Here is a 56,873-nt window from a genome sequence, read left to right as displayed (position 1 = left end):
TAGAAGTTTCTGTCGCACCCGGACAATCCGCGGCCACCCTTTCCCCTGCTGCGTTGCGCCACACCGGGAAGCGGATCCCGCGCACACCCTCCTGCCCGGGCAGCAGCAGCGTCGGTGGCTGGCTGGCATCCAGCAGCCAGCTGGCTAAGCGCCGGCGGCAGTTGCGGTCACCGGCCGGTAGATCCTGCCCGCCTGGCCAGCATATAGTCCCGCGGCTCACCGTTTGCGGGCGCGGGTCGACCGGCAGGCCGCCGCGGCTCATCGCCTGGCGCGCCAGCAACAGATTATTGACCTGATTGAGCAGCGGCACGGCGCTGGCGAAGCCAAACTGGCCCACCACCGGCGTACCGTCAGGCCGTCCGGTCCAGATACCTATCAGATATCGCGCATTGAGGCCGACCGCCCACGCATCGCGATAGCCATAGCTGGTGCCGGTTTTCCACGCCAGCGGGACCACTTGCGGCAGTGAGGCATCGGGAACCGGTTGCGCTTCGCCGGCCAAAATGCGCCGGACAATCCACGCCGCGCCGGGTGACATCAGCGCCCGTTCCACCAGCGGCGCGTCAGGTTTCATGCGCAGACGCGCCGCCTTGCCGTGACGGGCAAAGGCGCTGTACGCCGCGACGATATCTGCCAGCCGTGCCCCGGCCCCACCGAGGATCAGCGACAGGTTCGGCTCAGCGCCAGCGGGCAGCATCAGGGGCAGCCCGGCGTTGCGTAAATTCGCCGCGAAACGTTTGGGTCCGTAGGCTTCAAGCACCTGCACCGCCGGCAAATTCAGCGAGCGCACCAGGGCTTCGCTGGCGCTCACCGGGCCATGAAAACCACTGTCAAAATTGCCGGGCCGATAATCGCTAAAACGCCGTGGAACATCCTGTAACAACGATGCTGGATGAATCAGCCCGTCATCCATTGCCATCGCGTAGACAAAGGGTTTCAGTACCGATCCCGGCGAACGCACCGCCGAGACCATATCAATATGACCGAAGCGGCTGTCGTCGGTGATATCCGCCGAGCCCACCCAGCCGCGGACTTTCATATCCGTGTGATCGACGACAACGATCGCCAGTGAGCTGCGCGGCGGCAGGCGCGATTTCCAGTTCAGCGCCAGATCCTCAAGCTGACGCTGGAGCCCGGCATCAAGAGTCGTCACCACCTTTTCATCCCGACTGGTCGCCAGCGCCCGGCGTGAAAAAAGCGGCGCCAGCTGCGGCACCTGGCGCGGAAACAGCCACACCGGCTCCTCCATCGCTTCCTTCACCGCCCGTTGCGGCCAAGCGCCCTGGCTGACCATGCGCGTAAGGACTTTATCGCGCGCCGCCTGGGCCCGCTGCGGCCAGCGGTCCGGACGTAAACGGCTGGGCGCCTGCGGCAGGACCGCCAGCAGCGCCGCCTCGCCGTAGCTGAGCTGAGCGGGCGGTTTACCGAGATAAGCCCAACTGGCCGCGCCGATCCCCTGCAGGGTGCCGCCAAACGGCGCACGGTTCAGATACAGGGTTAGAATATCGCTTTTTGACAGATGCCACTCCAGCTGCAGCGCCCGCCATAGCTGGCGCAGCTTGCCACCGAAGGTGCGTGGATGAGGGTCGAGCAGACGCGCCACCTGCATGGTGAGCGTGCTGCCGCCAGAAATGACCCGCCCGGAGGTTAAATCCTGCCAGGCGGCGCGCAGCACCGCGAAGGGATTGACCCCTGGATGTTTCCAGAACCAGCGGTCTTCATACTGGATGAGCGCCTGCAGATAGCGCGGCGACACGTCGGCGAGAGTCACCGGATAACGCCAGACGCCCTGCGCATCGGCAAAGCGCCAGAGCGGCGTCCCGTCTTCCGCCACCACCACCCGGGCAGGGATGACCTCCTGCAGCGGCAGCGGCCACAGGCGATCGGCGGCCAGCACCGCCAGCCACAGCAGAAAAATAAACGCCGCCAGCCAGCGCCAGCGGCGTTTTACCCGAGGCAATACGCGCATTTACGGCGTCACGGTGAGCGGACCGCTGGCCGCCCCGGTCGCCCGCCACTGCGGCACATACATCGATTCCACCTGCGGCTGCGGAACCTGATAAGTGCCCGGCGTCACCGCCCGCGCCAGATAGACCAGCGTCACCGGCTGGCCTTCATTGACAGCGACAGCGGCGACGAAACGGTCGTCACGGAACTCGATATGCTGAATATCCGCCTGCTGCATCTGGTTGAGCAGGTTTTGCACCGCGTCGCCATTTTCCTGCAGACTGGCGCTGCTGTTGGCCAGATTCTGGTTTTCCAGCTCGAGACCGGCTGGCAGCAGGTCGACGACCAGCGCGTCAGGCACGTTGCGTTTGGCGGTCACCTCCAGCTTCACCAGCACCAGTTCGCCGCTGCGCAGCGAGGTCAGCGATTTCTGCTGACCCTGGGTATCGAAAATAGTGCGTTCAATCCCCAGGACGTTACCGCCTGGCTGCGGCGCGCTTTGTGGATAGCCGCTGCTGTCCAGGCGCAGCCACAGCGGCTGACTGCCGGTATTGCTCACCTGCAGCGCCGCCAGCCGATCGCCGTCGAGGTTGCGGGTTTGCGCTTTGTCGCCGGCCAGCGGCTCGGCCTGCAGTGAGGTTTGCGCCTGCCAGTTGCCCGGCAGGTCCGCCAGCGAACGTCCGGCAAGGAACAGGGCATTGGTTTCCTGGGTCGACAGCCAGCGCTGACCGTAGGCCTCTTCCGACAGCGTGCTCAACAGCTTATTTTGCACCTCCGGCAGCAGCTTGTTCTCTTCCAGCAGCGCCAGCTTCAGGGCGTCATCGCGAAGAGGGCTGCCGTAATCACCCAGCCAACGATTCTCATCCTGGCGCGGGGTGGCAACCGCCAGCTTCATCGCGTCGTCGCCGCGCGGCGCATCGCCCATGGTTTTCAGCGCAATGCCGAGCTGCAGTAGCGGCAAGCCGGAGCGCGCCTGGTCGTGACGGCTCCAGATTTCACGCAATGCGCCGAGCGGGGCTTTTTGCTGACGCGCCAGCACCAGCGCGGCATACGCCTGGGCGGCAAAGCGGCTGGCCTGGGCATCATCGCTGTAGCGCACGGTCATCAGCCCCGGCTCCTGCAGATAGCGCAGCAGGCGTTCGTTACCTTTATTAATGGCGTTGACCGGTACGCTATAGCCCTGCTCGCCCGCGCGGACGAGGAAGTCCATAGCGTAGGCGGTCAGCCAGTACTCTTCCGGCCCCTCTTTATCCCACAGTGCAAAACCACCGTTTTCCAGTTGCATCTGCAGCAGGCGCGAGATACCAACATCGATTGCCGCGCGGCGTTTTTCATCGCTATCGCCGCTGATGCCCAACGCTTTTAGCTGCGCCGCGCTGGTGTACAGCGACGGGAACAGGCCGCTGGCGGTCTGCTCAAGGCAGCCGTAAGGATAGGCTTTCAGCTCACGGATATAGCGGGCAAGGTTCAACGGCGGTTTACCGCTGAGCAGCAGCTGGCCCTGCAGCGTTTGCGGGGCAAAGCCCTGGCTCTGCGCCGCCGGCGCCTGCCAGCTTTCGCCGGGCTGCAGCACCGCGCCGCTGTTGACGGTCTGGGCCGGGAACGCCGGACGGACGCCGATTTTCCACTGTTTTCGCAGCGGGGCGAAGGTTTCACCCGGCAGGCTCAGGCCGCTGATGGTCGCGCTCACTTGACCATCGCCGAAGCCCGCCAGTGCGCTGACCGGCACGAATAGCGTGCTGCGCGCCCCTGGCGCCAGTTGCACCGGCGGCAACTGACCCTCGGTCAAGGTCACCAGCCCGCTGGCGGCAAGATGTACCTTCAGAGTTTGCGGTTTATCGGTCAGATTGCTGAGATCCAGCGCCAGACGCGTGGTATCGCCGCTGGCGAGGAAGCGCGGGGTATTCAGTTCGGCGATAACCGGGGCGGCCACCACCACTTTATCTTCGCTGCTGCCGAAGTCATCGGCCGTCCACGCCTGGGCCATCACCCGCAGCTCGCCGTTAAAATCACCGATGGGTAACGTCACCGTGCCTTCGCCCTGATCGTTCAACACCACCGGCTGCGCCTGCTGGGCGACGATCGTCACGTGGTTGACCGGCGGTTTGCCGCCGCGTTTTAACTCGTCGCCATCGCCGCCGAAGCGCAGGCTGGCCACACGCCCCTGCCCTTCGATCACCTGGCCGTAGATGTCATAGATATCTGCGCCGTAACGCTTCTGGCCAAAGAAGGCGTTCCACGGATCCGGGGTGGCGTAATCGGTAATATTCAGCACCCCGCTATCCACCGCCGAGAGCAGCACGTTGACCTGTTTCGGCGCCTCGCCCTCTTTGACGCTGGCTTTCACTTTCACCGTCAGCGGCTGGTTGGGGCGCATTTTGTCCGGCGCTTCCAGCGCCAGCGTCAGGCGGCGGTTTTCATCGCCCAGCGGCAGATGCAGCAGGCCCACCGCGCGTTTTGGCGTCGCCGAGCGGGATTTATCGCCGGGGCGAACCACCAGCGTGCTGAGGTAGAGGTCGTGGCGGTTCCAGGCTTTATCCACCGGAATAGACAGATCCATCCCCTCGGCAGGGACGTCAATCTCCTGCCACCACAGCGGCCCTTCGCTGGATTCCACCATCGCGTAGCCTTTACCCGCCGCCGGGGCGGCAATGTGCAGCTTGATGGTGTCGCCCGGTTTATAGCTCGGTTTATCCAGCTTCATAGTGACCCGGTCAGGACGCGCCGCGCCGGTACCTTCGCTGTTATCTTGCCAGCTATAGCCGGCCCAGAAGCGCACGCTGCTGACCACGTCGTCCGGCCCTTTCACCTCCAGGCGATAGGAGCCCCACTCTACCGGGAAGCTCACTTTGCCGGTTTGTCCGGCCTGCAGATCCAGCGACTCCTCGCCCTCCTGCAGATCTTTTTGATCGAACTGCGACTGCCAGCCTTCGCTATCGGACCAGTTCCAGTAGTAGTCGCGCCGCTCGCGGATCAGCCGTATCTGCAGGCCAGAGACCGCTTTTTTCTCGCCCCTGGCATCGGCATAGACGATGTCAAACGCGGCGTTACTGTTCTCATCGACCACCGGCTGCTTCACCGTGGTGTCGGTGCGGTAATCGTAAACGTCCTTCAGTGTAAATTGCGGGCGGATCCCCGGCAGCGCCTCGGCAGGCCAGATCGGCTGCTGTACGGTACGGGTCACCGGACGCCCCCCGGATTCCAGCAGGCTCGCCTGCAACACCACCTGCAGCGGCGAGTGGCTATCCTGCCACTGGCTTGAGGTGGTCACTTCGCCACGGCCTTTTTCATCCAGTGTCAGCTGGACTTCATCCAGACTACGGGAGAGGTTTTCTTCCGCGATATCGCCGAACTGGAAGCCCGGCAGCGCGGCAACGGCATCGCGCAGCGGGCGCAGGAACAGCTTGCCCTGCAGCTGATTGCCGCTGGCCGGCGCACCGTAGAGATAAGCGCCGCGGACGCCAAAGGTGATGTCGGCATCCGGCGCGACTGGCGCCGCCTGCGGCGTCAGGTTCAGGGCCATGCGTTCCGGCATAAAGTCTTCGACGTGGAAGTCCCATTCGCGCGGCTGGTTATCGCCGGTGCTGGCGCGAATGTGCCACATACCGGTGGCCGCGCCGCTGTCGAGCGGATAAGTGAACTGGTACAGACCATTCACCGGTTTGCTCATCACCGAGCGGATCACCTGGCCGTCCGGCTGAACCACCTCCAGCTTCACCGGCTGCTCCGCCAGCGGCTTGCCGTCGCTATCGCGCAACAGCGCATTAAGGATGACGGTTTCACCCGGGCGATAAAGGTCGCGCGGGCCAAACATAAAGAACTGTTTGCTAAAGCCGGGCGCCCCTGCGATAGAGAATTCAGCCAGATCCAGCGCCGGCAGCTTGAGGTCGAGCAGCGTCGTCTGCCCCTCTTTGCGCGCCAGCAGCAGCGCCGCCTCTTTATCCGTTTGCAGGGTGACATGGCCCTGGCTGTCGCTTTTCGCCTGCGCCAGGGTCTGCCCTTTGGCATTGAGCAGTTGCACCTCAATGCCCGACTGGGCAGCGCCGTTTTCCAGGCTCTGGGTAAAAACATCCAGCCGGTTATGGTAGCGGTGCGCCGAGACGCCGATATCGCTGAGGGTAAACAGTGTCGCCGCGTTGCTGTAGCTATAATGGCCCGCCGGGTTCATGACCGCCACGTAGACGCCCGGCTGCTGGAGCGGCTTGATATCGTTCAGCGGCAGCAGCAGCTTCTCGCGGGTATTGCGTGCCGGGTTGAGATCGAAGCGGCCGGTATAGACCAGATCCGCCATCTTCAGCAGCTCATCAGACTCCCAGTTGCTTAACGAGTTGCGGTATTCCCACTGGCTGACAAACGCGGAGAGTGATTCCGGCTTAATACGGAAGAAGTTAACGTCGACATTATCAACGTTCAGCGCCATCACCGGCAGCCCGGCGACCACGTTGCCCGGCAGCAGCGAGCCGCGGCTGGCGAAACCAACGCTCGGTGCGATATCGCGGGTGGCCAGGGTCTTCTCGAACGGTTTGTCGAGCGTAGCCTTGTTCAGGGAGGTCAGCGTCGGGTCGACCGAGACAATCAGCTCGCGCTTTGGCTCAAGGTGACGCAGACGCAGCTCTTTCAGATTCGGCGCCAGCTCCCAGGCACCGTCCACCTTACCGCTTTTCTTGTCGACCAGATGTACGCTGCGGGAGAAATCCTGGTCCGGCTGCAGCGGCACGGAAAACGTCAGCACCAGGGTCGCGGCGCCATCCAGTTGGACTTCCGAGGCGTCGATCAGCGTCAGCGCTTTGCCCTGACTTTTTTCCGCCAGCGCCGCCAGCTGGGCGCTGTCCGGTTTTGTCGTCGTGTCTGGGCTGCTATCCGCAGCTGGCGCCGGGGCAGTGGCCTGCGGCGTACCGCTGTCATCACACCCGGTTAATGAAAATGCGGTAAGGAGCGCCAGTGACAGCGCCGCTAAACGAAATGGTTTCATCCTTCTAACCCCTCGGCCGGTGGGCCTGATGCAAATTATCACTTTTTATTATGCGTTAAGGCGGCACTTCTCAACAGTGATGACGCGGGTTTCTGCCGATTAATCAGAAAAGTGCCGTGACGTCGTCCCCACTCTGACGTCCTTAACTTGTCAGCGTGAGATAAAACGCCGACAATTCAGTCATGAATCGTAAAACGGAGGCACCCATGTCCACCTCGTTTTTTATCGCCGCCGACTGGCTGGCAGAACATATTGATGACCCGGAGATCCAGATTATCGACGCCCGCATGGCGCCCGCCGGGCAGGAGGCCCTGCGCGATATGGCAGCGGATTACCGCGCCGGTCATGTGCCGAACGCGCTGTTTTTCGATATCGAGGCGCTGTCCGATCACACCAGCCCGCTGCCGCATATGATGCCGCGCGCCGAGGCGTTTGCCGTCGCCATGCGCGAGCTGGGCGTCTGCAGCGATAAGCACCTGGTGGTTTATGACGAAGGCAATCTGTTTTCCGCGCCTCGCGCCTGGTGGATGCTGCGCACCTTTGGCGTGGAGAAGGTGTCCATACTGGCCGGTGGGCTGGAGGGCTGGCGGCGCGACGAACTGCCGCTGGAGCAAGGCGTGCCGGAAGTAGCTGAAGGGGAATTCGACGTGCGTTTCGATCCCCAGCAAATTAAGCGCCTGACCGACGTCCTGCTGGTCAGCCATGAAGGTTCGGCGCAGATTGTCGATGCGCGTCCGGCGGCCCGGTTTAACGGCCTGGCCGACGAACCGCGCCCGGGCCTGCGTCGCGGGCATATCCCCGGCGCGCTTAACGTGCCGTGGACTGAGCTGGTGATTAACGGCGAACTGAAAACCGTCGACGAGTTGAACGACATCTTTTTGCGTCAGGGTGTCGATTTTGAACGGCCAATCATCGCCAGCTGCGGATCGGGGGTGACGGCGGCGGTGGTCGTGCTGGCGCTCACCACGCTTGGCGTGAATGGCGTCTGCCTGTATGACGGCTCCTGGAGCGAATGGGGCGCACGGACCGATCTGCCGATTGAACCGGCCTCTGCCGCTCAGTAAACACGGCCTGACCGCGGGCGGTTCCCTCCCGCGGTCACTAAATAATTTCTGATTTTCCCTCCCTCTTTCTCCGGCCTGCCGCTAAACCGGTTACTCTGTGCTGCCGCAGGGTTTGTACCTGCCGTATTCGCTTTACTGCCACTCACTATATAAGGAAATTGAATAATGGCATTTTCATTACCGGATCTCATGGATGTCGTACACAAGCACAACCGTAATCCCACCCCGAAACCATTGTCCGTAGACGAAGTGGATCGCCTGCGGGTACGGAAATATCGTGACCCGCAAAATAGCGAAACCGTGGCGCTTCCGGAGAGTCTGAAAGCGCTGTTGGCCTACGATTGCCAACTGAAAAGCCCCCACGGACAGCTGGTGCTGGAATCGGTTCTGGACTCCATTGATCAACATGGCGTCCTGCTTTCCGACTCGCTGGATGAAGATGCTTATTACATGAATGGTCTTGATATGGCCGGGCTGGACTTTGAAGAGCTGACGCCAATCTGGAACGACGATCCGCGTCTTCCTGCCCTGATTCGCCTCTGCCATCCCGGAGATCAGCAGGTATTTATCTATGTCACTGAACGTGATGAACAAGGTGAATATCCTGTTGTCCGCTTCGAAGGTAAAGAGAATGATCTCTGGCTGGCGGAATCGTCACTGATAGAATATCTGCAGGGGATCTTTGCCGGCAGCGAGGAGAGCCACGACGAATGGCAGCATCAGCAGACCCTCAATGAGGCACGCGATGGCGCCTTGCTGGAGCTGGAATATATTCATGAGGATCTTTACGCCAGGCTCGAAGGCTGCCCTGACTAATTCACCATCTCACCCCGGATGGCGCGATAAACGCGCGCCGCCGGGGCCTGCTCCAGGAGGGAGCGTTTTATCCGTAACCTGATGTCACTACAAGGAGTGAAAATGGCATTAGTCTCCAACCCGCATTCTGCTTATTCGCCGCGCCTTCCCTGGCTGGGAGGCATAGCTGGCCTGCTGGCAGGCGGCGCGATCCTTTATTTTTGGCCGCAATGGAACCGAGCATGGTTAAGCGTGGTTCCTGCGCCGGTCTCCGTGTATACCCAGTTTCTCGGGGTCACTCTGGAAGAGGTTCCGCTGATCACCTATGGCCATCAGGCGCTGCTGGGTTTCCTGATGGTGCTGCTCGCGCCCGGTTACGGAAAATCGACCCTTGCCGCGTGGATGGTGCATAACCCAGCGTCAAGCCGGCGCTGGCCCGGCGAGATACTCCGCGCCTGGGGCATAAAATTTGGCCTGCTGGTCATCGTCTTTTGCAATCTGTTCTTTTTGTCCCGGGTCGGATCCGGAACCCTGGCGTTATATATTTTTATTCTCCAGCATGTCAGCGTTGCCGCGGCGGTGGCGTCAGGGGTGCTGCTCCTGCGTGACGCCCGACGTCTGGCCCGCACGTTTGACGCTCCGCTGGCGGACCTGCACCTTCTCATGATATTCACTCTGGGGTTCCAGACGATCTTGCCTGCACAGATCGCGCTGATGAGCGCTCGGGGCGTGAATACACCGCTGGGCTGGTACATTGTTATCGCGCAAATGGCAGGGGTGTTACTGGCGTTTATGCTGGTCGGCGGGCTGGTGGCAGCGCTACGTTCTCTGCTGGGCGAAGAGAGATGTCGGGCATGGCGTGGGGATATGGCGCTCTTCAACGGCATTGTCACGCTGTGTGTGACGGGATTTCTCCTCTATAACATGGTGTCAGCCTATCCGCGGATCTTTGCTGCGCTGCATTAACCCTGGCAAAGCCGATTTTCAGCCTCACACTGGAAGCATAAAGAAACAGCGGGGGCAGCCGCCCCCGCTGTCAGATAATGCGGTTTTGTTTGAAATCGCGCAGGAAGCTGCCCCAGCGCTTTTCATAGAACGGCGTGATATGGGCAATCATAAAATGGCTGATGCCCTTCTCGCCTTCTACCACCTGGCAAATATCGATCGGCTCATCGCCTGGCAGGGTATCGGTGGCCACGCTGCCGGTGGTCTGGATAACGGATTCAATATCCCCTTCCGCTTCAATGCCGATCAGCAAGTTGGCCGGCGCGTCGGCGCTCTCTTTAATCGAGCACAGAAACGCCCGCTTGACGGTCTTCAGCGTTTTGAACAGCGTGGTCAGGGAATCCACCATCTGCGCCGGCGGGTCGGCGACTTCAGACAGCAGCAGCGCTTCGCCGCCTTCCAGTACCGTCTGGGTACTGAGCGGGCTGCCCTCTTCACCGAGCAGATGGCTGATCTCCCGCGGGGTGAACTCTTTGCCGCTCGGCAGCTTCGGGTTGAGGAACAGCGATTCGCCCAGCGTCATCGCCATCAGTGTGCGGGCGGGCATCATCACGAAAGCCTGTTCGTCTTCCACCGCCTGCTGCAGCGCCTCCAGCGAGGTAAAGAACGGGATCACCGAGCTGCCGTCATCTTTTTCCCAGTGCTGCAGATCCAGCGCGCTGTCTTCGACAATCTGCTCACCATCGGCTGCACTGCCCGGAACCCAGACGGTCGCCTCAAGCAGCGCGCTGAAAAATGCCGGACGGTGGGCGGGCTCGGTCGCCGCCTTTTCCAGCAAGGTTTCTAATTCATTTTTCGTATCAGACATAGTTTGGCTACTTCACAATGAATTGCCCGGCGGCGCTACGTCCACGCGGGCATACGAGTTTCCAGTCCGGGTAAGCGTAGCGCCACCCGGCAAAGCCGTTACTCGGCCGTCAGCAGGTTAGCAATGGTACGCACGCCAAGACCCGTCGCGCCCGCCGACCACTGCTCAACGGCAGATTTACGGTAGGTTGCCGAACAGTCGATATGCAGCCAGCCCTGATGGTAGTTTTCCACGAAGTGGGACAGGAAACCCGCCGCGGTACTGGCGCCAGCCGGATAGGCCGCGCTGCCGGTATTGTTCAGTTCTGCGAAGTTCGACGGCAGCTGATTGCGGTGGAACTCGGCCAGCGGCAGACGCCAGAAGGCTTCGTTTTCCGCCTGCGCGCTCGCCAGCAGGCGATTCGCCAGCGCATCGTCAAAGCTAAACAGCGCATGGTAGTCATTACCCAGGGCGGTTTTCGCCGCGCCGGTCAGAGTGGCGGCATCGATGATCAGCTGCGGCTTCTGCGCCGAAGCGTCAATCAGGCCATCCGCCAGCACCAGGCGGCCTTCGGCGTCAGTGTTCATCACTTCAACGGTTTTGCCATTACGATAATGAATAATATCGCCAAGTTTAAAGGCGTTACCGCTGATGAGGTTGTCGGCGCAGCACAGGTAGAGCTTCACGCGCTTGTTCAGCCCGCGGGAAATGGCAAAAGCCAGCGCGCCGGTGATGGTCGCCGCACCGCCCATATCGGATTTCATTGAATCCATAAAGGCGCTCTGTTTGATGCTGTAGCCGCCGGAATCAAAAGTAATGCCTTTGCCCACCAGGCAGGCGTATACCGGGGCTTCTTTATCGCCGGTTGGGTTATAGTCCAGCGCCAGCAGGACCGGCGGACGCTCGGAGCCGCGGCCCACGGTGTGCAGACCAAGATAGCCCTGCTCACGCAGATCTTCACCTTTGGTGATGCGATAGCTCATCTTCTCGCCCGCCACACTGCACAGCAGGTCGACGGCGCGCTGCGCCAACTGCTCAGGACCCAGCTCTTCCGCCGGGGCATTGATGGTGTCGCGCACCCAGTCGATAATCGTCAGGCGATGATCCAGCTCACTGCGCTGCGCATCGTCCAGCGTCGGCCATTCGACCTGGCGCTTCCCCTTCGGCCCTTTGTAGCCGGCCCAGAACGCCCAGGCACGATCGGTGTCCCAGCCTTCGCCGCTTAACGCGACATGTTTAATGCCCATACCGTCAATTTTACGCGCCGCGCGCTGAATCAGGCCCAGGTCGTCTTTGCCGTTGAGGTGCAGGGCGATGCCGTCGTTATTAATGCTGTAAGACGCCTTTTCTCCCCAGCGCGCATCGGCTGGCTGAGTAGAAAGCGTAATCTTCATGGCTTCGGTCATTATCATTATCCTTCTTAGCAAACGGGCCACCGTATGGCAGCCCGTAAAGTTCTCTCACTCGATGATTCATCCGACTTAAACTGCCGCATAAATCATGACGCGAAAATTATTCGGCTTCGTCTAACCAGACTAGCAGAATCGCCTCGAGAATTTTTTCATTGGATGCGTTTGGGTCGTCATCAAACTCTTCCAGATCGCAAATCCACTGATGCATGTCGGTAAAGCGAACGGTTTTCGGGTCGAGATCCGGGTAAGCGTCGTACAAGGCTTCGCCGATTTCACGACTGTCGGTCCATTTCAGTGCCATATTAGTGCTCGCGTGCGTGGTTGATGGTGTAACGCGGGATCTCAACGACCAGATCTTCGTCGGTGACGCGCGCCTGGCAGCTCAGGCGGCTGTCAGGTTCCAGTCCCCAGGCTTTATCCAGCATATCGTCTTCATCTTCGGTACTTTCCGCCAGCGAGTCAAAGCCTTCACGCACGATGCAGTGGCAGGTGGTGCAGGCACAGGATTTTTCGCAGGCGTGTTCAATCTCGATGCCGCTACGCAGCGCCGCATCCAGAATGGTTTCACCGGTCTCAGCTTCCACAACGATGCCATCCGGACACAGGTCCTGGTGCGGCAGAAATACAATTTTTGGCATTTTAAACCTCGTCCACGGATTGGCCTTTCAGCGCGATACGGACCGACTGATCCATACGGCGGGCGGCGAATTCCTGGGTTTGTGTGTCGATATTTTTAATCGCTTCTTTAATGGCGTCGGCATCGTCGCCTGCCGCAGCGGCGCGCACTTGCTCCGCGGCGGCATCGATAGCCTGACGCTCCGCGGCGCTTAACAGCGCGGCATCGGCGGCCAGCGCGCTGACCAGGCTTTCCAGAACGCGGGCGGCTTCCACTTTCTGCTCAGCCAGCATACGCGCCTGGACATCCTGTTCGGCATAGCTCATCGAATCTTTGATCATGGTGGCGATTTCGCCATCGGTCAGACCGTAAGACGGTTTCACCTGGATAGAGGCTTCCACGCCGGTCGATTTTTCCATCGCCGTGACGCTCAGCAAACCGTCGGCATCGACCTGGAAGGTGACGCGAATATGCGCCCCGCCCGCCGGCAGCGCCGGGATACCGCGCAGCGCAAAACGCGCCAGCGAGCGGCAATCCTGCACCAGCTCACGCTCGCCCTGCATCACGTGAATAGACATTGCCGTCTGACCATCTTTGAAGGTGGTAAACTCCTGCGCGCGAGCCACCGGAATAGTGGTATTACGCGGGATGACTTTCTCCACCAGACCGCCCATCGTTTCCAGCCCTAACGACAGCGGGATAACGTCGAGCAGCAGCAGCTCGCTGTCCGGCTTGTTGCCGACCAGAATATCCGCCTGAATCGCCGCGCCGATGGCAACGACTTTGTCCGGATCGATGGAGGTCAGCGGGGTGCGGCCAAAGAATTCGCCAACGCGTTCGCGCACCAGCGGCACGCGAGTGGAACCACCGACCATCACCACTTCCAGTACCTCTTGCGCCTCAACGCCGGCGTCTTTCAGCGCACGACGGCAGGCCAGTAAAGTACGTTTTACCAGGGAGGCAATCAGATCGTTAAACTGGCTACGGGTGATATCGCCCTGCCAGCCGCCAACCTCGACGTGCGCCACCTCAGCATCGCTGAGGGCGATTTTCGCCGCGATGGCGGCATCCAGCAGCTCGCGCTGCAGGCGGTTATCGCTGCGGTCGCTGAAGCCCGCCTGCTCACGCAGGTAGTCCGCCAGCAGATGGTCAAAATCATCGCCGCCGAGCGCCGAGTCGCCGCCGGTGGCCAGCACTTCAAACACCCCGCGGCTTAAGCGCAGAATAGAGATATCAAAGGTGCCGCCGCCGAGATCATAGACCGCAATCACCCCTTCCTGACCGGAATCGAGGCCGTAGGCGATAGCCGCCGCGGTCGGCTCATTGAGCAGGCGCAGCACGTGCAGCCCCGCCAGACGCGCCGCGTCTTTGGTCCCCTGACGCTGAGCATCATCGAAGTAAGCGGGAACGGTGATCACCACGCCATCAAGTTCGCCGCCCAGCGCTTCGGTCGCCCGGGCGGCCAGCGCTTTAAGGATATCGGCGGAGACGCGAATCGGGTTCAGCAGGCCGCCGGCGGTCTGGATCATCGGCAGACCGTTTTCACTGGCCTGCAGCTGATACGGCAGATGCGGATAGCGGTTTTGAATATCGGCGAGGGAGCGCCCCATCATTCGCTTCACCGAGCTGATGGTGTTCACCGGATCCTGAGCGGCATTCAGCCGGGCTTCATAGCCGACAGTCAGTCCCGAGGCGTGGTAGTTCACCACCGACGGCAGCAGATAGCGACCTTGATGATCGGGCAGGGTTTCGGCCTGGCCGCTACGCACGGTAGCCACCAGAGAATTGGTGGTGCCCAGGTCGATGCCGGCCGCCAGACGACGCTGGTGCGGCGCGGCGCTCAGGCCGGGCTCACTAATTTGTAATAAGGCCATAATTGCTTCCGAAAATTAAAAATCGAGCAGTTTTTCTTCGAGTTCTTCAGCACTGCTGCGCAGTTTATCGAGAAAACGGAGCTTACGTACCGTGTCCGCCGCCGCCTCCCAGCTCTCATTATGCAATTGTTCAACCATCAGTTGATGGCGGGTATCAAACAGCGCTTTCACTCGTTTGATAAAGTCTTCCAGCCGCGCATCGTCTTTCGCCTTACCGATCTCATCGAGCTCTTCACGCAGTTCCAGCTGTTCCATCAGGAACGCGGTATCGCGGACGGTATGTTGCTCGCTGGCGAGGTCGAAGCCGTGCAGCGAAAGGAGATATTCCGCACGGGTCAGCGGATGGCGCAGAGTTTGCCAGGCCTGGTTAATGGTGGCGGAGTGCTGAACCGCTACCAGCTGTTCCGCAGCAGGCGCGCTGGCAAATTTATCCGGATGGTACTGGCGCTGCAGATCCTGATACCGGACAGCCAGTTGTTCAAGCGAGAGGGTATAGCTGGCTGGTAACCCGAAGAGGGTGAAATAGTCCATAGTAACCTCAGGGTCATGCATCTAAATGAAAACCCCACGCGCGGCGTGACCGCGGTGGGGTTGGGGATGACCGATTATACGTTAAAGCTTTCGCCGCAGCCGCACTCGTCTTTGACGTTAGGGTTGGTGAACTTGAACCCTTCGTTGAGGCCTTCTTTGACGAAGTCCAGCTGAGTGCCGTCGAGGAATTGCAGACTTTTGCCGTCGATCACGACCTTCACGCCTTTGTCTTCAAACACGGTGTCTTCAGCCGCCGGCTCGTCAACAAACTCCAGTACATAGGCCATACCCGAGCAGCCGGAGGTTCTCACGCCCAGGCGCAGGCCAAACCCTTTACCACGGTTCGCCAGAAAGGCATTGACTCGCGCTGCAGCACTGTCGCTAAGAGTAATCGACATAACAAAACCTCAACTAATTATTTTGCTTCACGTTTGCTTTTGTAATCCGCAATCGCGGCTTTAATCGCGTCTTCCGCCAGAATAGAGCAGTGAATTTTCACCGGCGGCAGTTCCAGTTCATCGGCGATATCGGTGTTCTTGATCGCCTGCGCTTCGTCCAGGGATTTGCCCTTCACCCACTCGGTGACCAGGGAGCTGGAAGCGATGGCGGAACCACAGCCGTAGGTCTTGAAGCGCGCGTCTTCAATGATACCTTCATTGTTGACTTTAATCTGCAACTTCATCACGTCGCCACAGGCCGGCGCACCGACCATGCCGCTGCCGACGTTCTCGTCGCTGTTGTCAAAAGAGCCGACGTTGCGCGGGTTTTCGTAATGATCGATGACTTTTTCGCTGTATGCCATGTTGAATTCTCCTTATCGGTGCCGAATTAGTGATGTGACCATTCAATACTGTTCAGATCCACGCCCTGCTTGAACATTTCCCACAGCGGAGAAAGGTCGCGCAGACGGCCGATGGAGTTGCGAACCAGATTGATGGTGTAGTCAATCTCTTCTTCGGTAGTGAAACGACCTAAAGAGAAACGAATAGAGCTGTGCGCCAGTTCATCAGTCATACCTAACGCGCGCAGCACGTAGGATGGCTCAAGGCTCGCGGAAGTACAGGCTGAACCGGAGGAAACCGCCAGGTCTTTCAGCGCCATAATCAGCGACTCACCTTCAACGTAGTTGAAGCTGACGTTAAGAATGTTCGGCGCGCCCTGCTCGAGGTCGCCGTTGAGATAAACTTCTTCCATATCCTTCACGCCGTTCCACAGACGGTTGCGCAGGGTGCGCAGACGCGCCATTTCGCTTTCCATCTCTTCTTTGGCGATACGGTAAGCTTCACCCATGCCGACGATCTGGTGAACAGGCAGAGTACCAGAACGCATACCGCGCTCGTGGCCGCCGCCGTGGATTTGCGCTTCGATACGAATACGCGGCTTACGGCGAACATACAGCGCGCCAATGCCTTTCGGACCGTAGATTTTGTGGCCGGAGAAGGACATCAGGTCCACCTTCAGCTGGCTCAGATCGATAGGCAGCTTGCCCACGCTCTGGGTGGCGTCTACGTGGTAAATGATACCGCGGGCGCGACACATCTCGCCGATGGTAGCGATATCCTGCACCACGCCGATTTCGTTATTCACATGCATGATGGAAACCAGGATGGTGTCGTCACGCATCGCCGCTTCCAGCTCTTTGAGATCGATAATCCCGTTGCGTTGCGGCGCCAGGTAGGTCACCTCGAAGCCTTCACGCTCCAGCTGACGGCAGGTATCCAGAACCGCTTTATGCTCGGTTTTGCTGGTGATGATGTGCTTGCCTTTTTTCTGATAAAAGTTGGCTGCACCCTTGATCGCCAGGTTGTCGGATTCAGTCGCACCAGAGGTAAAGACGATTTCGCGCGGGTCGGCACCGACCAGCTCGGCAATCTGATTGCGGGCGATATCAACCGCCTCTTCAGCCTGCCAGCCAAAACGGTGAGAACGGGAGGCCGGGTTACCAAAGGTCCCGTCCATGGTCAGGAACTGCATCATTTTCTCGGCAACACGCGGGTCCACCGGCGTGGTTGCGGAGTAATCGAGATAAATCGGTAATTTCATTGCTCTTAAACTCCGTACATCACTCAATGCAAGGAATCAGGCAACCGGCTTGATGTACGACCGAGTACACGGAATGTTGGAGCATCCCGGCCTGATTCTGAAAGCTCTTTATAATCGTTGTCCCGACCGTTTCGTGCTGCCTCGCCCTGTCAGCGGCAGTCCGAAACGGGACGGGTCACTCAGGCGCGCAGTTTAACGTCGATCGCGTCCTGGGTGCGCGCATTGCGCTGGGTTTCGTGCTGATGCTGACGACCGGACACATCAAGGATTTCCTGGTTATTCACCAGTTCACCCAGGGTGATATTGTTCAGGAAGCCGGTCAGGCGTTCGCTCAAATCGCGCCACAGCGCGTGAGTCAGGCATTTATCGCCGCCCTGACAGCCGCCTTTGCCCTGGCAACGGGTCGCGTCAACGGATTCGTCTACCGCGCTGATCACTTCGCCAACGGCGATGCTGCTGGCATCTTTACCTAACAGATAACCACCACCTGGACCACGAACGCTGGAAACCAGGCCATTTTTACGCAGGCGAGAGAACAGCTGTTCCAGATAGGAAAGCGAAATTCCCTGACGCTCTGAAATATCTGCCAACGGTACCGGGCCCGTTTCAGAGTTGAGCGCAACGTCAAGCATCGCGGTCACGGCATAACGCCCTTTAGATGTCAGTCTCATGTCTTACTTAACCTCAAACTCGCCCCTGGCCGGGCTTTTTATTAATATGGGTATTGCATAGCAGGGGCAAGTCTGACATTCCCGAGTAATTTGGTCAACTATTTACTTGACTGTTTTAGTCAGGTATTTGGCTTTCCGTGCCGTTATTGATTTAGAGCCGCTCCCGGGCTACAACAGCGATGTAGATTCGTAGGCCGGATAAGCGAAACGCCATCCGGCGTTAACACGCTTACTTACCTTTATTCTGCTGCTCAATAGACGCCAGCATCCCGCGCAGGATGTTCAGCTCCTGGCTTTCCGGACGCGCGCGGGTGAACAGACGACGCAGCTTGTTCATCACCTGCCCCGGATGATTCGGGCGGATGAAGCCCGTCGCCAGCAGCGTCTGCTCAAGATGGCCGTAGAAACGCTCCAGATCGTCCACCAGCGGGTACGGCGCCTCTTCATGGTCAACCGACGGCTGCGCCTGCTCCTGCGTCGCCAGCCAGGCCATCCGCACTTCATAAGCAATAACCTGCACCGCCATCGCCAGGTTCAACGAGCTGTACTCCGGGTTCGCGGCGATCGCCACGTGGTAGTGGCACTTCTGCAGCTCTTCGTTGGTCAGGCCAACGCGTTCGCGGCCAAAGACCAGCGCCACCGGCGCATGCTGACCCTCGGCGACGCTTTTCAGGCCGCATTCGCGCGGATCGAGCATTGGCCACGGCAGTGTGCGGGAGCGCGCGCTGGTACCCACCACCAGGCTGCAGCCCGCCAGGGCTTCATCAAGGGTATCGACGATCTGCGCATTGCCGATCACATCGCTGGCACCCGCGGCGAGGGCTATCGCCTGTGAGTCGGGTTTGACCAGCGGGTTGACCAGCCACAGGTTAGTTAAGCCCATGGTTTTCATCGCGCGGGCTACAGAGCCCATATTGCCGGTGTGGGAGGTTTCTACCAGTACGATTCGAATATTTTGCAGCATTATGGTTCTTCGGCTAAAGATTATTCGGGCATGCTACCATAAAACGGAGACATAAGCAGATTTCGCTGTTATTATATGCGCCGTTTTTTCCCGTTCTTTAACATCCAGTGAGAGAGACCGATGCATCCGATGCTGAACATCGCCGTGCGCGCAGCGCGCAAGGCGGGTAATTTAATTGCCAAGCACTACGAAACGCCAGACACCGTAGAAACCAGCCAGAAAGGCAGCAATGATTTTGTGACCAACGTCGATAAAGCCGCCGAAGCGATTATTATCGAAACCATTCGCAAATCTTACCCGCAGCACACCATTATCACCGAAGAAAGCGGTGAACACGCTGGTGAAGATCAGGATGTTCAATGGGTTATCGATCCACTGGATGGCACCACCAACTTCGTTAAACGTCTGCCGCACTTCTCTGTTTCCATCGCCGTACGCATCAAAGGCCGTACTGAAGTCGCGGTGGTTTACGATCCCATGCGTAACGAACTGTTCACCGCGACCCGCGGCCAGGGCGCACAGCTGAACGGCTACCGTCTGCGCGGCAGCAACGCTCGCGACCTCGACGGCACCATCATCGCTACCGGCTTCCCGTTCAAAGCGAAGCAGCACGCGACCACTTACATGAATATTCTTGGCAACCTGTTTACCGAGTGCGCCGACTTCCGTCGCACCGGCTCCGCCGCGCTGGATCTGGCCTACGTTGCCGCTGGCCGCGTTGATGGTTACTTTGAAATCGCCCTGAAACCCTGGGATTTCGCCGCAGGCGAGCTGATCGCTCGTGAAGCAGGCGCTATCGTTTGCGACTTCACCGGTGGCCATAACTACCTGCTGACAGGCAACATCGTTGCCGGTAACCCGCGCGTGGTGAAAGCGATGCTGGCGAATATGCGTGAGCAGCTGAGCGATGCGCTGAAGCGTTAATCTCTTACTGATGTCAAAAAGGAAGCCGCGGCTTCCTTTTTTTATGTCATTTTATCATGTTGAGGATCTGGCGAATCACCGCATTGCCGCCGATGCACAGCACCGTCAGGCCGCTAAACAAGGCCAGCGGTCCGCGCCAGCGCAGGCAGCCCTGCGGCCCCAGCCAGTGCCGGAGGCACAGCGCTATTCCCACCGTCGCCAGTCGAGCTAACAGCACGCCGACCATCGCCGGGATCAGCAGCAGCCATCCCCACAGCGGCAACTCGAACTGTTGCGCACTGAGTAAGATCCACACCAGCTGAAACGGCAGATAAAAGCTCAGGGCAAAGATCAGCGGAATGCGAATATTGCTTGCCGATGCGGAAACGCCTTTAACGCCGCGCCAGCTATCGCGCAGCAGTATTCCAGCCAGCACCAGCGTGGCCAGATAGCAGACGTCGTTAAAGATGCCCACGATCTGCATCAGCCGATAGCTGGTCAACTTCCCCATAAAAGCGAAACGCCAGAAAATGATCACCAGGAAACCGAACTGCAATATCCAGCTGCGCAGGATCCAGTCGACCATTTCCCGCGGCGAGGGCTGATTATGCACGGCCCAGGCAACAATGGGGCAGTTTACTGTGCCCGGGATGGCAAAAAGCCATGACGAAACCCGACAGCGTTAAGGTGGCGTAGGCCACCAGCGGGATATCCCCGATGCGCGACACCCCGAATCCCATGACATACGACATGGCGTGGTAGACGCGCACCAGATCTGACGGCCACCAGCTGGCCAGCACCGGAAACCAGTAGACGATCGCCAGCCCCGCCAGCAGCCCGGCGGCACCGGCGAAGCCATAATAAAACCGCCCGCTCTGCGCGGGAGAAACGATATTTGCGGCCATAGCGACTCCTTGTCATCCGCCGAAAAGCGGAAAACTAGAGCATCGCTTCACCAGCGGCAAGCACAGGCGCCCACTTTCGGATTTGCGCCCGGCGTCTGACTAAAACGGGCGGATCCCACCGCCGGCCGGGACCGCGGTGAACCACATCACTCCTGCCGCCGCCAGCAAAATCACGCCGCCGGCCAGCGCCAGCGTCAGCCAGCCCACCTGACGCCACAGCGGCGGCGCCTGGTGCTGACCCAGCTTCACCGCCAGCTGACGAAAACTGTGCACCAGCAACGCCAGCGCGGTGATGGTTAATGAGGTTCCCGCCGCCATCGCCAGCGCCGCCGCCATTCCCCAACTGAACACCCCGATCACCTTGCTGAACAGCAGCACCATGATCGCTCCCGAGCAGGGGCGCATGCCCATCGACAGGACGATCGCGGCGCGTGCCCGCCAGTCGTCGCCGCTCTGAAGCTGATCCGGCGCCGGGAGATGCTGGTGGCCGCAACCGCAGTGGTCATGATGCACATGATGCGGGGTAAAAGCGGTAAACCTTGGCCGGCTCAGCAGCCGATACAGCTTTTTCAACGCCCGCCAGCACAGCAGCAAGCCTAATGCGCCAACCAGCAGATAGCTGCCCTTCTCCAGCCAGAAACTGCTGAGATGCAGCTGGCGCGCCGGCAGCTGCAGCAGCGCCAGCACCACGACCACCAGCACGATGGCCACCAGCCCCTGTAATAAAGAGGCGGCCAGCGTCAGGTTAATGCTCGATTTCAGCTTCGAGGGATGGGTGGCGAGCCAGGTAGTTATGACAATTTTGCCGTGGCCGGGCCCTAAAGCATGCAGCACACCATAAACGAAACTGAACCCGAGCAGCGACAGGCCCGCCGCTGCCGGGTTCTCCGCCACCGCCTGCAGCAGGTGGCTGAGTTCCAGATTCAACGAGCGCTGCCAGACCGTGCTCTGCATCAGCACCAGCGGCCACGCCCGCCACAGCCACATGCCGCCGATGATGCTCACAGCCAGCAACAGCGCCAGCGGCCACAGCGCTTTCCAGCGCGAGGATCGCGCGCGCGGGGTAATAATTACTGACATGTCAGGGTCACCTTCTGAGCAAAATAGCTGCCCAGCGCCATATCCTCCGGCGGCGCATCCGCTTTATCCAGCGACTGGGCGTACGAGAGCATTTTGTCGTTCGGTTTTGGCGTCATCACCGTTGCCTTACAGGCGGCCCGCAGCGCGGCGGGCAGGGAAAAATCGCTATCCTTGTCATAAAACATGTCGACGTAGTAGGTCGGGTCAAAGGTGGAAAAGGTAAACGTCTGCCCGGCAACAGGTTGCGGCGTCGCCAGCGGCAGCATAAAGGTCAGTACCGCCTGCAGTCCGTCACGCTCGAGGCCATAGCCGTCGGGACGATTTTCAAATTTCACCCGCTGGCCGTTGTGCCACAGCTCGCTGAAATAGTGCTGGCCGAGCACGTTGGCCATCACCTCCGCCGCCAGCTTTTTCCATACTTCGCTGCCCGGTTTGGCGTTACCGGCATCATAGAGCAGATCCGATGAAGTAATTTCATCCATGGTCCAGCGCATTTTAAACCCGCTCAGCAGACCGTCTTTGACCACCGGCTCGCTCTGCAAACTAATGAAGCTATGCGGATGCGCGGCGGCTGAAAATGATAAAACCATGAAAAACGCCGCGCTGGTGCATTGTTTCACTCTGTTCATCTGTTCCTCACGTGAAAAATTCTGTGAACTTCACCAGCAATCCTGAGCTAAAGCGGGCGTTTCGCCCTGCCCCCGCCTCTGCCATTGTCTATTCTTAGCGAAAACCCTAACTGGAACTTACCAGATGATGACCGTCATTGAACCACCATCTGCGCTTTCCAGTCCACAGCGCCGTAGCCAGGTGCTCCTGATGTTTTATCTGCCCGGGCAGTCGGTGACGACTGAACGGCTTGGCAGGATCAACCTCGTTGATGAGTCCACGGCCCGGCAGGATATTGAGGAGACCGGACGCGAAATTCAGCGTTACCACCGTTTGACTCTCCGGTCACAGGTGGACGGCAGCTATCGGATTGAAGGCGCCGCGCTCGACCAACGTTTATGCCTGCTGCATGCGCTGCGGCGGGGGCTGCGCCTCTGCCCCCAATTCGTTAACCATCATTTTACCCCGGCCCTGAAAACGCAGCTTAAACAGGAAGGCATTGCCCGCACCTTATACGATGATACCAACCTGCAGGCGCTGGTGAACCGCTGCGCGCGGGCACTCAATCGTCAGTTTGACTGCCGCGATGTCCAGTTTCTGCGCCTGTATCTGCAGTACTGTCTGCTCGAGCATCACCGGGGATACTCTCCGGACTTCAATGATGAACAGCAGCGCTGGGCCCAGACCGCCGCCGAGTTTACCCTGGCGCAGGAGATTGTCCGCCACTGGCAGCGTCGGGTCGGCGCTCCGCCGCATGTTGGGGAGCCCTTCTTCCTCTCGCTGCTGTTTATGTTGCTCAAAACCCCCGACCCGGTCCGCGACGGTCACCCGCACGATCGCCGCCTGCGGCTGGCTATCTCCGGCCTGATCCATCGCTTCCAGGTCATCGCCGGCAGGGCTTTCAGTGATGAGCAGGGGCTGAGCGATCAACTCTATATTCATTTATCGCAGGCGTTGATCCGCAGCGTGTTTGCCATCGGCATCGACAGCACGCTCACGGAGGAAGTGAGTCGACTCTATCCTCGCTTACTGCGCACTACCCAGGCGGCATTGAGCGAATTCGAGGAGGCCTGGCATATCCGTTTTAATGAGGAAGAGACCGGCTTAATCGCGGTGATCTTTGGCGCCTGGCTGATGCAGAAAAGCGATCTGCACGAGAAGCAGGTGCTGTTGCTGACCGATGACAACCCGGCTATAGAAGAGGCCCTGGAACAGCAATTGCGCGAACTCACGCTGCTGCCGCTGAATATCAAATACCAGAGCGTGCAGCGCTTTCAGAAAGAAGGTGCGCCCAAAGGGGTGACGCTTATCGTCACCCCTTATGCGACGGCGCTACCGCTGTTTTCGCCGCCGCTGATCCACGCGGAAAACTGCTTCACTGAACGCCAGCAGCAGCATATCTGCGCGATGCTCGAAGACTAGGCCGCCACTGTTTTTGGCCGGATAACCAGCGCCGGGATCGTCAGCAGGGCCATCACCCAGAACACGCCCTGGTGCAGGTGCTGATAGAGGAAACCGGCGAAGACGGTCATGATGGCAATACTCCCGCCCATCGCCACCGCGGAGTAGACGGCCTGCAGGCGGATCACTTCGCTGCCCTGACGGGCGGCGATATAGCGCATCGCCGCCAGATGACACACCGTGAAGGTGCCGCAGTGAAGGATCTGCGCAAGGATGAGTCCCGGCAGCGCCGTGGTCCAGCCCATTAGCGTCCATCGGATCAGTCCGCAGACGGCGGAGAGCAGCAGCAGGTCGCGCGCGCTGAAGCGGCGGAACACCTTTTTACTCAACGCGAAGATCACCACTTCCGCCACCACACCTAACGACCATAGATAACCGACCGCCGAGGCAGAATAGCCGGCCTGCTGCCAGTAGATGGCGCTAAAGCCGTAGTACGCGGCGTGCGCCCCCTGCAGCAAACAGACGCAGGCGAGAAAGCGCCAGCTCTGGCGCACCAGCGTCAGCCAGGCCGTCAGTCCGGCCCCCTGTTGCTGGCGCGACTCCCCCTGGGGCATCACCGACGGCTTAAGCAACATACCGAGCAGCATCGAGGCAGTCCCCAGGCTTAACATCAGCAGGATCGCCCGGTAGTCAAACAGACTCACCAGCTTGCCAGTCAGCGCCGAACCAATAACGAAGGCAATGGAGCCCCATAGCCGCACCCGGCCATAGTCCATGGTGATCTGCTTTTGCCAGGTATTGGCCAGGGCATCCGTCAGCGGCACCAGCGGCGAAAAGAACAGGTTGAAGCCGATGATGACCGCCAGCAGCCATGCCACGTGGCTGCCGGCCCAGAAGGCCAGCGCGAAAAGCAAGGTTAACAGGGCCAGCACGCGCAACGCGGCAATGAGCCGGGAGGGGTCGCTGACCCGCGGGGCAATCAGCAGGCTCCCAAGAAAACGGGCCACCAGGCCGGCGCCAAGCAACAGGCCGATGGTTTCCGGCGTTAATCCGTTGCCTGCCAGCCAGACGCTCCAGAAGGGCAGAAAAATACCGTAGCTAAAAAAGTAGGTGAAATAACTGAGCGCCAGCCAGCGCGTGGAGTGCAAGACCATGATTTCCTCCCGAATGGTGGCGACAGTCTGGCGATAAACCCCATCTTGAGTAAACCGGTGTCTCACTCTCTATATGGAAGTTGAGTACATTTGTCTTTAAATCGTGACGCACATCACAGAGCGAGCACCATCCCATCGCCGGTTGTATAAATAAAATCCGATAACCGGGCATCAAAGTGCGAGCAACCCCGCAGCCAAATCCTGATGAAACGAAGCGCAACATTATTATTTTCTCACCGTGGCGGCGGGCAAATTTGTGTATTACGTTTAGATCACACTTCTCTCATAACGAGCTGATTATGAACACACTCCGCTATTTTGATTTTGGCGCTTCCCGCTCCTTGCTGCTGCTCATCGCCCGCATCGCCGTGGTGGTCCTGTTTATTCTTTTTGGTTATCCGAAACTGTTGGGCTTTGGCGGCACGGTGCAGTACATGGCCGCCTCCGGCGCGCCAATGCCGACGCTGGCGGCGATTATCGCTGTGATTATGGAGGTCCCTGCGGCGATCTTAATTGTGCTGGGCTTTTTCACCCGCCCGCTGGCGGTCATCTTTATTTTTTATACGCTGGGTACGGCGGTGATTGGCCATCATTACTGGGATATGACCGGCGATGCGGTATTGCCGAACATGATTAATTTCTGGAAAAACGTCAGTATTGCCGGCGCTTTTCTGCTGCTGGCGATTACCGGCCCCGGCGCGATTTCGCTCGACCGCCGCTAATCGGCAGACACAAAAAAGGCCGCAATCGCGGCCTTTTTTATTGCAACGTTAACGCTTACGCATAAACCGGGAAACGTGCGCAGATATCCAGCACTTTGCCTTTCACACGTTCAATGACGGCTTCGTCATTGATATTGTCCAGCACGTCACACATCCAGCCAGCCAGCTCTTTGACTTCCGCTTCTTTAAAGCCGCGGCGAGTCACAGCCGGAGAACCGATACGGATACCGGAAGTCACGAACGGGCTCTTCGGATCGTTCGGCACGCTGTTTTTGTTCACGGTGATGTTGGCGCGGCCCAGGGCGGCGTCAGCTTCTTTACCGGTCAGGTTTTTATCCACCAGGTCCAGCAGGAACAGGTGGTTCTCAGTTCCGCCAGAAACCACTTTGTAACCGCGGCTCAGGAACACTTCCACCATCGCTTTCGCGTTTTTCGCAACCTGCTGCTGGTAAACTTTGAACTCTGGCTCCATCGCTTCTTTCAGCGCCACCGCTTTCGCCGCGATAACGTGCATCAGCGGGCCGCCCTGCGCGCTTGGGAACACGGCAGAGTTCAGTTTTTTGTACAGCTCTTCGCTACCGCCTTTCGCCAGAATCAGGCCGCCGCGCGGACCCGCCAGGGTTTTGTGGGTGGTGGTGGTCACAACGTGAGCATGCGGAACCGGGTTCGGATACACACCCGCGGCAATCAGGCCAGCCACGTGCGCCATATCGACGAACAGGTAGGCGCCGATGCTGTCGGCGATTTCACGCATTTTTGCCCAGTCAACGATACCGGAGTAAGCCGAGAAACCACCGATGATCATCTTCGGTTTGTGTTCCTGAGCCTGCTTCGCCATGTCGTCATAGTCAATTTTACCGGACTCATCAATACCGTAAGGGATGATGTTGTACAGTTTGCCGGAGAAGTTAACCGGGGAGCCGTGAGTCAGGTGGCCGCCTTGCGCCAGGTTCATACCGAGCACGGTATCACCCGGCTGCAGCAGCGCGGTGTAGACCGCAAAGTTAGCCTGAGAGCCGGAGTGCGGCTGGACGTTAGCATAGTCAGCGCCGAACAGTTCTTTCGCGCGGTCGATAGCCAGTTGCTCAACCACGTCGACATATTCACAGCCGCCGTAGTAACGCTTGCCCGGATACCCTTCAGCATATTTGTTGGTCAGCTGAGAGCCCTGCGCCTGCATGACGCGCGGACTGGTGTAGTTTTCGGAGGCGATCAGTTCGATGTGCTCTTCCTGACGTACTTTTTCCTGCTCCATAGCCTGCCACAGTTCGGCATCATAATCGGCAATGTTCATTTCACGCTTTAACATCCGCATCTCCTGACTCAGCTAACAATAAAATTTCGGCCTAAAAAGGCGGTCCGATTGGACAACGGCCCACAGTATAACCTAATCATTCTGTGATAACAGGTCTTGACAAAGGATTTTACGCAAACGATTGGCTCCGCATGATACAAGGCTTTGAGCAATAACGTCTCTCTCATTATCAACGGATTTCTTTTCAGGTTTGTGATGCAAATTCTTCATGTTGTAACGGCATCGGGGCTAAGTGTTAAAGAACCATTTACATAGCAGGGTTATTTCTATAAGATGCATTTAAAATGCATCAATAAGATAACACACAAGGAAGCACGCTATGCTCGACGCTCAAACCATCGCCACGGTCAAAGCCACCATCCCCCTGCTGGTAGAGACCGGCCCAAAGCTCACCGCCCATTTCTACGATCGTATGTTTGCGCATAATCCGGAGCTCAAAGAGATCTTCAACATGAGCAACCAGCGCAACGGCGATCAGCGCGAAGCGTTATTCAACGCCATTGCCGCCTACGCCAGCAATATCGATAACCTGCCCGCCCTGCTGCCGGCGGTGGAAAAAATCGCCCAGAAACACACCAGCTTCCAGATCAAACCGGAGCAGTACAACATCGTTGGCAGCCATCTGCTGGCGACCCTCGATGAAATGTTCAGCCCGGGTCAGGAAGTGCTTGATGCCTGGGGGAAAGCTTACGGCGTGCTGGCGAACGTCTTTATCGGCCGCGAAGCCGAGATTTATCAGCAAAACGCCAGTAAAACCGGCGGTTGGGAAGGGACCCGCGCGTTCCGCATCGTGAAGAAAACCCCGCGTAGCCAGCTCATCACCAGCTTTGAACTGGCGCCGGTCGACGGCCAGCCGGTCGCCGATTACCAGCCGGGGCAGTACCTGGCCATCTGGCTGAAACCGGAAGGCTTCGAATATCAGGAAATTCGTCAATACTCTTTAACCCGCAAAGCAGACGGCAAAGGCTACCGCATCGCGGTAAAACGTGAGGACGGCGGTCAGGTTTCCAGCTGGCTGCATAACCATGCCAGCGAAGGCGATGTGGTCTATTTAGCCGCGCCGGCGGGGGACTTCTTCCTTAACGTTGAACCGCAGACGCCGGTCACCCTGCTCTCCGGCGGCGTCGGGCAAACGCCGATGCTGGCGATGCTGGATGCGCTGGCGAAGAGCGGTCATCAGGGTCAGGTGAACTGGTTCCATGCGGCGGAAAATGGCGACGTTCACGCCTTTGCCGATGAAGTGAGTGCGCTTGGCGCGGCGCTGCCGGCGTTTACCTCTCACGTGTGGTATCGCAACCCGAGCGAAGCCGACCGTCAGACTGGACGTTTTGATAGCGAAGGTTTGATGGATTTAGCGGCAGTGGCGGACAATATTCGCGACCCGCAGATGCAGTTCTATCTCTGCGGCCCGGTAGCGTTTATGCAGTTTGCAGCGAAGCTGCTGGTAGAATTAGGGGTTAATAAAGACAACATTCATTACGAATGTTTCGGCCCGCATAAGGTCCTGTAAGCCCCGACGACGCGGGGATTTGTAGGCCGGGTAAGCGCAGCGTCACCCGGCAATACTGCAGCGAGCGGCGAGAGTTAAATCGCCGCGTCGTCTTCTTCACCGGTACGGATACGAATGACCCGCGCGACGTCGAAGACAAAGATCTTGCCGTCGCCAATCTTGCCGGTCTGCGCCGTACGGATGATGGTATCGACGCAGGTATCGACGATATCGTCAGTCACCACGATTTCAATTTTCACCTTCGGCAGAAAATCCACCATGTACTCCGCACCGCGGTACAGCTCGGTATGACCTTTCTGGCGGCCAAAGCCCTTCACTTCCGTCACCGTCATCCCGGTGATGCCGACTTCGGCCAGCGCTTCACGCACGTCATCCAGTTTGAAAGGTTTAATAATCGCATCAATCTTTTTCATGGTGTTCCTGTCTTAGTCGCGTAACCGGTTGCTTACCGTATCATAACTTGCGCTATGTTGCGGAGCTACTCTTTAAAGTCGTTGGCGTCGAGCTCATGGCGCGACAGCAGTTTATAGAATTCGGTGCGGTTGCGCCCTGCCATCCGCGCGGCGTGGGTGACATTGCCTTTAGTAATTTGCAGCAGCTTGCGCAGGTAGTTCAGCTCAAACTGATTACGCGCCTCCACGAAGGTCGGCAGCGCGGTATTCTCTCCTTCCAGCGCCTGCTCCACCAGCGCGTCGCCGATCACCGGCGACGAGGTCAGGGCCACACACTGCTCGATCACGTTCACTAGCTGGCGCACGTTACCCGGCCACTTGGCGGCCATCAGCCGCTTCATCGCATCGCTGGAAAACGCCCGCACAAACGGCTTATGGCGATCGGCGGACTGGCGCAGCAAATGATTAGCCAGCAGCGGGATATCCTCAGCCCGTTCGGAAAGCGGTGGGATCTTCAGATTCACCACATTGAGGCGGTAAAACAGATCTTCGCGGAACTCGCCGCGGGCCATCGCCTTCGGCAGGTCGCGGTGGGTGGCGGAGATGATCCGTACGTTGATCTCGATATCGCGGTTGCTGCCCAGCGGACGCACCTTACGCTCCTGCAGGACGCGCAGCAGCTTCACCTGCAGCGCAACCGGCATATCACCGATCTCGTCGAGAAACAGCGTACCACCCTCAGCGGCCTGGAATAATCCTTCACGGTTACTGACCGCGCCGGTAAAGGCGCCCCGCGCATGGCCAAACAGTTCGGATTCGAGCAGCTGTTCCGGCAGCGCGCCGCAGTTGATCGCCACGAACGGTTTATCATGACGCGGGCTGGCGTTATGGATCGCCTGGGCGACGATCTCCTTCCCGGTCCCGCTCTGGCCGTTAATCAGCACGCTGACATCCGATTGCGCCACCATCCCGGCCTGCTCAAGCAGACGCAGCATCAGTGGGCTGCGGGTTACAATCGCCTGGCGCCAGGCTTCGTCGGTGGCCGGCGAGCGCTGCTCAAGCGCCTCATCAATGGCTTTATACAAGGCATCTTTATCGACCGGCTTGGTCAGGAAGCTGAACACCCCCTGCTGGGTCGCGGCCACGGCGTCGGGAATCGAACCATGGGCGGTGAGAATAATCACCGGCATGCCGGGCAGCCCTTTCTGGATCTCGCTGAACAGCTGCAGGCCATCCATTTCATCCATCCGCAGATCGCTAATCACCAGATCCACTTTCTCACGCCCCAGCACGCGCAGCGCTTCCGGCCCGCTCTCGGCGGTGACCACGCTGTAGCCTTCGCTGATCAGGCGCATGCCCAGCAGCTTCAACAGTCCCGGATCGTCATCCACCAGCAGCAAACGCGCCGGTTTACGGATCGTCATGGATCACCTCCGGCACTTTTTCGCTGCCGAAATTGCCGCCCGGCTTGCGGCTGGAGAGCTGACGCTCAATATCCGTCAGGTTCTCCAGCTTGCGGGTGGTCAGCTCCAGCTGTTCGCGCAGCGCCTGCTCCTGCTGTCGCAGCGTCTCCAGTTCGCTATCGCTGGACTGCTGAAGCTTCGCGTAACGGGCACGCTCTTCCACCAGCTGCAGCTGACGGGTCTGGCCGTCGCGCCAGAGCTGATACAGCGGGCGGACCTGAACGGCGATTTGCGGGCTGAAGGTATCGAGACGCGCCACCAGGTCGCGACGCTCGTCGGGAGTAATTTTGGCATCAGCAAGCAGGATGCCGCGACGGAACGCGTCCTGCCAGCTATCGTCGGTATGGCGTTTCGCCTCCGCCCGCGCCTGCGCCGGTGCGAGGCGATCGGCACAGTCAATGCCCCGCAGCCAGTAGAGGGGATTTTTGTCGCTGGCATCGCTGCTGTGCGCCCAGATGTCCGCGCAGTCTACCGCGACAAAATCGGCCACCTGATGCTGCGCCTGCCCGGAGGCGGCGGTACCTTCCGCCGTATGCGGTGAAAAGCCGGCGGAACACCCCGCCAGCGTCAGACAAGCAATGCCTGAAAGCAGCCATCCGCGAAGGGAACGGCGCCAGGCCAGGAATTGGGACATAGTTCCCCGATATCGATTCATAAGTTGGATTATTCCGGCGCTGAGGGAAGCGTAATGCGAAAACAGACCTGCCCAGCGGGCGCGTCAACTAAGCTGAGCTCCCCTTGCATCTGCCGGACGCAGTCGCGGGCGATACTCAACCCCAGCCCACTGCCCTTAACGGCCCCTTTACGCTGGTGACTCCCCTGGTAAAAAGGCTCGAAAATCATATTCTTTTCCGCGGCCGGGATCGGTTCGCCGCTGTTGGCGACATCAATACGCACCTGCTCTCCGTGCCGGTAGCTGTGGATACGGATGTTACCGGATTCAGCGCCATAGTGCACCGCATTGGAGTAGAGATTATCCATTACGCTTATCAATAGCGCAGGCTCTGCCAGGCAACGCCGCGCCTGCAGCGTCAGTTCAGTATGCATCAGTTTAGCCCGCGCGGGCAGGCTGTGCGCCGCCACGACGTTTTCCACCAGTTCCACCAGGTCCACTTCTTCGCGTGTCACCGGCCCGTCGGCCTGTTTTCGGTTGTAGTCCAGCAACTGTTCAATCAGCTTTTGCAGGTTACGACTACTGCTGTCGAGGATCTCGACGATCTCCTGCTGCTCAGGGGTCAGTGGCCCGGCGACCCGGTCGGCCAACAGCTCGGTACCTTCACGCATACTGGCCAGCGGGGTTTTCAGCTCATGCGACAGATGACGAAGAAATTGATGCCGCTGCGACTCCAGCCACGCCAGGCGTTCGCTGAGCCAGATGATGCGCTTGCCCACCGAGCGCAGCTCGCGCGGGCCGGTAAACAATGCGGCGTCGTCCAGCGACTTCCCTGCCCCCAGCTGATTGATCATTCTTTCTATGCCTTTCACCGGGCCGATAATCATGCGGGTGAAGAGCAGCACCAGCGCCAGGCTCAGCAGAAACAGCACCAACGCCTGCCAGCCGAAAAACTGGCCGCGTTCGGCAATCTCCTGCTGCAGCTGCTGGCCGCGGGAATAGACGACTGCCCGGGTCGCCTGCACCATATCGCTGTTATTGCTGGCGAAAACTTCCAGTCTGGCGGCCGCCTGGGCATCGGGGCCGCTATTTTTACATTGCAACTGCGCCAGATCGCTGACGTCCTGACGCAACGCCTGCCAGAGTTTCTCGTCCGGTAGCACGCCGGCATGGGCATCCAGCATCTGGCTGTAGCGCTGTCGCTGATTCTGATACACCCGCGCCAGCGTCGGATCGTCCAGCACGCAGTACTGGCGATAGCTGCGCTCCATCTCCAGCGCGGCATTGATCATCGCCTCGCTGCGTCGGGCATCGACCAGCGTAGTGCGGTTGATATGCGCCGCCTGGGCGCTAAGGGCATTCAGGCTCTGCCAGGCCTGCCATGCCAGCACCAGTAACGGCAGCAGGATCAGCACAAAGGAGAGCGTCACCAGCTGACGCAGCGAACGGGGAAAAAGAGAGAGTCGCTTCAAGGATGTTGTCTCAATCATTAGCTCTGGTCGATGCTAACTGAGGAGCGCGCCAGAGAAAAGGGCTACCGCTGACTGCTGCGCCGCAGAAACAACAAAGCCAGGCGCAAGGCCTGGCTTTGTTCAGGAATGAGGCGGTGCCTTACTCGACGTTTCGCCCGATGTCTGATAAAGCCAGGCTATTATCAGGAGTTGGACGGCAGGCACCTGTTTGTGCGTCATTCGAAGTTTATGTAGCGCGTCCCGAAGGGGCTGACATAAGAAGGTGAATGAGCCACTGGTTAATATTATGCATGAACTATGCCATCTTTCAAAACATTTTATTAACACACTGATATTTATGATATTAGTTCAATATCATCACCCAATCAGAGCTGTGCGCTTTTTATTCACACTGTCGCCAATTGACGACGCTAAATAAGCGCTTAATCACTCATCAATTAAATCAATAACTTAAATGTCTCCTATTAGAGACACCATAACATAGCGGTTGTCGGCAATTCCCGACACCCTGGCGTGCCGGCCATCACAGATAAAAAAAGCCCCCTGCCTGAGCAGGGGGCCGATACGTCCGCGTGACACGCTGCGGGGAGATTAACCCAGCTGTTTACGCGCGTTACGGAAGATACGCATCCACGGGCTGTCCTCGCCCCAGTTCTCCGGGTGCCAGGAGTTGCTTACGGTGCGGAAGACGCGTTCCGGGTGCGGCATCATGATGGTCGCGCGCCCGCTTTCGCTGGTCACCGCGGTGATACCGTTCGGGGAACCGTTCGGGTTCGCCGGATAGGTTTCGGTCACTTTGCCGAAATTATCCACGAAGCGCAACGCCACCAGACCTTTGCTCTCCAGCTGGGCCAGATGCGCGCTGTCGCGCACTTCCACCTGACCTTCGCCGTGGGAGACCGCAATCGGCATCCGTGAGCCAACCATGCCTTCCAGCAGCAGGGATGGGCTTTGCGTCACTTCCACCAGGCTAAAGCGCGCTTCGAAGCGGTCAGACTGGTTACGCACAAAGCGCGGCCAGAGGTCGCTGCCCGGGATCAGTTCACGCAGGTTGGACATCATCTGACAGCCGTTGCACACGCCGAGCGCCAGGGTCTGCGGACGGTGGAAGAACGTCGCGAACTCATCGCGCACGCGCTCGTTGAACAGAATCGACTTCGCCCAGCCTTCACCCGCGCCCAGCACGTCGCCGTAGGAGAAGCCGCCGCAGGCCACCAGGGCATGGAAATCACCCAGACCGGTGCGGCCCGCCAGCAGGTCGCTCATATGCACGTCGATGGCGTCAAAGCCGGCGCGATGGAAGGCTGCCGCCATTTCAACGTGGGAGTTCACCCCCTGCTCGCGCAGGACGGCCACTTTCGGACGCGCGCCGGTGACAATGTACGGCGCCGCAACGTCGTCATTAATATCAAACGAAAGCTTCACATTGAGGCCCGGGTCGGCGTCATTGGCTTTCGCCTCGTGCTCCTGATCGGCGCAGGCCGGGTTGTCACGTAGGCGCTGCATCTGCCAGGTGGTTTCCGCCCACCACATACGCAGCGTGGTACGGCTTTCGCTAAACACCGTCTGACCGTTGGCAGTCAGCACAAAGCGATCGCCCTCAACCGCTGTACCGAGGTAATGCACGCAGTCTGCCAGACCGTTAACCGCCAGAATGGCTTCCACCGCCTCACGGTCTACGGCACGTACCTGGATCACCGCCCCCAGCTCTTCGTTGAACAGCGCGGCCAGACGGTCGTCGCCCAGCGCGGCGATATCTGCTTCCAGGCCACAGTGGCCGGTAAAGGCCATTTCCGCCAGGGTCACCAGCAGGCCGCCATCGGAGCGGTCGTGGTAGGCCAGCAGTTTACGCTGCGCCACCAGAGCCTGCATCGCATCCCAGAAGCCTTTCAGCTGAGCAACATCACGCACATCAGCTGGCTTGTCGCCGAGCTGGCGATAGACCTGCGCCAGGGCCGTCGCGCCCAGCGCGTTGTGGCCTTTACCGAGGTCGATCAGCAGCAGAGCGTTATCTTCTGTAGAAAGCTGCGGCGTGACGGTATGACGAACATCTTCGACACGGGCAAAGGCGGAGATCACCAGCGACAGCGGGGAGGTCATCTCGCGCTGCTCGCTGCCTTCCTGCCAGCGGGTTTTCATCGACATCGAGTCTTTGCCGACTGGAATGGTCAGGCCCAGCGCCGGACACAGCTCTTCGCCGACCGCTTTCACTGCCTCATACAGGCCAGCGTCTTCGCCCGGGTGGCCAGCGGCGGCCATCCAGTTAGCCGACAGCTTCACGCGGTTCAGCTCGCCAATCTGCGTGGCGGCGATGTTGGTCAGCGCTTCACCGACGGCCAGACGGCCAGAGGCCGCGAAGTCCAGCAGGGCAACCGGGGCGCGCTCGCCCATCGCCATCGCTTCACCGTAGTAGCTGTCGAGGCTGGCGGTGGTTACCGCGCAGTTGGCCACCGGGATCTGCCACGGGCCGACCATCTGGTCGCGGGCGACCATGCCGGTCACCGTACGGTCGCCGATGGTCACGAGGAAGGTTTTCTCGGCCACCGTCGGCAGATGCAGAACGCGATTTACCGCATCGGCAAGGGTAATCGGTTGGCGATCCAGCGCGCTGCCCTGAGCTTTCAGGGTCTGCACGTCGCGGGTCATTTTCGGCGTTTTGCCGAGCAGGACGTCCAGCGGCAGGTCGATCGGCTGATCGTTAAAGTGGCTGTCGCTCAGGCTCAGGTGCTGCTCAGCGGTAGCTTCGCCGATAACGGCATAAGGCGCGCGTTCGCGGCGGCACAGTTCGTCGAACAGCGGCAGTTGCTCCGGCGCGACCGCCAGGACATAACGTTCCTGCGATTCGTTACACCAGATCTCCAGCGGGCTCATCCCTGGCTCATCGCTGAGAATATCGCGCAGCTGGAATTTACCGCCGCGGCCGCCGTCGCTCACCAGCTCCGGCATGGCGTTGGAGAGACCGCCCGCGCCAACATCGTGGATAAAGAGGATCGGGTTGGCGTCGCCCAGCTGCCAGCAGCGGTCGATCACTTCCTGACAGCGGCGTTCCATTTCCGGGTTGTCACGCTGTACGGAGGCGAAATCGAGGTCGGCATCGGACTGGCCGGAGGCCATAGAAGACGCCGCGCCGCCGCCGAGGCCGATGTTCATCGCCGGGCCGCCCAGCACGATCAGCTTCGCCCCGACGGTAATCTCGCCCTTCTGCACATGCTCGCCGCGGATGTTGCCGATACCGCCGGCCAGCATGATCGGTTTGTGGTAGCCGCGCAGCTCTTCGCCATTGTGGCTGGTGACTTTCTCTTCATAGGTGCGGAAGTAGCCGTTCAGCGCCGGACGACCAAACTCGTTGTTAAACGCCGCGCCGCCCAGCGGGCCTTCGGTCATGATGTCCAGGGCCGTGACAATGCGGTCCGGTTTACCGAAATCTTCTTCCCACGGCTGCTCGAAGCCCGGAATACGCAGGTTGGAAACCGAGAAACCCACCAGGCCCGCTTTCGGCTTCGCGCCGCGGCCGGTGGCGCCTTCATCACGGATTTCGCCGCCGGAGCCGGTTGCCGCGCCCGGCCATGGAGAGATGGCCGTCGGGTGGTTATGGGTTTCCACCTTCATCAGAATGTGCGCCGGCTCCTGATGGAAGTCGTAGCGCCCGGTCTGGTGGTCAGCAAAATAGCGCCCCACTTCAGACCCTTCCATCACTGCGGCATTGTCTTTATAGGCCGACAGGACGTAGTCCGGCGTTTTTTCGAAGGTGTTTTTGATCATTTTGAACAGCGACTTCGGCTGCTGTTCGCCGTCGATGATCCAGTCGGCGTTGAAAATCTTGTGGCGGCAATGCTCAGAGTTCGCCTGGGCGAACATATACAGCTCAATATCGTTCGGATTGCGGCCCAGACGGGTAAACGCATCCTGCAGGTAGTCAATTTCGTCATCTGCCAGCGCCAGCCCCAGACGGAGGTTGGCGTCAATCAGCGCCTGGCGGCCCTCGCCCAGCAGGTCAACGCTGGTGACCGGCGTCGGCTGATGGTGGGCAAACAGCGTCTCGCCCGCTTCCAGGGCGTCGAAGACGCTCTCCATCATGCGGTCGTGCAGTTCCGCCGCCACGGCGGTCCACTGTGCTTCGGTCAGGGTTGAGGCTTCAACGTAATACGCCACGCCGCGCTCCAGGCGCACGACCTGAGTCAGACCGCAGTTGTGAGCGATATCGGTAGCTTTAGAAGACCAGGGAGAGATGGTGCCAGGGCGAGGGGTCACGAGCAGTAATTTACCGGTCGGGGTATGGCTATTTAAGCTCGGGCCATACTGAAGCAGTCGCGCCAGGCGCTCGCGATCGTCAGCGCTCAGCGGAGCGTTCAGATCGGCAAAATGAATATACTCGGCATATATGGCGCTTACCGGAAGGTTGGCCGCCTGAAATCGTGCCAGCAGTTTATTGATACGGAATGCCGACAGTGCAGGTGAACCACGCAAAATTTCCATCATAAGTCTCTCGTCTTCGAAGCTTTCAGGGTGAGCCAGGGGGGGAAACGGGCGTCATTATAGTGAATCCTGCGCCCCGACGAAACCGTTTGCGTAGAAATAAAATGATTCATCAGCTTTATCAATAAATGTGACGACCATCGCGAATAAGTTGCCAACTGGCGCATTCTTAAGCAGAATGCCGCTCATTCAACGACAACCTTGCGTTTTTTCCGGACATCGCCTGCTGAGGAACTTGAAGCTGCAGAAGATTAACGCTCTGAAAAAATTAAAGATTAATTATCTGCTGATCGGCATTGTCACCCTTTTGCTGGCGGCGGCCCTGTGGCCGTCAATCCCCTGGTCCGGCAAACCCGAGAACCGGGTGGCGGGCATTATCGCTCGCGGCGAGCTGCGCATCAGCACCATCAACTCGCCGATGACCTTCGCCACCATGAACAATAAAACGTTCGGTCTGGATTATGAACTGGCGAAACAGTTTGCTGACTACCTGGGCGTAACGCTTAAGGTAACCGTCCGGCAGAACATCAGCCAGCTGTTTGACGACCTCGACGACGGTCAGGCCGATATGCTGGCCGCCGGTCTGGTCTATAACCAGGAGCGGGTGAAAAACTACCAGGCCGGCCCCACCTACTATTCTGTTTCCCAACAGCTGGTCTATCGTGTCGGTAATATCCGGCCACGCACTCTCGCGTCGCTGACCGCCGAGCAGCTCACCATCGCTCCGGGTCACGTGGCGATCAACGACCTGCAGGCCTTAAAAGCGGAGAAATACCCGGATCTTGCCTGGCGTGTGGACGAGAAGCGCGGTACCACGGCCCTGATGCAGGCGGTGATTGACGGCAAACTCGATTACACCGTCGCCGACTCGGTGGCCGTCAGCCTGTTTCAGCGCGTCCATCCGGAGCTGGCGGTAGCCCTGGATATCACCGACGAACAGCCGGTCACCTGGTTTAGCGCCCGGGGCGAAGATAATTCGCTGTCGGCGGCGATGCTTGATTTCTTCAATAACATTAATGAAGACGGCACGCTGGCACGCCTGGAGGAAAAATACCTCGGCCACGGTAACGACTTCGATTACGTCGACACCCGCACCTTCCTCCGTGCAGTGGAGAATATTCTACCGGACGTGCAGCCGCTGTTTGAAAAGTACGCCCGCGAGATTGACTGGCGCCTGTTGGCCGCGATCGCCTGGCAGGAATCCCACTGGGATCCGCAGGCCACCTCCCCCACCGGCGTGCGCGGCATGATGATGCTGACGCGCAATACCGCGCAAAGCCTGGGGCTGACTGACCGGACCGATGCGGCGCAGAGTATCGACGGCGGCATGCGCTATTTGCAGGATATGATGGATAAAGTGCCGGATTCGATCCCGAAAGACGAACGCATCTGGTTTGCGCTGGCTGCTTACAATATGGGCTATGCCCATATGCTGGACGCCATGGCGCTCACCCGCAAACAAAAAGGCAATCCCAACAGCTGGGCAGACGTTAAGCTGCGTTTACCCCTGCTGAGCCAGAAGCCTTATTACAGCAAACTTAAATACGGCTATGCGCGCGGCCATGAGGCCTACGCCTATGTGGAAAACATCCGCAAATATCAGATAAGCCTTGTCGGCTATTTGTCAGAGAAGGAGCGCCAGCAACAGCAAACGCTGGCCCTGGCTGAGGATTACCCGGCCGTGCTGCCGAATGAACTCGAACAGCCGCAGGAGACTACACTGCCCTTTTTCAAGTTTCGCGCCGATAAGCAGATGGATAATGCCCGGTTAAAACTCCCCGGCCACCTGTATTAACCTTCTCCGGTCTGCTCCCGGGCTTTCTTCAGCGCTTTTTTCTCTTCCCGCCGCCAGCGAAAGAAGTCGCTCAGCATGGTAGAGCAGGACTCCGCCAGCACGCCTTCGCTTATTTCAACCCGATGATTCATTCCCGGATGGTGCAGGACATCTATCAGCGAGCCGGCGGCGCCGGTCTTGGCATCGCGGGCGCCAAAGACCAGACGGGCGATGCGGCTGTGCACCATGGCGCCAGCGCACATGACGCAAGGCTCCAGAGTCACGTACAGCGTGGCGTCGATCAGGCGGTAGTTTTGCAGCACCAGCCCGCCCTGGCGTAAAGCCATAATTTCCGCGTGAGCGGTGGGGTCGTGACGGCCGATCGGCCGGTTCCAGCCCTCGCCGATGACCTGGTTGTTATGCACCAGCACCGCGCCCACCGGCACCTCGCCCTCTTCCCAGGCGCGCTTTGCCAGCGTCAGGGCATGACGCATCCAGTATTCATCATTGATTTCGAGGTCAGACACAGCGGCCACTCCAGCAGAAAAAGCGGGGCGCATTATACATGGGCGCTATCAATTACACACTATTACTCCAGCTGCTGGAGCTCTCCCTGAGGCGTTACCCGCCAGCGATGCTGGCAAAAGCCGAGCAACGGGTTGTCCTGCTCACTGTCGCTATAGCCGCTGTACAGCCGCAGCGGCGCGCCAATCTTTTTCTCCAGTTGCACCACTTTTTCATGCCCCAGGCAGCGCAGGGTCAATACCCAGCCGCCCCTGCGGCGCGCGGTGCGACTGGCAATCAGATTGACCCGTGGCAGCCAGAGGGTATCGCGATAGACCTGCTCCACCAGCGACTGCGGCGAGCCGGTGATCAACCAGACGTCGGCATCGGTGCTGGTCAGGTACGCCGTGAGCCGCGCATGAACCACCGGAAACGCCGTCACATGATGGCGAAACCAGCCGACAAATTCCGCTTCCAGTCGCTTCAGTACCGCCTCACGACGGCCAAAGGTTGATGCCCACAACAGGAGACTCATCGGCCAGCGCGCCGCCCGCCCACAAACCGCCAGACCGACAAGGATCACTGGCACCATCGGCACCACCAGCAGCAGGTTTAGCGGCAGATTACGCAGCAGGTAGCGCAGGAAACTGCCGAACATATCCTGCTGATGCAAGGTTCCATCCAGATCGAAAAACACCACTTTCCGTTCATTGTGCTGCAAACTGCCTCCTTATGTCAGGACTCGCTTCTCGTTAGGTTAAGCTTAACAGCCTTACGCCGCGAAGAGGGAAAACATCCCCTGCCGTTAAGGAAGAATTAAAGTAGCAGGCTAAGGAAAAATTGTGGCTCAAGAATTTTTAATTCGTGGTATACCCCTTATAATCGAATAAAAATTCTGTCAGTCACGAGCCGGACGGCTCCAGCGGAGCTCCAATGAACTGTTTAACGCGTATTCGTCAGCGCTATCCCACCCTGGCGGCGAGCGACAAAAAGTTGGCCGATTATATTCTGAGCCAGCCCGATGAGACCCGGCACCTCAGCTCGCAGCAGCTGGCAGCGGAAGCCGGTGTGAGTCAGTCCAGCGTGGTTAAATTTGCCCAGAAGCTGGGATTCAAAGGCTTTCCGGCGCTGAAGCTGGCCCTCAGTGAGGCGCTGGCGAGCAGCCCGGATCCGCACTCCGTCCCGGTGCATAACCACATTCGCGGTGACGACCCGCTGCGACTGGTTGGCGAGAAACTGATTAAAGACAATGTCGCCGCCATGCATGCTTCACTGGACGTCAACACCGAAGAGACGCTACGGGAAGCGGTCACGCTCCTGCGAAACGCCCGGCGGGTGATCGTCACCGGCATCGGCGCATCCGGTCTGGTGGCGCGTAACTTTAGCTGGAAGCTGATGAAGATCGGCATCAACGCTGTTTCTGAGCAGGATATGCACGCCCTGCTGGCGACAGTGCAGGCCATGTCCAGCGACGATCTGCTGCTGGCGATCTCTTACTCCGGCGAGCGCCGGGAGATCAATATGGCGGCAGGCGAAGCGCTGCGCGTGGGCTGCAAGATCCTGGCGATCACCGGCTTTAGCCCTAACGCCCTGCAGCAGCAGGCAACCCACTGCCTGTATACCATTGCCGAAGAACAGGCGACGCGCAGCGCGGCCATCTCCTCCACCAGCGCGCAAATGATGCTCACCGACCTGCTATTTATGGGGCTGGTGCAGCAGGATCTGGAGCGGGCGCCGGAGCGCATTCGCCATAGCGAAGCGCTGGTGAAAAAGCTGGTCTGAGCAGAAAATGGGCGTCAGAAAATACTGCCACGCCCATTATGAGTATCAAAAATCTAAATTGCTTTAAGGTAATTGATAATAAAAGGATTGAGCTGTAATAAAAGCAGCAATTTTCTCGGGGCGCCGGTTGGCTCGCGCCGTTTAGTTTCCCAGCTTTTAACTAAGTCATAGCTAACGCCTACGGCGAGAGCAAAATCCTGCTGTTTTAAGCCGGTAGCCTCGCGAATCGCTTTCACATCAATCGGGCTAAAAGTGTGAACATACTGCGGCTCTGGCGTTTGCTCACCTTTTTCAATTCTTACCATTTCTTCTGCACTGGCCAGCAGATCGGCAAATAACTCGTCTTTCATCTGTACCTCATCGCCCTCGTGGACACCACAACTGGCACCGTTGCCTTGTGGGAGTGACAGAACCTCAGCGGGATACCAGCATAGCGGATAACTGCTTCAGCATCTTCTTTTGTTCTTCCGTTAAATCATCCAGCTCATTTTTGGGATAGACCAATGCCAGATAAATTCGCCCTTTACGCGTCACATTGTAATAAATAATTCTCACCCCGCCACGCTTGCCCATCCCCGGTCGGTTCCAGCGAATTTTTCGAAATCCCCCAGTCCCTACGATGGTATCGCCAGCCTCAGGATCCTCAATCAACATCTCCTGAAAAACGCGAAACTCGTCATCCGGTAGAAGCGCCTGACGCCGTTTACTGAAACCCTGCAGCTCAATAAAAGTGTACATACCGCATCCTGCGTATGATGATTATAAAATCATCATAAGTGTACCGAGTACAACAATCAAGCTGATAAATGTACCCGGTACATCTTTAGTCCAGCGGGATTGTTGAGTATGAGCCATAGCGAAGCGCTGGTGAAAAAGCTGGTCTGAGCAGAAAATGGGCGTATAATGCCCGCCCTGTTTGTGTTGTTTCTGAGACTTTCCTGATGGCGCTGTTAATTACCAAAAAATGCATCAACTGCGATATGTGCGAACCGGAGTGCCCGAATGAGGCCATTTCGATGGGTGATAGCATTTATGAAATTAACAGCGACCGCTGCACCGAGTGCGTGGGTCATTACGACACGCCAACCTGCCAGAAAGTGTGCCCGATCCCGAATACGATCCTGAAAGATCCGGCACACGTCGAGAGTGAAGAACAGCTGTGGGATAAATTCGTGCTAATGCACCACGCGGATAAAATTTAACCGCCATCCTGGCTAGCTTTCGACAATCACCGTGGCGCAGGCGTAGTGGCGTTCATCGGCGAGGGTGACATGAATAGCCCTTACCCCCATTCGTTCCGCCAAAAGCTTTGCTTCGCCCCATAGTCGCAGCTTCGGCTTGCCCAGCTCGTCGTTGTATACCTCGAACTGATTAAACGCCAGTCCGTTACGGATCCCGGTTCCCAGCGCTTTCGCCGCCGCTTCCTTGACCGCAAAGCGTTTCGCCAGGAAACGCACCGGCTGCTGGTGCTGCTCCCAGATGCTCCATTCATGGTCGCTCAGCACCCGGCGGGCAAGGCGATCGCCGCTGCGGGCGATCACCGCTTCGATGCGGGCGATCTCGACGATGTCGGTACCCAGCCCGAGAATGGCCATTAGCCGCGCGCTTCCAGCATCAGACGCTTCATTTCCGCGACCGCCTCTTTCAGGCCACTCATCACTGCGCGACCGATAATCGCATGGCCGATATTCAGCTCATGCATTTCCGGCAGCGCAGCAATCGCTTTCACGTTGTGATAGGTCAGACCGTGGCCGGCATTCACCTTCAGGCCAAGGCTGGCGGCATAGGTGGCCGCTTTGGCAATACGTTCCAGCTCCTTCACCTGCTCGGCGTCGGTTTTGGCATCGGCATAGCAGCCGGTGTGAATTTCGATATAGGGCGCGCCAACATCCGCCGCCGCTTTGATCTGCTCGTTATCCGCATCGATAAACAGAGAGACCAGGATACCGGCATCCGCCAGGCGTTGGCAGGCATCGCGCATCTTGTCGCGCTGCCCGGCCACGTCCAGTCCGCCTTCGGTGGTGACTTCCTGACGTTTCTCCGGCACCAGGCAGCAGAAGTGCGGTTTGGTTTCGCAGGCGATCGTCAGCATCTCTTCGGTGACCGCCATTTCAAGATTCATCCGGGTGTGCAGCGTCTGGCGCAGGATACGCACATCGCGATCGGTAATATGGCGGCGGTCTTCACGCAGATGCACGGTGATGCCGTCGGCGCCGGCCTGCTCGGCAATGAAAGCTGCCTGAACCGGATCCGGATAGGCGGTGCCGCGCGCGTTACGCAAGGTCGCGATATGGTCAATATTGACCCCTAACAGTAATTCAGCCATGACAATCCTCGTTAATCATTATTCGTATTAGCCGCCCGCACCTTTCGCGCGGGCATAAACTGGCGAAACAATTCCCGGCTCTTGAGCGGTTTGCCGCCGAGATAGGGCTTCAGGGCGATACGGGTAAAGCGCTTCGCGGCGCGCAGCGTATCAACATCCGGAAACTCGCGACTCGCCAACGCTTTCAAATGGTGCCCGGTAAACGTGTTGTTATCAATCACCAGGCTGGCAATAAAGCCCTTTTCTTCGCGATAGCGGTAGGTCATGGCGTCGTCCACCGGCTCACCACTGCCCGCGCAGTGAAGAAAATCCACGCCATAGCCCAGGTGCCCGAGCAGCGCCAGCTCAAAACGCCGCAGCGCGGGCTCCGGCGAGCCGCTGGTTCCGGCAAGCGCCTGAATGCAGTGCAGATAGTCAAAAAAGAGTTCGGAGAAGCGAGTTTCGTGCTCCAGCACGCGGGAGATAAGCTCGTTAACGTAGAGGCCGCTGTAAAGGGTGATACCACTGAGCGGCAGCGCCAGCGAGACGGCTTCCGCGCTGCGCAGGGTTTTGACCTCGCCGCGGCCGCCGAAGCGAACCAGTAAGGGGGTAAAGGGCTGTAAAGCGCCTTTGAGATTAGAGCGTTTGGAGCGTGCGCCTTTGGCCACCAGGCGCACACGACCCGATTCTTCCGTGAAGACGTCCAGCATCAGGCTGGTTTCGCTCCACGGTCGGCTATGCAGGACAAAGGCGCGCTGCCATCCATCCACGTTGCGTTAACTCAGAGGTCGTCAACGTAACCGAGACTGCGCAGGGCGCGCTCGTCATCGGCCCAGCCGGATTTCACTTTGACCCACAGCTCGAGGTGTACCGGTGCTTCAAACATGTCCTGCATGTCCTTACGCGCTTCGATACCGATGGTTTTAATTTTGGCACCTTTGTTGCCAATCACCATCTTCTTCTGCCCTTCGCGCTCGACGAGGATCAGGCCGTTGATATCGTAGCCGCCGCGCTCGTTGGTCACGAAACGTTCGATTTCCACGGTCACGGAGTACGGCAGTTCAGCGCCAAGGAAACGCATCAGTTTTTCACGGATGATTTCAGAGGCCATAAAGCGCTGTGAACGGTCAGTAATATAATCTTCCGGGAAGTGATGGATCGCTTCCGGCAGATGCTTACGCACGATCGCCGCGATGGTATCGACATTGGTGCCGGTTTCCGCAGAGATCGGCACAATGTCGAGGAAGTTCATCTGGCTGGCGAGGAACTGCAGGTGCGGCAATAGCTCCGCTTTGTCCTGCACGTTATCCACCTTATTGACCGCGAGGATCACTGGCGCTTTCGCGTCACGCAGCTTGTTGAGCACCATCTCGTCGTCTTGCGTCCAGCGAGTGCCTTCCACCACGAAAATGACCAGTTCAACATCGCCAATTGAGCTGCTGGCCGCTTTGTTCATTAAGCGGTTAATGGCACGCTTCTCTTCCATATGCAGGCCCGGGGTATCGACGTAAATCGCCTGATACGGCCCTTCGGTATGGATACCGACGATGCGGTGACGCGTCGTTTGCGCTTTTCGGGAAGTGATCGAAATCTTCTGCCCAAGCAGCTTATTCAACAGCGTGGATTTGCCAACGTTTGGACGACCAACGATGGCGACAAATCCGCAATAACTTTTTTCTTCGCTCATTCCAGCTCCAGTTTTTTCAGCGCCTGTTCGGCGGCAGCCTGCTCCGCCTTGCGACGGCTGGAACCTGTGCCAACCACCGGTTCACTCAGGCCACTGACCTGGCAGTGGATAGTAAATTCCTGATCGTGCGCTTCGCCGCGTACCTGGACCACCAGGTAGGACGGCAGCGGCAGATGACGTCCCTGCAGATACTCCTGCAGACGCGTCTTCGGATCCTTTTGCTTATCGCCCGGACTGATTTCGTCCAGACGGGTCTGGTACCAGGAGAGGATTAAGCGTTCAACGTTCTGAATATCGCTGTCGAGGAAAACCCCGCCAATTAACGCTTCAACGGTGTCCGCGAGAATGGATTCGCGACGGAAACCGCCGCTTTTCAGTTCGCCCGGCCCGAGGCGCAGACACTCGCCCAGTTCAAACTCGCGGGCGATTTCCGCCAGCGTGTTGCCACGCACCAGCGTCGCGCGCATACGGCTCATATCGCCTTCGTCCACACGAGGAAAACGATGATAGAGCGCATTCGCGATCACAAAACTTAAAATGGAGTCACCTAAAAACTCCAGGCGCTCATTATGTTTGCTGCTGGCACTGCGGTGAGTTAATGCCTGTTGCAACAGCTCCTGATGATGAAAAGTGTAGCCCAGCTTTCGTTGAAGCCGATTAATTACGATGGGGTTCATGCGTTACCAATAAATGAATGCGTCAAAGATGCAGCACACGAAACCGACCTGAGCATACGCTTCATACAGCAAGTTGAAACAGTCCAATACGCTTTCGTGTGCAGTGTCACTCGGTTGAGCGACAACCAAAAACTTCGGGGGGATATTCTATACGCAACGACACGGGATGTCGTTAGTTTGAAGGGATTTAAATATTAAATAATTCACGCCGCTGCGGTTATCGCAGCGGCGTGAATTCAACAGAGGAAATTAATGAATTCCACCAATGCGCGATAACCGCACGCCGGTCGGCCATTCACCTTCCTGCTTTTCAAAACTCATCCAGATAGCGGTCGCTTTTCCGACCAGGTTGGCTTCCGGCACAAAGCCCCAGTAGCGGCTGTCGGCGCTGTTATCCCGGTTGTCACCCATCATAAAATACTGACCGGGCGGTACAATCCAGGTGGCCAGCGGCAGGCCGGACTGGTGGTAGTACATCCCAACCTGATCCTGGGCAATCGGCACCATCAGAATACGGTGCGTGACGTCGCCCAGCGTCTCCTGACGCTCGGTCAGACGAATGCCGTCAGCTTTGGTTTCGCCCTTCGGCAACTGCCAGAAACCGCTGGACGCTTCGCCGCCGTTGCTGCGGGAGAAGGTCTGAACGAAATCGCTCGGCTCAACATTGGAATAAGTCACCGGCAGCGCGTTGCCGCAGGCCTGTCCGGAGCTGCAGCCCGGCTGGATAGTGACCTGCTTGGCAACCGGATCGTAGGTGACCTTATCACCCGGTAACCCTACCGCGCGCTTGATGTAGTCAAGACGCGGATCTTCCGGATATTTAAACACCACGATGTCGCCGCGCTTCGGATGACCCGTTTCGATCAGCGTTTTCTGATAGATCGGATCTTTAATGCCGTAAGCGAATTTCTCCACCAGGATGAAATCGCCAATCAGCAGGGTCGGCATCATCGAACCCGACGGGATCTGGAAAGGTTCATAGATAAACGAACGTACAATCAGCACAATCGCCAGCACCGGGAAGACCGAGGCGCCAGTTTCCAGCCAGCCCGGTTTCGGGCCAACTTTCTTCAGCGTTTTCTTGTCCAGCTGCTCGCCGGTCGCTGCCTGAGCAGCGGCCTGACGCTCACGACGTTTTGGTGCGAATATGAACTTATCCAGACACCACAACAGCCCTGTCAAAAGGGTCGCAATGACCAAAATCAGGGCAAACATGTTCGCCATGCCAACTCCTTAATTATTTGCCGTCTTTACCAACGTGCAGAATGGCGAGGAACGCTTCCTGCGGCAGTTCAACGTTACCGACCTGCTTCATACGCTTCTTACCTTCTTTCTGCTTCTGCAGCAGCTTTTTCTTACGGCTGACGTCGCCGCCGTAGCATTTCGCCAGGACGTTTTTACGCAGCTGTTTCACAGTAGAGCGCGCGATGATGTGGTTGCCGATAGCCGCCTGAATGGCGATATCGAACTGCTGACGCGGGATCAGCTCTTTCATCTTCTCGACCAGTTCGCGACCACGATAAGGGGCGTTGTCGTTGTGGGTGATCAGCGCCAGCGCATCGACACGCTCGCCGTTGATCAGCACGTCAACGCGCACCATGTTCGAGGCCTGGAAGCGTTTGAAGTTATAATCCAGCGACGCATAGCCACGGGAGGTAGACTTCAGACGGTCGAAGAAGTCGAGAACCACTTCCGCCATCGGGATTTCATAGGTCAGCGCCACCTGTTTACCGTGGTAAACCATGTTGGTCTGCACGCCACGCTTCTCGATACACAGGGTGATCACGTTGCCGAGGAACTCCTGCGGCAGCAGCATGTGACACTCGGCGATCGGCTCACGCAGCTCCTGAATATTATTCAGCGGCGGCAGCTTGGACGGGCTATCGACGTAGATAACTTCTTTGGAGGTCGTTTCCACTTCATAGACTACCGTCGGCGCCGTGGTAATCAGGTCCAGATCGTACTCACGCTCCAGACGCTCCTGAATGATTTCCATGTGCAGCAGACCAAGGAAGCCGCAGCGGAAGCCGAAGCCCAGCGCCGTTGAGCTTTCTGGCTCATAGAACAAGGAAGCATCGTTCAGACTCAGTTTACCCAGCGCATCGCGGAAGTTTTCATAGTCATCAGAGCTCACCGGGAACAGACCGGCATAGACCTGCGGCTTCACTTTTTTGAAGCCCGGCAGCGCTTTATCCGCTGGATTACGCGCCGCGGTCAGGGTATCGCCCACCGGCGCGCCGAGGATGTCTTTGATCGCGCAGACAAGCCAGCCTACCTCGCCGCATTTCAGCTCGGTACGGTCGACCTGTTTCGGGGTGAAGATGCCCAGACGGTCGGCGTTATAGACCTGGCCGGTGCTCATCACCTTAATTTTATCGCCCTTGCGCATGGTGCCGTTTTTAATACGCACCAGCGACACGACGCCTAAGTAGTTATCGAACCAGGAGTCGATGATCAGCGCCTGCAGCGGCGCGTCCGGATCGCCTTCCGGCGGCGGAATGTCGCGCACCAGACGTTCCAGCACATCCGGCACGCCAACACCGGTTTTCGCTGAACAGCGAACCGCGTCGTGGGCGTCGATACCGACGATGTCTTCAATCTCGTCCGCTACGCGCTCAGGGTCGGCCGCAGGCAGGTCGATCTTGTTGAGCACCGGAACGACTTCGAGGTCCATCTCCATGGCGGTGTAGCAGTTGGCCAGGGTCTGGGCTTCTACGCCCTGCCCGGCATCCACCACCAGCAGCGCGCCTTCGCACGCGGCGAGGGAACGAGAAACTTCATATGAGAAGTCCACATGGCCTGGGGTGTCGATAAAGTTCAGCTGATAGGTCTCACCGTCGTTGGCCTTGTAGTCCAGAGTGACGCTCTGCGCCTTGATGGTGATCCCGCGCTCGCGCTCAAGATCCATGGAGTCCAGAACCTGGGCTTCCATTTCACGATCAGAAAGGCCACCGCAAATCTGGATGATACGGTCAGACAGCGTCGACTTACCGTGGTCGATGTGAGCGATGATCGAAAAGTTACGTATATTCTTCATATTTAGAGTTAATTATGCCTTACGAGTATCATGAGGCCGCTGTACTGTGCCTGACGTTTTTTAATCCGAAAACGCCGCATTCTACACTACATCCGCGAAACCAGGAAATGCTGTTAGATCCAGCATAACGGCAGAAATTGTGGCGTTGTAACAGGAAGAGTAAATAAAGGTGAAGGACAGTGAAATCACTGCCCCATTTCAGAGGAAGGCGTATCAACACGCAGTAGATCAGGCGGCAAACCGACGCTTAAAATCACCGGCTGCCATGACTGGCGAGCAGCCAGCTGCGGCGACAGACCGCGCGCCACCAGGAAGCCGCCGACGCCGCCCAACAACGCACCGCAAAGTGACGCGATATCGCTGGCAAACAGCACCTGGAAAATGGACGCCATCATAAACAGCCCCACCAGCGGCGCCATATAGACGAGCAGCGCTGAGCCCAGCAAGCTGCTTTCGGCGATCCCCAACTCCACTTTTTGCCCCGCTGCCAACGGCTGCTCGCAGGGCACGCTAATGGTATGGCTGGTCTGCGGTCCCAGCTTGTTTAACACCCTGCTACCACAGCCGGCACGGGAAGCGCAGCTGCTGCAGGAGGCTTTAACGTCGCAGTGCACCTGCGCCACGCCGTTATGCCAGGAAACCACGGTGGCCCACTCTTTAATCATTGTACTGCCTTGAATTTAATACTGTCAGCGATACGCTTCGCCGTCTGCGGCGGCAGTTCGCCCACCACGGTGATCTCCGCGTTATCGCGTACCGTCGTGCTGACGGTACGTCGGCCGGTGCGCAACAGCTGGTCGCTGCTGGCCGCCGTGGCGCGGTTGATATTGATCGAGAAGCTGAACAAGCCGTCGGAATAGAGACGTGATTCGACTGGACCGTCAAAAGTGGGCAGACGGCGCTGACTGCTGGAAACTTCAGCCATCCCCTGGGGAAGCCATGTTGGCGCCCAGTTGAAGTTGGCTTTGTCGCCCCCTTCAGGGACGGACAGCTGCGGCGGTAGATTCGCTTTTGCCAGCGTCTCCATGCTGGCGCTGACGTTATCGCCAACGTTGAAGGAGACAACCCGGAACTGCTCGAGCGTTTCGCCGTCGCGGTCGAGCAAATCGACACGCAGCGGCAGTTTGGTCTCGGCATCCAGCCAGGCGATAAAGCTATAGCGCGTACCGTCGCGAGCTACGACGCGGATCACGTCACAGAGGCGGTCAGCGATACGGGTACGACCAACGGAAATAAAATCATACGCCGCGGAGAGGCGTTTGAAATCGCTGTAGACTAACGACGGCAGCGAATCGACGATATAGTCGCCGTTCAGGGTAAACGGATCGAGACCGGGTTCAAAATAGCTGATTTCCGTGCCGCGCAGGACCACTTCCCGGCGCGGACCGTCCAGCTGCAGCAGCTGCGCCAGCGGTTGATTGTTCAGTCGCGCATGACGATAGCGCAGCGACTCAACGCCTTGTTTATTGATGCTGACGAAAGACAGCTCATAATTGAGGGACTGGCTGGCCAGGTTCATCTGCTGCAACAACGCCCCGGACGATGTATCAGCCGAGGCGTTGACAGAGAACAACAGGCTGCCTGCCATGAGCGACATGGCACACCAAAGTTGCTTCATTACTGCGATTGCGTTCCTAAAGTTTGATAACCCGGCACCTGGACTGCTGCCTGCTGAGTCTGGGCCTGGCCAAACTGCAGCTGCTCAGCGTGCAGGCGGCGCTGCAGTTCATAGTCCTGCAACATGGCGTTAATCCGGCGGCGCTGTTCCTGGACCTGCGCCTGCTGGCCGCTACCTGCTGATGCGTCAGCCGGTACGCCAAGGCTTACCGGGCTCGCTTTACCCATCATCGGCAGGGTATTGAACACTGGCGCCTCTGGCTGCTGAGTCGCATCAGACTGCCCATTATAGTGCTGGACGCCGACGATAACCGCAAGCGATACGCAGGCGGCAACGCCCATTTGGGTGAGTGAGCTGGCCCATGGACGCACTTTGTTCCAGAACGGCATCTGCCGCCACTGGTGCGGTGCGGGCTGAGATTCAGGAATAAGCGGCGCCGTCTGACGAACGGGCTCGTTTTCAATGGCGGCCATCACCCGGGCGGAGATATCGAATTGCAGCACCTCTGCGGTATCGCCACGCAGCGTATCGCGAATGAGGTGATAACTCTCCCAGGTTTTTTGCATCTCAGAGGAACGGCTCAACTCGTTGAGCAGTTCTTTATCCAGCGTTTCACCATCCATTAAAGCCGAAAGTTGTTCTTTCTGCATGCCTGATACCCTTTTCCAGTATTCCGCTATCGTCAACGCCTGATAAGCGGTTGAACTTTATTATCAATAGCTTCTCGCGCCCGGAAGATACGCGAACGCACCGTCCCAACCGGACAATCCATGATAGCGGCTATCTCTTCATAGCTCAGGCCATCCAGCTCCCGTAACGTAATTGCCATGCGTAAATCTTCCGGGAGCGATTCAATGGTACGAAAAACTATTTGTCTCAGTTCTTCTGACAACATTAAGTTCTCAGGGTTCGAAATTTCTTTCAACGCCCCGCCGCTTTCGAAGTTTTCCGCCTCGTTGGCGTCAACATCGCTGGACGGCGGACGGCGTCCCTGAGCAACCAGATAATTCTTCGCCGTGTTGACGGCGATACGGTATAACCAGGTGTAAAAAGCGCTATCTCCCCGGAAAGAGTCCAGCGCACGCCATGCCTTAACGAACGATTCCTGAACAACATCAGCGATATCGCCCGGCGGTACATAGCGGGAAACCAGACTCGCGACCTTATGCTGATAGCGCACCACCAGCAAATTAAACGCTTTCTGATCTCCTTTCTGGACCCGTTCAACAAGGACCTGATCCGTTAACTGCTCGCTCATCCGAGGTAATGTCTCCCCAAACCCAATTCCCATGCGTCTTCAAAACACCACCCAAAATCTGCATTATGAGCAAGCTGACTGTTGGAGTGCATGAAAACAATAAAGTTCCGTTACGCTTTTGTTTTTTGTCTGGCAACGGCGGCAGATCGTTATCAATCATTATATGCCCAGGTTGCTAAACAACAGGTTAGTCAATAAGAAAAAGCGCAGGCCCGACTGAAGGGTATCGTAACACAGTGTTTATTTCACTATAAAATCCAATGCTAACAACCTGCTCCACTTCTCTTTTTTACCGCACAACGCCCCTTTTCCCGGCCCCTTCTGTTTAGCCGTCACAACACCAGGCAAAAAAAATGTACGATTCCTCACGCGCTGGTGCTATTGTGAGCTAAATGTGTTTAGTAAATTAAACAAAGACGATGAATACCACTCCTGACTTCTCTTGTGATGTGTTGATTATCGGCAGCGGCGCTGCCGGTCTCTCTCTCGCGCTGCGCCTGGCGGAGCACAGTTCGGTGACGGTGCTGAGTAAAGGACCGATCAGCGAAGGTTCTACGTTCTATGCGCAGGGCGGAATTGCCGCCGTCTTTGATGAGACGGACAGTATTGAATCCCATGTTGAAGATACGCTGATCGCCGGCGCGGGACTCTGCGATCGCCATGCGGTCACCTTCGTCGCCAGCAACGCCAGACCATGCGTACAATGGCTTATCGATCAGGGCGTGCTGTTTGACACCCAGGTTCAGGCCAATGGCGAAGAGAGCTACCATCTTACTCGCGAAGGAGGTCACAGCCATCGACGCATTCTTCACGCCGCCGATGCTACCGGCAAAGCGGTAGAGACGACGCTGGTCGATAAAGCCCTTGCCCATCCAAATATCCGCATCATTGAGCGCAGCAATGCCGTCGATTTGATCGTATCGGATAAGATTGGCCTGTCGGGCACGCGCCGGGTGGTCGGGGCCTGGATCTGGAACCGCAATAAAGAGCGGGTGGAAACCTGCAGCGCGAAGGCGGTAGTGCTTGCGACCGGCGGGGCTGCCAAGGTTTATCAATATACCACTAACCCCGACGTCTCTTCCGGAGACGGCATTGCGATGGCCTGGCGGGCGGGCTGCCGGGTAGCGAATCTCGAATTCAACCAGTTCCACCCCACCGCGCTGTATCATCCACAGGCGCGCAATTTCCTGCTTACTGAAGCGCTGCGCGGCGAAGGCGCCCACCTTAAACGCCCGGACGGCACCCGCTTTATGCCGGACTTTGACGAGCGCGGCGAGCTGGCCCCGCGCGATATCGTCGCCCGCGCCATCGACCATGAAATGAAGCGCCTGGGCGTTGACTGTATGTTCCTTGATATCAGCCATAAACCCGAGGCGTTTGTTCGCCAGCACTTCCCAATGATTTACGAAAAGCTGCTCGGTCTGGGAATTGATTTAACCAAAGATCCGGTGCCGGTCGTCCCCGCCGCGCATTACACCTGCGGCGGCGTGATGGTGGATGATAATGGCCGTACTGACGTCGATGGCTTATACGCCATCGGCGAAGTCAGCTATACCGGGCTGCACGGCGCCAACCGCATGGCCTCGAACTCGCTGCTGGAGTGTCTGGTCTACGGCTGGTCCGCCGCGGAGGATATCGCCCGGCGCCTGCCGCTGGCCCAGAAGGTCACCACCCTGCCGGCGTGGGATGAAAGTCAGGTGGAGATCCCGGATGAACTGGTGGTTATCCAGCATAACTGGCACGAGCTGCGCCTGCTGATGTGGGATTATGTCGGCATTGTGCGCACGACGCGCAGACTGGAGCGCGCCCTGCGGCGCATTACCATGCTCCAGCAGGAGCTGGATGAGTATTACGCCCGCTTCCGCGTCTCGAATAATCTGCTGGAGCTGCGCAATCTGGTGCAGGTGGCGGAGCTTATCGTACGCTGCGCGATGTTACGTAAGGAGAGCCGCGGGCTGCACTATACCCTCGACTATCCGCAGCCGCTGCCGAACAGCGGCCCGTCGATACTGTCGCCCCTGGCTCACATAAAGAGATAAAAATCCCCGGTCAGAGCAGTAAACCCTTCAGAGTACTGCTGCTCTGGCCCGCGGATCGCCAGTCTGTCGCAGAAACACTCTCCTGCCGTCGGGGAGAACGCCAGCAGCACCCGGTGCGGCGGCCGCAGTTCGGTCTCCGCCACGTCAGTGCGCAGTCGCAAATGCCACCCCATCGCCGTTGCCCGCTCGATAAACGCATTACCGATATCCACCGGCAGCACCACGCAAAAAAAACCTTCTTCGGTGATATGCTCTGCGGCACAGGTCAGCAGGGAGGCGTGATCGAGCGTCGTGGTATACCGCGCCTGCTCCCGCTGCGAGGTAGCGCATGGCACCCCTTCGGCAAAAAAAGGCGGGTTACTGATTATCAGTTCATAGCGCCGGGTCTGCGACGGCTGCCACTGATGAATATCGGCCTGGCAGACTTCTATGCGCGAAGACCATGGCGACGCGATGGCATTTTCCCGCGCCTGAGCGGCTGCCTCCTCGTCCAGTTCGACCGCATCGACATGCACTTCATGGCCGGTACGCTGGGCGAGCATTAGCGCCAGCAGGCCGCTGCCCGCGCCAATATCCAGCACATGCTTCACCCCGGCAATCGGCGCCCAGGCACCAAGCAAAATGCCATCAGTGCCCACCTTCATCGCGCAACGATCGTGGGCGACAAAGAACTGTTTGAAGGTAAAACCATTGCGCGGCAGCGCAAACTTCGACTGAGACATCCTCAATAACCTTGCCGACAAAAACTCCTGAACGTAAGGCTATGCACAATACCGGAGAACAGATAGCCTTACAAACAGATGAACATTACGTCAGTAACGTCTATAATCGGCGGCCCACTCAGAGGTAGAACATGACTGTAACGACTTTTTCCGAACTTGAACTCGACGAAAACCTGCTGGAGGCCCTCCAGGATAAAGGTTTCACTCGCCCGACAGCCATTCAGGCCGCCGCTATTCCGCCTGCGCTCGATGGCCGTGACATTCTCGGTTCAGCGCCGACCGGCACCGGTAAAACGGCGGCGTATCTGCTGCCAGCGTTGCAGCACCTGCTCGATTTCCCGCGTAAGAAATCCGGCCCGCCGCGTATTCTTATCCTGACGCCGACCCGCGAGCTGGCGATGCAGGTGGCTGACCACGCCCGCGAGCTGGCGAAGCATACCCATCTGGACATCGCCACCATTACCGGCGGCGTAGCGTACATGAACCACGCGGAAGTGTTCAGCGAAAACCAGGATATCGTGGTCGCTACCACCGGTCGCCTGCTGCAATATATTAAAGAAGAGAACTTTGACTGCCGCGCCGTCGAGACCCTGATCCTCGATGAAGCTGACCGCATGCTGGACATGGGCTTTGCCCAGGATATCGAAACCATCGCCGGTGAAACCCGCTGGCGCAAGCAGACCATGCTGTTCTCCGCGACGCTGGAAGGCGATGCGATCAAAGATTTTGCCGAACGTCTGCTGGAAGAGCCGGTTGAAGTCTCCGCCACCCCATCGACCCGCGAACGTAAAAAAATACATCAGTGGTACTATCGCGCCGACGATATCGAGCATAAAACCGCGCTGCTGATTAATTTGCTGAAGCAGCCGGAAGCAACCCGCTCCATCGTCTTTGTTCGTAAGCGCGAGCGCGTTCACGAACTGGCCGCTAAGCTGCACGAAGCAGGGATCACCACCTGCTGGCTGGAAGGCGAGATGGTGCAGATTAAGCGCAACGAAGCGATTAAACGCCTGACCGATGGTCGCGTGAACGTGCTGATCGCCACCGACGTCGCCGCGCGCGGTATTGATATCCCGGATGTCAGCCACGTGTTTAACTTCGACATGCCGCGCACCGCTGATATCTATTTGCACCGTATCGGTCGTACCGGCCGCGCCGGTAAAAAAGGCATCGCTATTTCGCTGGTTGAAGCGCATGACCACCTGCTGCTGGGCAAAATCGGCCGCTATGTTGAAGAACCGCTGAAGGCCCGCGTGATTGATGAACTGCGACCAAAAACCCGCGCGCCGAGCGAGAAGTTAACCGGTAAACCGTCGAAGAAAGTGTTGGCGAAGCGCGCCGAGAAAAAAGAGAAAGAAAAAGAGAAACCGCGGGTGAAGAAACGCCACCGCGATACGAAAAATATTGGTAAGCGCCGTAAACCAAGCGCTACCGGGACGCCATCAACGTCCAACGAAGAGTAAAAAAAACGCCGGGATATCCCGGCGTTTTCACATCTGGCTTCAGCCTTACAGGCTTTCGGTAAAGGTACGGGCGATGACGTCGCGCTGCTGTTCCGGGGTCAGAGAGTTGAAGCGTACCGCGTAGCCGGAAACACGGATAGTCAGCTGCGGGTATTTTTCCGGATGCTCAACCGCGTCCAGCAGGGTTTCGCGACGCAGCACGTTAACGTTCAGGTGCTGGCCGCCTTCCACGCGAACTTCTGGTTTCACGTCCACCGGGATTTCACGGTATTCGATTTCACCCAGTTTGCTCACTGCAACCACGTCATCTTCCGCAAAACCACCTTTGGCACACAGGCAGCGCGCTTCGCCTTTTTCGCTATCCAGCAGCCAGAAAGAGTTCAGCAGGTCGTCGTTTGCCGCTTTAGTAATTTGGATACCAGTAATCATTTGATGCCTCCCAGGCAGTGTTTATTCGATTTTGGCCTCTTCGCGGCCAATTGGTAAAACCATTGTTGTATGAGTGTATATATATCAGCCGCACCCGCGGCATTCCTTGATATAAATCAATAAAAACCACTCGTGCAAAGTGGGTATAGGGGGATTTTATTGTTTTACATCAAGTTACGCCATGGGGTGTCATAAATAATTTTGTAAATTTTCAATTTTTTTTGCATAAAAGCCATCATCAAGCCGTGCCGATTTTGTTCTGTAGAAAGAAGCCGTTAAGCTATAGCGATGACCCTTTGCAGGAGAGCAAGATGAGCACCCCTTTAACCTGGCATGACGTGCTGGCGGATGAAAAGCAACAACCCTATTTTCTCAATACTCTGAAGACCGTCGCCGAAGAGCGCCAGTCCGGGATCACCATCTACCCACCGCAAAAAGACGTCTTCAATGCGTTTCGCTTTACCGAACTGGGCGACGTCAAAGTCGTCATTCTCGGCCAGGATCCCTATCACGGCCCGGGTCAGGCGCACGGTCTGGCGTTCTCGGTTCGCCCGGGCGTCGCGATCCCGCCATCGCTCTTGAACATGTACAAAGAGCTGGAGGCCACGATCCCCGGCTTTACCCGCCCCACTCACGGTTACCTCGAAAGCTGGGCGCGCCAGGGCGTGCTTCTGCTTAATACGGTTCTGACCGTCCGCGCCGGACAGGCGCACTCGCACGCCAGCCTCGGCTGGGAGACCTTTACCGATAAGGTTATCGCGTTAATCAATGAGCATTGCGAGGGGGTGGTATTCCTGCTGTGGGGTTCTCACGCGCAGAAGAAAGGCGCGATTATCGATCGTCAGCGCCACTGCGTGCTAAAGGCGCCGCACCCGTCGCCGC

At 58.2% G+C, this 56,873-nt stretch carries 54 protein-coding genes and 1 pseudogene (1 of these 55 cut by a window edge); 13 read left to right on the top strand and 42 right to left on the bottom strand.

The window, feature by feature from the left end; translation table 11 throughout:
- A protein-coding gene (pbpC, locus tag CWM53_RS11305; protein WP_100730304.1) for a peptidoglycan glycosyltransferase PbpC crosses the window boundary here: on the bottom strand, positions 1-1,969 show its 5' portion. It extends 356 nt beyond the left edge of the window; 1,969 of the gene's 2,325 nt are visible here — the first part of the coding sequence; its start codon is at positions 1,967-1,969; the stop codon falls past the left edge of the window.
- Positions 1,970-6,919, bottom strand: coding sequence for an alpha-2-macroglobulin family protein (locus CWM53_RS11300; RefSeq protein ID WP_100730305.1), 4,950 nt, complete (start codon positions 6,917-6,919; stop codon positions 1,970-1,972).
- Positions 6,920-7,125: 206 nt separating this feature from the next.
- Between CWM53_RS11300 and sseA the strand changes: the two genes are divergently transcribed.
- The 3 genes from sseA to CWM53_RS11285 all read left to right on the top strand — a co-directional run bounded on the left by sseA (position 7,126) and on the right by CWM53_RS11285 (position 9,744).
- Positions 7,126-7,983 (top strand): 3-mercaptopyruvate sulfurtransferase, encoded by an 858-nt coding sequence (gene sseA, locus CWM53_RS11295; RefSeq protein WP_100730306.1) that lies wholly within the window; start codon positions 7,126-7,128, stop codon positions 7,981-7,983.
- Positions 7,984-8,148: 165 nt separating this feature from the next.
- Positions 8,149-8,799: a DUF5066 family protein gene (locus tag CWM53_RS11290; protein WP_074387860.1), complete on the top strand. Its 651-nt coding sequence runs from the start codon at positions 8,149-8,151 to the stop codon at positions 8,797-8,799.
- Positions 8,800-8,901: 102 nt separating this feature from the next.
- The gene (locus CWM53_RS11285; protein WP_074387859.1) at positions 8,902-9,744 is read left to right on the top strand and encodes a hypothetical protein; all 843 of its coding nucleotides are present in this window, start codon (positions 8,902-8,904) and stop codon (positions 9,742-9,744) included.
- Between the two features lie 70 nt (positions 9,745-9,814).
- Here the strand turns inward: CWM53_RS11285 and sseB are convergent, their stop codons facing one another.
- The 11 genes from sseB to trmJ form a co-directional block, all read right to left on the bottom strand.
- Positions 9,815-10,591: an enhanced serine sensitivity protein SseB gene (gene sseB / locus CWM53_RS11280; protein ID WP_012540874.1), complete on the bottom strand. Its 777-nt coding sequence runs from the start codon at positions 10,589-10,591 to the stop codon at positions 9,815-9,817.
- A 98-nt stretch (positions 10,592-10,689) separates the two neighbouring features.
- Positions 10,690-11,976, bottom strand: a complete 1,287-nt coding sequence (gene pepB / locus CWM53_RS11275) for an aminopeptidase PepB (protein WP_100631860.1) — start codon at positions 11,974-11,976, stop codon at positions 10,690-10,692.
- 106 nt (positions 11,977-12,082) lie between these two features.
- Positions 12,083-12,283 (bottom strand): Fe-S cluster assembly protein IscX, encoded by a 201-nt coding sequence (gene iscX / locus CWM53_RS11270; protein ID WP_002913954.1) that lies wholly within the window; start codon positions 12,281-12,283, stop codon positions 12,083-12,085.
- Between the two features lies 1 nt (position 12,284).
- Entirely contained in the window at positions 12,285-12,620 is a 336-nt protein-coding gene (gene fdx / locus CWM53_RS11265) for an ISC system 2Fe-2S type ferredoxin (RefSeq protein ID WP_004201872.1), read from the bottom strand.
- Position 12,621: 1 nt separating this feature from the next.
- Complete coding sequence (gene hscA / locus CWM53_RS11260) at positions 12,622-14,472, bottom strand: Fe-S protein assembly chaperone HscA (protein ID WP_061153664.1); 1,851 nt, start codon at positions 14,470-14,472, stop codon at positions 12,622-12,624.
- A 15-nt stretch (positions 14,473-14,487) separates the two neighbouring features.
- On the bottom strand, positions 14,488-15,003 hold the full coding sequence (gene hscB / locus CWM53_RS11255; protein WP_074387856.1) for a co-chaperone HscB: 516 nt from the start codon (positions 15,001-15,003) through the stop codon (positions 14,488-14,490).
- A 74-nt stretch (positions 15,004-15,077) separates the two neighbouring features.
- Positions 15,078-15,401 carry an iron-sulfur cluster assembly protein IscA gene (iscA, locus tag CWM53_RS11250; protein ID WP_002913979.1) on the bottom strand — a complete coding sequence of 108 codons (324 nt, stop codon included), beginning with the start codon at positions 15,399-15,401 and terminating at the stop codon, positions 15,078-15,080.
- Between the two features lie 17 nt (positions 15,402-15,418).
- On the bottom strand, positions 15,419-15,805 hold the full coding sequence (gene iscU, locus CWM53_RS11245) for a Fe-S cluster assembly scaffold IscU (RefSeq protein WP_002913991.1): 387 nt from the start codon (positions 15,803-15,805) through the stop codon (positions 15,419-15,421).
- Positions 15,806-15,831: 26 nt separating this feature from the next.
- Positions 15,832-17,046 carry a cysteine desulfurase gene (gene iscS / locus CWM53_RS11240; RefSeq protein WP_061153662.1) on the bottom strand — a complete coding sequence of 405 codons (1,215 nt, stop codon included), beginning with the start codon at positions 17,044-17,046 and terminating at the stop codon, positions 15,832-15,834.
- A gap of 179 nt (positions 17,047-17,225) precedes the next feature.
- Positions 17,226-17,717, bottom strand: coding sequence for a Fe-S cluster assembly transcriptional regulator IscR (gene iscR, locus CWM53_RS11235; protein ID WP_012540866.1), 492 nt, complete (start codon positions 17,715-17,717; stop codon positions 17,226-17,228).
- A gap of 229 nt (positions 17,718-17,946) precedes the next feature.
- Positions 17,947-18,681 (bottom strand): tRNA (cytosine(32)/uridine(32)-2'-O)-methyltransferase TrmJ, encoded by a 735-nt coding sequence (gene trmJ, locus CWM53_RS11230; protein ID WP_032740250.1) that lies wholly within the window; start codon positions 18,679-18,681, stop codon positions 17,947-17,949.
- Between the two features lie 120 nt (positions 18,682-18,801).
- Here trmJ and suhB point away from each other — a divergent pair, with 120 nt between their 5' ends.
- Positions 18,802-19,605: an inositol-1-monophosphatase gene (gene suhB / locus CWM53_RS11225; RefSeq protein WP_074387855.1), complete on the top strand. Its 804-nt coding sequence runs from the start codon at positions 18,802-18,804 to the stop codon at positions 19,603-19,605.
- Between the two features lie 46 nt (positions 19,606-19,651).
- On the opposite strand, the pseudogene CWM53_RS11220 reads toward suhB, so the two are convergent.
- The 3 genes and pseudogenes from CWM53_RS11220 to CWM53_RS11210 form a co-directional block, all read right to left on the bottom strand.
- Positions 19,652-20,489: pseudogene (locus CWM53_RS11220) on the bottom strand (hypothetical protein).
- 99 nt (positions 20,490-20,588) lie between these two features.
- The gene (locus CWM53_RS11215; RefSeq protein ID WP_100730307.1) at positions 20,589-21,569 is read right to left on the bottom strand and encodes a nickel/cobalt transporter; all 981 of its coding nucleotides are present in this window, start codon (positions 21,567-21,569) and stop codon (positions 20,589-20,591) included.
- Positions 21,560-22,198, bottom strand: coding sequence for a DUF1007 family protein (locus CWM53_RS11210; RefSeq protein ID WP_074387852.1), 639 nt, complete (start codon positions 22,196-22,198; stop codon positions 21,560-21,562). Before CWM53_RS11210 ends, CWM53_RS11215 begins: the two co-directional genes overlap by 10 nt.
- A 124-nt stretch (positions 22,199-22,322) precedes the next feature.
- Here CWM53_RS11210 and csiE point away from each other — a divergent pair, with 124 nt between their 5' ends.
- Positions 22,323-23,600: a stationary phase inducible protein CsiE gene (csiE, locus tag CWM53_RS11205; protein ID WP_074387851.1), complete on the top strand. Its 1,278-nt coding sequence runs from the start codon at positions 22,323-22,325 to the stop codon at positions 23,598-23,600.
- Here csiE and CWM53_RS11200 read toward each other — a convergent pair.
- Positions 23,597-24,733 carry a 3-phenylpropionate MFS transporter gene (locus CWM53_RS11200; RefSeq protein ID WP_074387850.1) on the bottom strand — a complete coding sequence of 379 codons (1,137 nt, stop codon included), beginning with the start codon at positions 24,731-24,733 and terminating at the stop codon, positions 23,597-23,599. The two genes, csiE and CWM53_RS11200, sit on opposite strands and share 4 nt — an antisense overlap.
- A 299-nt stretch (positions 24,734-25,032) precedes the next feature.
- Between CWM53_RS11200 and CWM53_RS11195 the strand changes: the two genes are divergently transcribed.
- Positions 25,033-25,455 (top strand): DoxX family protein, encoded by a 423-nt coding sequence (locus tag CWM53_RS11195; protein ID WP_012540860.1) that lies wholly within the window; start codon positions 25,033-25,035, stop codon positions 25,453-25,455.
- A 55-nt stretch (positions 25,456-25,510) separates the two neighbouring features.
- Here the strand turns inward: CWM53_RS11195 and glyA are convergent, their stop codons facing one another.
- The gene (glyA, locus tag CWM53_RS11190; protein WP_061153655.1) at positions 25,511-26,764 is read right to left on the bottom strand and encodes a serine hydroxymethyltransferase; all 1,254 of its coding nucleotides are present in this window, start codon (positions 26,762-26,764) and stop codon (positions 25,511-25,513) included.
- 325 nt (positions 26,765-27,089) lie between these two features.
- On the opposite strand from glyA, the gene hmpA reads away from it, so the two are divergent.
- Entirely contained in the window at positions 27,090-28,280 is a 1,191-nt protein-coding gene (gene hmpA, locus CWM53_RS11185) for an NO-inducible flavohemoprotein (RefSeq protein ID WP_100730308.1), read from the top strand.
- A 74-nt stretch (positions 28,281-28,354) separates the two neighbouring features.
- Here the strand turns inward: hmpA and glnB are convergent, their stop codons facing one another.
- The 6 genes from glnB to CWM53_RS11150 all read right to left on the bottom strand — a co-directional run bounded on the left by glnB (position 28,355) and on the right by CWM53_RS11150 (position 36,885).
- On the bottom strand, positions 28,355-28,693 hold the full coding sequence (glnB, locus tag CWM53_RS11180; protein ID WP_002914032.1) for a nitrogen regulatory protein P-II: 339 nt from the start codon (positions 28,691-28,693) through the stop codon (positions 28,355-28,357).
- A gap of 65 nt (positions 28,694-28,758) precedes the next feature.
- Positions 28,759-30,096: a two-component system response regulator GlrR gene (gene glrR, locus CWM53_RS11175; RefSeq protein ID WP_100730309.1), complete on the bottom strand. Its 1,338-nt coding sequence runs from the start codon at positions 30,094-30,096 to the stop codon at positions 28,759-28,761.
- Positions 30,083-30,769, bottom strand: a complete 687-nt coding sequence (gene qseG, locus CWM53_RS11170; protein WP_012540858.1) for a two-component system QseEF-associated lipoprotein QseG — start codon at positions 30,767-30,769, stop codon at positions 30,083-30,085. Before qseG ends, glrR begins: the two co-directional genes overlap by 14 nt.
- Positions 30,770-30,798: 29 nt before the next feature.
- On the bottom strand, positions 30,799-32,220 hold the full coding sequence (locus tag CWM53_RS11165) for a sensor histidine kinase (protein WP_074387847.1): 1,422 nt from the start codon (positions 32,218-32,220) through the stop codon (positions 30,799-30,801).
- Positions 32,221-32,811: 591 nt separating this feature from the next.
- Positions 32,812-36,699: a phosphoribosylformylglycinamidine synthase gene (purL, locus tag CWM53_RS11155; RefSeq protein WP_100730310.1), complete on the bottom strand. Its 3,888-nt coding sequence runs from the start codon at positions 36,697-36,699 to the stop codon at positions 32,812-32,814.
- Between the two features lie 54 nt (positions 36,700-36,753).
- Positions 36,754-36,885, bottom strand: a complete 132-nt coding sequence (locus CWM53_RS11150; RefSeq protein ID WP_074387845.1) for a phosphoribosylformyl-glycineamide synthetase — start codon at positions 36,883-36,885, stop codon at positions 36,754-36,756.
- On the opposite strand from CWM53_RS11150, the gene mltF reads away from it, so the two are divergent.
- Positions 36,875-38,491, top strand: a complete 1,617-nt coding sequence (gene mltF, locus CWM53_RS11145) for a membrane-bound lytic murein transglycosylase MltF (protein ID WP_074387844.1) — start codon at positions 36,875-36,877, stop codon at positions 38,489-38,491. The genes CWM53_RS11150 and mltF overlap by 11 nt on opposite strands.
- Here the strand turns inward: mltF and tadA are convergent.
- Together tadA and yfhb are read right to left on the bottom strand one after the other, a co-directional pair.
- Entirely contained in the window at positions 38,488-38,997 is a 510-nt protein-coding gene (gene tadA, locus CWM53_RS11140; protein ID WP_210726768.1) for a tRNA adenosine(34) deaminase TadA, read from the bottom strand. The two genes, mltF and tadA, sit on opposite strands and share 4 nt — an antisense overlap.
- Positions 38,998-39,059: 62 nt before the next feature.
- A complete protein-coding gene (yfhb, locus tag CWM53_RS11135) occupies positions 39,060-39,695 on the bottom strand; it encodes a phosphatidylglycerophosphatase C (RefSeq protein ID WP_074387842.1) in 636 nt (211 codons plus the stop codon).
- Positions 39,696-39,907: 212 nt separating this feature from the next.
- Here yfhb and CWM53_RS11130 point away from each other — a divergent pair, with 212 nt between their 5' ends.
- Complete coding sequence (locus tag CWM53_RS11130; protein WP_004144349.1) at positions 39,908-40,756, top strand: MurR/RpiR family transcriptional regulator; 849 nt, start codon at positions 39,908-39,910, stop codon at positions 40,754-40,756.
- A gap of 53 nt (positions 40,757-40,809) precedes the next feature.
- On the opposite strand, the gene nadS is transcribed toward CWM53_RS11130, so the two are convergent.
- Positions 40,810-41,106: a NadS family protein gene (nadS, locus tag CWM53_RS11125; protein WP_074387841.1), complete on the bottom strand. Its 297-nt coding sequence runs from the start codon at positions 41,104-41,106 to the stop codon at positions 40,810-40,812.
- A 64-nt stretch (positions 41,107-41,170) separates the two neighbouring features.
- Positions 41,171-41,494: a type II toxin-antitoxin system RelE/ParE family toxin gene (locus CWM53_RS11120; RefSeq protein ID WP_074387840.1), complete on the bottom strand. Its 324-nt coding sequence runs from the start codon at positions 41,492-41,494 to the stop codon at positions 41,171-41,173.
- A gap of 203 nt (positions 41,495-41,697) precedes the next feature.
- On the opposite strand from CWM53_RS11120, the gene CWM53_RS11115 reads away from it, so the two are divergent.
- Positions 41,698-41,958: a YfhL family 4Fe-4S dicluster ferredoxin gene (locus CWM53_RS11115; RefSeq protein WP_004144350.1), complete on the top strand. Its 261-nt coding sequence runs from the start codon at positions 41,698-41,700 to the stop codon at positions 41,956-41,958.
- Positions 41,959-41,970: 12 nt separating this feature from the next.
- Here CWM53_RS11115 and acpS read toward each other — a convergent pair whose 3' ends face one another.
- From acpS to rseD, 12 genes are all read right to left on the bottom strand, one after another.
- Positions 41,971-42,351 carry a holo-ACP synthase gene (acpS, locus tag CWM53_RS11110; RefSeq protein ID WP_008803771.1) on the bottom strand — a complete coding sequence of 127 codons (381 nt, stop codon included), beginning with the start codon at positions 42,349-42,351 and terminating at the stop codon, positions 41,971-41,973.
- A complete protein-coding gene (pdxJ, locus tag CWM53_RS11105; RefSeq protein WP_100730311.1) occupies positions 42,351-43,082 on the bottom strand; it encodes a pyridoxine 5'-phosphate synthase in 732 nt (243 codons plus the stop codon). The genes acpS and pdxJ overlap by 1 nt, the downstream gene beginning before the upstream one ends.
- 11 nt (positions 43,083-43,093) lie before the next feature.
- Positions 43,094-43,831, bottom strand: coding sequence for a DNA repair protein RecO (gene recO / locus CWM53_RS11100; RefSeq protein ID WP_074387838.1), 738 nt, complete (start codon positions 43,829-43,831; stop codon positions 43,094-43,096).
- An 11-nt stretch (positions 43,832-43,842) separates the two neighbouring features.
- Positions 43,843-44,748: a GTPase Era gene (era, locus tag CWM53_RS11095; protein WP_008803768.1), complete on the bottom strand. Its 906-nt coding sequence runs from the start codon at positions 44,746-44,748 to the stop codon at positions 43,843-43,845.
- Entirely contained in the window at positions 44,745-45,425 is a 681-nt protein-coding gene (gene rnc / locus CWM53_RS11090; RefSeq protein WP_002914065.1) for a ribonuclease III, read from the bottom strand. Before rnc ends, era begins: the two co-directional genes overlap by 4 nt.
- A 249-nt stretch (positions 45,426-45,674) precedes the next feature.
- Positions 45,675-46,649, bottom strand: a complete 975-nt coding sequence (gene lepB, locus CWM53_RS11080) for a signal peptidase I (protein WP_100631870.1) — start codon at positions 46,647-46,649, stop codon at positions 45,675-45,677.
- Positions 46,650-46,662: 13 nt separating this feature from the next.
- The gene (lepA, locus tag CWM53_RS11075) at positions 46,663-48,462 is read right to left on the bottom strand and encodes a translation elongation factor 4 (RefSeq protein ID WP_074387835.1); all 1,800 of its coding nucleotides are present in this window, start codon (positions 48,460-48,462) and stop codon (positions 46,663-46,665) included.
- 185 nt (positions 48,463-48,647) lie between these two features.
- Positions 48,648-49,127: a SoxR-reducing system protein RseC gene (gene rseC, locus CWM53_RS11070; RefSeq protein ID WP_061153642.1), complete on the bottom strand. Its 480-nt coding sequence runs from the start codon at positions 49,125-49,127 to the stop codon at positions 48,648-48,650.
- Positions 49,124-50,080, bottom strand: a complete 957-nt coding sequence (gene rseB / locus CWM53_RS11065) for a sigma-E factor regulatory protein RseB (protein ID WP_100676036.1) — start codon at positions 50,078-50,080, stop codon at positions 49,124-49,126. The genes rseC and rseB overlap by 4 nt, the downstream gene beginning before the upstream one ends.
- On the bottom strand, positions 50,080-50,730 hold the full coding sequence (gene rseA / locus CWM53_RS11060) for an anti-sigma-E factor RseA (protein WP_008803762.1): 651 nt from the start codon (positions 50,728-50,730) through the stop codon (positions 50,080-50,082). Before rseA ends, rseB begins: the two co-directional genes overlap by 1 nt.
- Before the next feature lie 32 nt (positions 50,731-50,762).
- On the bottom strand, positions 50,763-51,338 hold the full coding sequence (gene rpoE, locus CWM53_RS11055; RefSeq protein ID WP_002914074.1) for an RNA polymerase sigma factor RpoE: 576 nt from the start codon (positions 51,336-51,338) through the stop codon (positions 50,763-50,765).
- A complete protein-coding gene (gene rseD / locus CWM53_RS32365) occupies positions 51,335-51,430 on the bottom strand; it encodes a rpoE leader peptide RseD (protein ID WP_121980491.1) in 96 nt (31 codons plus the stop codon). The genes rpoE and rseD overlap by 4 nt, the downstream gene beginning before the upstream one ends.
- Before the next feature lie 327 nt (positions 51,431-51,757).
- On the opposite strand from rseD, the gene nadB reads away from it, so the two are divergent.
- The gene (gene nadB, locus CWM53_RS11050; RefSeq protein ID WP_061153640.1) at positions 51,758-53,377 is read left to right on the top strand and encodes an L-aspartate oxidase; all 1,620 of its coding nucleotides are present in this window, start codon (positions 51,758-51,760) and stop codon (positions 53,375-53,377) included.
- Here the strand turns inward: nadB and trmN are convergent.
- Positions 53,362-54,099, bottom strand: a complete 738-nt coding sequence (gene trmN, locus CWM53_RS11045) for a tRNA(1)(Val) (adenine(37)-N(6))-methyltransferase TrmN (protein ID WP_074387834.1) — start codon at positions 54,097-54,099, stop codon at positions 53,362-53,364. The genes nadB and trmN overlap by 16 nt on opposite strands.
- A 131-nt stretch (positions 54,100-54,230) precedes the next feature.
- On the opposite strand from trmN, the gene srmB reads away from it, so the two are divergent.
- The gene (srmB, locus tag CWM53_RS11040) at positions 54,231-55,562 is read left to right on the top strand and encodes an ATP-dependent RNA helicase SrmB (protein WP_074387833.1); all 1,332 of its coding nucleotides are present in this window, start codon (positions 54,231-54,233) and stop codon (positions 55,560-55,562) included.
- Between the two features lie 45 nt (positions 55,563-55,607).
- Here the strand turns inward: srmB and grcA are convergent, their stop codons facing one another.
- Positions 55,608-55,991, bottom strand: coding sequence for an autonomous glycyl radical cofactor GrcA (gene grcA, locus CWM53_RS11035; protein ID WP_002914084.1), 384 nt, complete (start codon positions 55,989-55,991; stop codon positions 55,608-55,610).
- Positions 55,992-56,302: 311 nt separating this feature from the next.
- On the opposite strand from grcA, the gene ung reads away from it, so the two are divergent.
- On the top strand, positions 56,303-56,873 hold a 571-nt coding region (gene ung / locus CWM53_RS11030; RefSeq protein WP_227521707.1), incomplete at its 3' end, for a uracil-DNA glycosylase.

The organism is Klebsiella sp. A-Nf5, assembly GCF_002810545.1.
GTDB lineage: Bacteria > Pseudomonadota > Gammaproteobacteria > Enterobacterales > Enterobacteriaceae > Klebsiella > Klebsiella variicola.
Note: the sequence above shows the minus strand (reverse complement) of the source record. Positions and strands in the feature narration are given on the sequence as shown.

Bases quoted from the DNA above. Each gene is read 5' to 3' on its own strand.
- qseG (WP_012540858.1), bottom strand. From the start codon at position 30,769: ATGTCCCAATTCCTGGCCTGGCGCCGTTCCCTTCGCGGATGGCTGCTT.
- srmB (WP_074387833.1), top strand. From the start codon at position 54,231: ATGACTGTAACGACTTTTTCCGAACTTGAACTCGACGAAAACCTGCTG.
- sseA (WP_100730306.1), top strand. From the start codon at position 7,126: ATGTCCACCTCGTTTTTTATCGCCGCCGACTGGCTGGCAGAACATATT.
- acpS (WP_008803771.1), bottom strand. From the start codon at position 42,351: ATGGCCATTCTCGGGCTGGGTACCGACATCGTCGAGATCGCCCGCATC.
- CWM53_RS11210 (WP_074387852.1), bottom strand. From the start codon at position 22,198: ATGAACAGAGTGAAACAATGCACCAGCGCGGCGTTTTTCATGGTTTTA.
- CWM53_RS11195 (WP_012540860.1), top strand. From the start codon at position 25,033: ATGAACACACTCCGCTATTTTGATTTTGGCGCTTCCCGCTCCTTGCTG.
- CWM53_RS11290 (WP_074387860.1), top strand. From the start codon at position 8,149: ATGGCATTTTCATTACCGGATCTCATGGATGTCGTACACAAGCACAAC.
- lepA (WP_074387835.1), bottom strand. From the start codon at position 48,462: ATGAAGAATATACGTAACTTTTCGATCATCGCTCACATCGACCACGGT.
- hscB (WP_074387856.1), bottom strand. From the start codon at position 15,003: ATGGACTATTTCACCCTCTTCGGGTTACCAGCCAGCTATACCCTCTCG.
- csiE (WP_074387851.1), top strand. From the start codon at position 22,323: ATGATGACCGTCATTGAACCACCATCTGCGCTTTCCAGTCCACAGCGC.
- fdx (WP_004201872.1), bottom strand. From the start codon at position 12,620: ATGCCAAAAATTGTATTTCTGCCGCACCAGGACCTGTGTCCGGATGGC.
- lepB (WP_100631870.1), bottom strand. From the start codon at position 46,649: ATGGCGAACATGTTTGCCCTGATTTTGGTCATTGCGACCCTTTTGACA.
- pepB (WP_100631860.1), bottom strand. From the start codon at position 11,976: ATGACCGAAGCCATGAAGATTACGCTTTCTACTCAGCCAGCCGATGCG.
- trmJ (WP_032740250.1), bottom strand. From the start codon at position 18,681: ATGCTGCAAAATATTCGAATCGTACTGGTAGAAACCTCCCACACCGGC.
- iscA (WP_002913979.1), bottom strand. From the start codon at position 15,401: ATGTCGATTACTCTTAGCGACAGTGCTGCAGCGCGAGTCAATGCCTTT.
- hmpA (WP_100730308.1), top strand. From the start codon at position 27,090: ATGCTCGACGCTCAAACCATCGCCACGGTCAAAGCCACCATCCCCCTG.
- grcA (WP_002914084.1), bottom strand. From the start codon at position 55,991: ATGATTACTGGTATCCAAATTACTAAAGCGGCAAACGACGACCTGCTG.
- glyA (WP_061153655.1), bottom strand. From the start codon at position 26,764: ATGTTAAAGCGTGAAATGAACATTGCCGATTATGATGCCGAACTGTGG.
- CWM53_RS11120 (WP_074387840.1), bottom strand. From the start codon at position 41,494: ATGTACACTTTTATTGAGCTGCAGGGTTTCAGTAAACGGCGTCAGGCG.
- era (WP_008803768.1), bottom strand. From the start codon at position 44,748: ATGAGCGAAGAAAAAAGTTATTGCGGATTTGTCGCCATCGTTGGTCGT.
- iscR (WP_012540866.1), bottom strand. From the start codon at position 17,717: ATGAGACTGACATCTAAAGGGCGTTATGCCGTGACCGCGATGCTTGAC.
- CWM53_RS11115 (WP_004144350.1), top strand. From the start codon at position 41,698: ATGGCGCTGTTAATTACCAAAAAATGCATCAACTGCGATATGTGCGAA.
- CWM53_RS11200 (WP_074387850.1), bottom strand. From the start codon at position 24,733: ATGGTCTTGCACTCCACGCGCTGGCTGGCGCTCAGTTATTTCACCTAC.
- rnc (WP_002914065.1), bottom strand. From the start codon at position 45,425: ATGAACCCCATCGTAATTAATCGGCTTCAACGAAAGCTGGGCTACACT.
- CWM53_RS11215 (WP_100730307.1), bottom strand. From the start codon at position 21,569: ATGTCAGTAATTATTACCCCGCGCGCGCGATCCTCGCGCTGGAAAGCG.
- trmN (WP_074387834.1), bottom strand. From the start codon at position 54,099: ATGTCTCAGTCGAAGTTTGCGCTGCCGCGCAATGGTTTTACCTTCAAA.
- CWM53_RS11285 (WP_074387859.1), top strand. From the start codon at position 8,902: ATGGCATTAGTCTCCAACCCGCATTCTGCTTATTCGCCGCGCCTTCCC.
- iscX (WP_002913954.1), bottom strand. From the start codon at position 12,283: ATGGCACTGAAATGGACCGACAGTCGTGAAATCGGCGAAGCCTTGTAC.
- CWM53_RS11300 (WP_100730305.1), bottom strand. From the start codon at position 6,919: ATGAAACCATTTCGTTTAGCGGCGCTGTCACTGGCGCTCCTTACCGCA.
- hscA (WP_061153664.1), bottom strand. From the start codon at position 14,472: ATGGCCTTATTACAAATTAGTGAGCCCGGCCTGAGCGCCGCGCCGCAC.
- rseD (WP_121980491.1), bottom strand. From the start codon at position 51,430: ATGCACTCCAACAGTCAGCTTGCTCATAATGCAGATTTTGGGTGGTGT.
- pdxJ (WP_100730311.1), bottom strand. From the start codon at position 43,082: ATGGCTGAATTACTGTTAGGGGTCAATATTGACCATATCGCGACCTTG.
- suhB (WP_074387855.1), top strand. From the start codon at position 18,802: ATGCATCCGATGCTGAACATCGCCGTGCGCGCAGCGCGCAAGGCGGGT.
- glnB (WP_002914032.1), bottom strand. From the start codon at position 28,693: ATGAAAAAGATTGATGCGATTATTAAACCTTTCAAACTGGATGACGTG.
- CWM53_RS11150 (WP_074387845.1), bottom strand. From the start codon at position 36,885: ATGAGCGGCATTCTGCTTAAGAATGCGCCAGTTGGCAACTTATTCGCG.
- rseA (WP_008803762.1), bottom strand. From the start codon at position 50,730: ATGCAGAAAGAACAACTTTCGGCTTTAATGGATGGTGAAACGCTGGAT.
- nadS (WP_074387841.1), bottom strand. From the start codon at position 41,106: ATGAAAGACGAGTTATTTGCCGATCTGCTGGCCAGTGCAGAAGAAATG.
- rseB (WP_100676036.1), bottom strand. From the start codon at position 50,080: ATGAAGCAACTTTGGTGTGCCATGTCGCTCATGGCAGGCAGCCTGTTG.
- purL (WP_100730310.1), bottom strand. From the start codon at position 36,699: ATGATGGAAATTTTGCGTGGTTCACCTGCACTGTCGGCATTCCGTATC.
- nadB (WP_061153640.1), top strand. From the start codon at position 51,758: ATGAATACCACTCCTGACTTCTCTTGTGATGTGTTGATTATCGGCAGC.
- glrR (WP_100730309.1), bottom strand. From the start codon at position 30,096: ATGACGATCCGTAAACCGGCGCGTTTGCTGCTGGTGGATGACGATCCG.
- rpoE (WP_002914074.1), bottom strand. From the start codon at position 51,338: ATGAGCGAGCAGTTAACGGATCAGGTCCTTGTTGAACGGGTCCAGAAA.
- iscU (WP_002913991.1), bottom strand. From the start codon at position 15,805: ATGGCATACAGCGAAAAAGTCATCGATCATTACGAAAACCCGCGCAAC.
- rseC (WP_061153642.1), bottom strand. From the start codon at position 49,127: ATGATTAAAGAGTGGGCCACCGTGGTTTCCTGGCATAACGGCGTGGCG.
- iscS (WP_061153662.1), bottom strand. From the start codon at position 17,046: ATGAAATTACCGATTTATCTCGATTACTCCGCAACCACGCCGGTGGAC.
- mltF (WP_074387844.1), top strand. From the start codon at position 36,875: ATGCCGCTCATTCAACGACAACCTTGCGTTTTTTCCGGACATCGCCTG.
- sseB (WP_012540874.1), bottom strand. From the start codon at position 10,591: ATGTCTGATACGAAAAATGAATTAGAAACCTTGCTGGAAAAGGCGGCG.
- CWM53_RS11130 (WP_004144349.1), top strand. From the start codon at position 39,908: ATGAACTGTTTAACGCGTATTCGTCAGCGCTATCCCACCCTGGCGGCG.